This is a genomic window from Symmachiella macrocystis, assembly GCF_007860075.1.
Lineage (GTDB): Bacteria > Planctomycetota > Planctomycetia > Planctomycetales > Planctomycetaceae > Symmachiella > Symmachiella macrocystis.
Map to the genome: position 1 here is coordinate 173,015 of NZ_SJPP01000004.1, position 57,671 is coordinate 230,685.

General features: G+C 54.9%; 36 protein-coding genes (1 of these 36 cut by a window edge). 19 read left to right on the forward strand and 17 right to left on the reverse strand.

What is annotated here, in order from left to right:
• Window positions 1-255: 255 nt before the first annotated feature.
• The 5 genes from CA54_RS28040 to CA54_RS28060 all read left to right on the forward strand — a co-directional run bounded on the left by CA54_RS28040 (window position 256) and on the right by CA54_RS28060 (window position 7,429).
• On the forward strand, window positions 256-876 hold the full coding sequence (locus CA54_RS28040) for an RNA polymerase sigma factor (protein WP_197532916.1): 621 nt from the start codon (window positions 256-258) through the stop codon (window positions 874-876).
• A 630-nt stretch (window positions 877-1,506) separates the two neighbouring features.
• Window positions 1,507-5,541, forward strand: coding sequence for a WD40 repeat domain-containing serine/threonine protein kinase (locus tag CA54_RS28045; protein WP_146374334.1), 4,035 nt, complete (start codon window positions 1,507-1,509; stop codon window positions 5,539-5,541).
• An 89-nt stretch (window positions 5,542-5,630) separates the two neighbouring features.
• Entirely contained in the window at window positions 5,631-6,341 is a 711-nt protein-coding gene (locus CA54_RS28050; RefSeq protein ID WP_146374335.1) for a hypothetical protein, read from the forward strand.
• A gap of 8 nt (window positions 6,342-6,349) precedes the next feature.
• Window positions 6,350-6,751 (forward strand): hypothetical protein, encoded by a 402-nt coding sequence (locus CA54_RS28055; protein WP_146374336.1) that lies wholly within the window; start codon window positions 6,350-6,352, stop codon window positions 6,749-6,751.
• A gap of 51 nt (window positions 6,752-6,802) precedes the next feature.
• On the forward strand, window positions 6,803-7,429 hold the full coding sequence (locus CA54_RS28060; protein ID WP_146374337.1) for a hypothetical protein: 627 nt from the start codon (window positions 6,803-6,805) through the stop codon (window positions 7,427-7,429).
• 232 nt (window positions 7,430-7,661) lie between these two features.
• Here CA54_RS28060 and CA54_RS28065 read toward each other — a convergent pair whose 3' ends face one another.
• Window positions 7,662-8,816 (reverse strand): PepSY-associated TM helix domain-containing protein, encoded by a 1,155-nt coding sequence (locus CA54_RS28065; RefSeq protein ID WP_231963231.1) that lies wholly within the window; start codon window positions 8,814-8,816, stop codon window positions 7,662-7,664.
• A 206-nt stretch (window positions 8,817-9,022) separates the two neighbouring features.
• On the opposite strand from CA54_RS28065, the gene CA54_RS28070 reads away from it, so the two are divergent.
• The 6 genes from CA54_RS28070 (at window position 9,023) to CA54_RS28095 (ending at window position 15,133) form a co-directional block, all read left to right on the forward strand.
• Window positions 9,023-9,271: a hypothetical protein gene (locus CA54_RS28070; protein WP_146374339.1), complete on the forward strand. Its 249-nt coding sequence runs from the start codon at window positions 9,023-9,025 to the stop codon at window positions 9,269-9,271.
• Window positions 9,272-9,758: 487 nt separating this feature from the next.
• Window positions 9,759-10,928 carry an ABC transporter permease gene (locus CA54_RS28075; RefSeq protein ID WP_146374340.1) on the forward strand — a complete coding sequence of 390 codons (1,170 nt, stop codon included), beginning with the start codon at window positions 9,759-9,761 and terminating at the stop codon, window positions 10,926-10,928.
• A gap of 23 nt (window positions 10,929-10,951) precedes the next feature.
• The gene (locus CA54_RS28080) at window positions 10,952-11,656 is read left to right on the forward strand and encodes a hypothetical protein (protein ID WP_197532917.1); all 705 of its coding nucleotides are present in this window, start codon (window positions 10,952-10,954) and stop codon (window positions 11,654-11,656) included.
• Complete coding sequence (locus CA54_RS28085) at window positions 11,653-13,263, forward strand: efflux RND transporter periplasmic adaptor subunit (protein WP_146374341.1); 1,611 nt, start codon at window positions 11,653-11,655, stop codon at window positions 13,261-13,263. The genes CA54_RS28080 and CA54_RS28085 overlap by 4 nt, the downstream gene beginning before the upstream one ends.
• A gap of 17 nt (window positions 13,264-13,280) precedes the next feature.
• A complete protein-coding gene (locus CA54_RS28090; RefSeq protein ID WP_146374342.1) occupies window positions 13,281-13,994 on the forward strand; it encodes an ABC transporter ATP-binding protein in 714 nt (237 codons plus the stop codon).
• Window positions 13,994-15,133: an ABC transporter permease gene (locus tag CA54_RS28095; RefSeq protein WP_146374343.1), complete on the forward strand. Its 1,140-nt coding sequence runs from the start codon at window positions 13,994-13,996 to the stop codon at window positions 15,131-15,133. Before CA54_RS28090 ends, CA54_RS28095 begins: the two co-directional genes overlap by 1 nt.
• A 169-nt stretch (window positions 15,134-15,302) precedes the next feature.
• Here the strand turns inward: CA54_RS28095 and CA54_RS28100 are convergent, their stop codons facing one another.
• The 4 genes from CA54_RS28100 to CA54_RS28115 all read right to left on the reverse strand — a co-directional run bounded on the left by CA54_RS28100 (window position 15,303) and on the right by CA54_RS28115 (window position 23,560).
• Window positions 15,303-17,525, reverse strand: a complete 2,223-nt coding sequence (locus tag CA54_RS28100) for a molybdopterin oxidoreductase family protein (RefSeq protein WP_146374344.1) — start codon at window positions 17,523-17,525, stop codon at window positions 15,303-15,305.
• Window positions 17,522-19,252, reverse strand: coding sequence for a DmsC/YnfH family molybdoenzyme membrane anchor subunit (locus tag CA54_RS28105; protein WP_146374345.1), 1,731 nt, complete (start codon window positions 19,250-19,252; stop codon window positions 17,522-17,524). Before CA54_RS28105 ends, CA54_RS28100 begins: the two co-directional genes overlap by 4 nt.
• 11 nt (window positions 19,253-19,263) lie before the next feature.
• A complete protein-coding gene (locus CA54_RS28110; RefSeq protein WP_197532918.1) occupies window positions 19,264-22,098 on the reverse strand; it encodes a Rieske 2Fe-2S domain-containing protein in 2,835 nt (944 codons plus the stop codon).
• 61 nt (window positions 22,099-22,159) lie between these two features.
• Window positions 22,160-23,560, reverse strand: coding sequence for an MFS transporter (locus CA54_RS28115; protein ID WP_146374347.1), 1,401 nt, complete (start codon window positions 23,558-23,560; stop codon window positions 22,160-22,162).
• A gap of 700 nt (window positions 23,561-24,260) precedes the next feature.
• On the opposite strand from CA54_RS28115, the gene CA54_RS28120 reads away from it, so the two are divergent.
• Complete coding sequence (locus tag CA54_RS28120) at window positions 24,261-25,919, forward strand: CehA/McbA family metallohydrolase (protein ID WP_146374348.1); 1,659 nt, start codon at window positions 24,261-24,263, stop codon at window positions 25,917-25,919.
• An 83-nt stretch (window positions 25,920-26,002) separates the two neighbouring features.
• Here CA54_RS28120 and CA54_RS28125 read toward each other — a convergent pair whose 3' ends face one another.
• Complete coding sequence (locus tag CA54_RS28125) at window positions 26,003-27,064, reverse strand: substrate-binding domain-containing protein (protein ID WP_146374349.1); 1,062 nt, start codon at window positions 27,062-27,064, stop codon at window positions 26,003-26,005.
• A 282-nt stretch (window positions 27,065-27,346) separates the two neighbouring features.
• Entirely contained in the window at window positions 27,347-29,071 is a 1,725-nt protein-coding gene (locus CA54_RS28130) for an ArnT family glycosyltransferase (RefSeq protein ID WP_146374350.1), read from the reverse strand.
• Between the two features lie 389 nt (window positions 29,072-29,460).
• On the opposite strand from CA54_RS28130, the gene CA54_RS28135 reads away from it, so the two are divergent.
• The 5 genes from CA54_RS28135 to CA54_RS28155 all read left to right on the forward strand — a co-directional run bounded on the left by CA54_RS28135 (window position 29,461) and on the right by CA54_RS28155 (window position 37,124).
• Window positions 29,461-30,411: a hypothetical protein gene (locus CA54_RS28135; RefSeq protein ID WP_146374351.1), complete on the forward strand. Its 951-nt coding sequence runs from the start codon at window positions 29,461-29,463 to the stop codon at window positions 30,409-30,411.
• Window positions 30,412-30,729: 318 nt separating this feature from the next.
• Window positions 30,730-31,488, forward strand: coding sequence for an NYN domain-containing protein (locus CA54_RS28140; protein ID WP_146374352.1), 759 nt, complete (start codon window positions 30,730-30,732; stop codon window positions 31,486-31,488).
• A 304-nt stretch (window positions 31,489-31,792) separates the two neighbouring features.
• Window positions 31,793-34,951 carry a PVC-type heme-binding CxxCH protein gene (locus CA54_RS28145; RefSeq protein WP_197532919.1) on the forward strand — a complete coding sequence of 1,053 codons (3,159 nt, stop codon included), beginning with the start codon at window positions 31,793-31,795 and terminating at the stop codon, window positions 34,949-34,951.
• A gap of 722 nt (window positions 34,952-35,673) precedes the next feature.
• Complete coding sequence (locus CA54_RS28150; RefSeq protein WP_197532920.1) at window positions 35,674-36,285, forward strand: metallophosphoesterase; 612 nt, start codon at window positions 35,674-35,676, stop codon at window positions 36,283-36,285.
• A 344-nt stretch (window positions 36,286-36,629) separates the two neighbouring features.
• Window positions 36,630-37,124, forward strand: a complete 495-nt coding sequence (locus CA54_RS28155; protein ID WP_146374354.1) for a hypothetical protein — start codon at window positions 36,630-36,632, stop codon at window positions 37,122-37,124.
• Between the two features lie 103 nt (window positions 37,125-37,227).
• On the opposite strand, the gene CA54_RS28160 is transcribed toward CA54_RS28155, so the two are convergent.
• From CA54_RS28160 to CA54_RS28205, 10 genes are all read right to left on the reverse strand, one after another.
• Window positions 37,228-38,754, reverse strand: coding sequence for a B12-binding domain-containing radical SAM protein (locus tag CA54_RS28160; RefSeq protein WP_146374355.1), 1,527 nt, complete (start codon window positions 38,752-38,754; stop codon window positions 37,228-37,230).
• A 249-nt stretch (window positions 38,755-39,003) separates the two neighbouring features.
• Window positions 39,004-40,740: an EF-hand domain-containing protein gene (locus CA54_RS28165; protein WP_146374356.1), complete on the reverse strand. Its 1,737-nt coding sequence runs from the start codon at window positions 40,738-40,740 to the stop codon at window positions 39,004-39,006.
• The gene (locus CA54_RS28170; protein ID WP_146374357.1) at window positions 40,737-42,110 is read right to left on the reverse strand and encodes a DUF1501 domain-containing protein; all 1,374 of its coding nucleotides are present in this window, start codon (window positions 42,108-42,110) and stop codon (window positions 40,737-40,739) included. The genes CA54_RS28165 and CA54_RS28170 overlap by 4 nt, the downstream gene beginning before the upstream one ends.
• A gap of 56 nt (window positions 42,111-42,166) precedes the next feature.
• Window positions 42,167-43,795: a DUF1549 and DUF1553 domain-containing protein gene (locus CA54_RS28175; RefSeq protein ID WP_197532921.1), complete on the reverse strand. Its 1,629-nt coding sequence runs from the start codon at window positions 43,793-43,795 to the stop codon at window positions 42,167-42,169.
• Window positions 43,796-43,842: 47 nt separating this feature from the next.
• Window positions 43,843-47,334 carry a M56 family metallopeptidase gene (locus CA54_RS28180; protein WP_146374359.1) on the reverse strand — a complete coding sequence of 1,164 codons (3,492 nt, stop codon included), beginning with the start codon at window positions 47,332-47,334 and terminating at the stop codon, window positions 43,843-43,845.
• Between the two features lie 26 nt (window positions 47,335-47,360).
• Window positions 47,361-47,750 carry a BlaI/MecI/CopY family transcriptional regulator gene (locus CA54_RS28185; RefSeq protein ID WP_146374360.1) on the reverse strand — a complete coding sequence of 130 codons (390 nt, stop codon included), beginning with the start codon at window positions 47,748-47,750 and terminating at the stop codon, window positions 47,361-47,363.
• Between the two features lie 206 nt (window positions 47,751-47,956).
• The gene (locus CA54_RS28190; protein WP_146374361.1) at window positions 47,957-49,000 is read right to left on the reverse strand and encodes a calcium/sodium antiporter; all 1,044 of its coding nucleotides are present in this window, start codon (window positions 48,998-49,000) and stop codon (window positions 47,957-47,959) included.
• A gap of 343 nt (window positions 49,001-49,343) precedes the next feature.
• Window positions 49,344-50,810, reverse strand: a complete 1,467-nt coding sequence (locus tag CA54_RS29645; RefSeq protein WP_197532922.1) for an FHA domain-containing protein — start codon at window positions 50,808-50,810, stop codon at window positions 49,344-49,346.
• An 87-nt stretch (window positions 50,811-50,897) separates the two neighbouring features.
• Window positions 50,898-52,028: a hypothetical protein gene (locus tag CA54_RS28200; RefSeq protein ID WP_146374362.1), complete on the reverse strand. Its 1,131-nt coding sequence runs from the start codon at window positions 52,026-52,028 to the stop codon at window positions 50,898-50,900.
• Window positions 52,025-53,662: an Hsp70 family protein gene (locus CA54_RS28205; RefSeq protein ID WP_197532923.1), complete on the reverse strand. Its 1,638-nt coding sequence runs from the start codon at window positions 53,660-53,662 to the stop codon at window positions 52,025-52,027. The genes CA54_RS28200 and CA54_RS28205 overlap by 4 nt, the downstream gene beginning before the upstream one ends.
• 275 nt (window positions 53,663-53,937) lie before the next feature.
• Here CA54_RS28205 and CA54_RS28210 point away from each other — a divergent pair, with 275 nt between their 5' ends.
• Both CA54_RS28210 and CA54_RS28215 read left to right on the forward strand, forming a co-directional pair.
• A complete protein-coding gene (locus tag CA54_RS28210) occupies window positions 53,938-54,543 on the forward strand; it encodes an ECF-type sigma factor (RefSeq protein WP_146374364.1) in 606 nt (201 codons plus the stop codon).
• A gap of 184 nt (window positions 54,544-54,727) precedes the next feature.
• Window positions 54,728-57,671: the beginning of a family 16 glycoside hydrolase gene (locus CA54_RS28215; RefSeq protein ID WP_146374365.1), read on the forward strand. 3,746 nt of this gene lie beyond the right edge of the window; 2,944 of the gene's 6,690 nt are visible here — the first part of the coding sequence; its start codon is at window positions 54,728-54,730; the stop codon falls past the right edge of the window.

Below are 57,671 nucleotides of genomic sequence, written 5' to 3' on the forward strand. Positions count from 1 at the left end.
TCACATGGAATGCTTTCACACAGTGCGTGAAAGATGCCGGCGAGATCTTGCATCACCGGTTTTGTTTCCATACGGCGGACCAAATGGTGCAAATCGCTCGATGGTCACCCTGATTTCCGGAACGAATGCTGCTGCGAGTCTCGTCTCAAGCTTGGTTTTTTGCCCGGCGCGAGCCATTTGCCATCGATTAGTCGTCGAATTGCGTATAAGGTGTGAATGGTGACTCCAATTACCAAATCCAAAAGGCAACCAGTCATGGCCGATGACGAATCAATTGCTTTACTCGCTCGCTGGGAGCAAGGTGATGAACAAGCGGCCGATGAAATCTTTGAGCGGTATTTACTGCGATTGACAGCCCTGGCGCGGTCCCGGTTGTCCAACGAGATTCAAACCGTCGTCGATCCGGAGGACGTAGTACAATCTGCTTATCGCACTTTCTTTTGCAATGCGGGCCAAAGAAGCTACACGCTCAATCGAGGCGGCGATTTGTGGCGGTTGCTAGCCGCTATTACAGTTCACAAAGTGCTCCGTCAGGTGGAGTTTCACCAGGCACAAAAACGGTCGATCGGAGCTGTGCGAAGCATTGGCGGTTCCAGCTGGAGTATTCGGCCCGAGATCATTGCCCGCGATCCTTCGCCGGATGAGGCGTTGGCCATCGCCGAAGAGCTTGAGGACCTGATGCGGCAGTTGAGGCCTAAGTATCAAGTCATTCTTGAGTTGCGGCTGAAAGGGGAATCGGTGGAAGACATTGCCGCCGCAACCGGTCGCACAACACGCACGGTCCAGCGCGTGATGAAGGGTATCCGCAAGGACCTCGAAATGCGGCTATTTGAGGATTCATCGCTTGGTGCTCGTCAGGAAGTAACTGAGGCATAGCCAAACGACACCGCCGTAAAGCCATTCATCTCCTTGAAGCGTAGGTTCGTTAGGCGCGTCTTGTCACTCACGACGAATGAGCACGCCCTGCCCCCAAAGCAAAACGCGATTTTCTGGACGTTATTCGCTTTTTTTCAAATTTTTCACCCACCGAATGTCGTTTTCTCTGCGATTTCCTGATTACCCCTTAGGAAAAGGGAGGTCCAGTCGCCAAGTGACGCTGGTTGATCCCGGCCCGACGGCTTGTTGGGGGAGAGTCAGGTCGTCAAATTCTGGGCAAAGACTCGTATCGCGTAGAATGCATTGCCATGGTCGCTCGTCGAATACGATCAAGCGACTGTGGATTGGGAGTATACGCTGCATTTTTTCAAGCTGGTGTTGTTGGCGCAGTTTGATATCGACTGCAGTCACGATATCGCAAATGGCAAGATCACGCGGAGTCGATGCATCCGATTGATGGCGATCGGCGTGAAACCGTTTTGAAATCAATTTCAGTTGGTGCGCAACTCCCAGCCCTGGATAAGCCTGGGTTGGCATGCGGGGCAACATTTTCATTGAATTCTCGACGCGACTGCCGTACCGTGAAATCCAAGCACAATTTTGCGCGGGACGTTTGCCGAAGGATCCCTCATGCACGACCACTCGGCTGTTTTCGAACAGCAACTCGAAGATTTTGAAGAGGCCTGGGAAGCCGGAACGCCTCCAATGATCGACCAAGCCCTGCAGGCGGTGTCGGACGATGAACGTTGGGACCTACTTGTCGAGTTGGTGAAGATCGACCTCGAGCGCCGTTGGCGCGATACCAATCCACGAACCGCTGGAAGCACCTTCCCCAAGCGGCCGCGGCTTGATGACTACGCGCGCATTTACAAGCAACTTCACCCAGTGGAACAATTGCCGATCGATCTGGTGGCTGAAGAGTACCGCGTGCGGCGGTTATGCGGCGAACATCCTCGGGAAGAAGACTATCTGAAGCGTTTTCGGCTCAAACGTGCGGCCTGGCTCAGCTCAGTGAAACGTGTGGAAGAGGAGCTCTCCGACACAACACCAAGCAAGTATTCGACTCGGCAGGCAATTGCAGGCGAATTACCCATTCAGACGCGATGCCCCCACTGTCAAAATCATATTCAGGTTCCGGATGATGCCAAGTTAGAGGAGATTATTTGCGATGCGTGTGGAAGTGGCATCAGTCTGCTGGGCAGCCAAGCCACCGAGACGCTTGCACAAGATTTGTGTCGCACATTGGGCCATTTTGAGTTGATTAGCCAACTCGGCACTGGTCATTTTGGCACGGTCTGGAAAGCGCGCGACAAGGACTTGGAACGGATGGTCGCCGTAAAGATTCCCCGCAAAGGAGCATTGAGCGCCACTGAGTCAGCCAGTTTTTTTAAAGAAGCACGGACCGTTGCCCAACTGAATCATCCCAACATTGTCCCGATCCATGAAGTGGGGCGTGACAACAACACGGTCTACATCGTCAGCGAATATATTCAAGGAGCCACATTACGCGAATGGCTCAACGGCAAACAGTTGGACATGACACAGGTTGCCGAGTTGTGTGCGCAACTAGCCGACGGACTGCAGCATGCTCATGAGGCCGGCGTGGTCCACCGAGACATCAAACCGAGCAACATTATGCTCGACATGACCGGTACGCCACATATCATGGATTTTGGGCTCGCCAAACGAGACGCTGGTGAAATCCGGATGACTCTCGACGGCCAGATTCTCGGTACACCAGCCTACATGTCGCCCGAACAGGCAGAAGGAAATAGCCATGACGCGGATCGCCGGAGTGATGTCTATTCACTAGGCGTCGTGCTGTACGAGCTTCTCACCGGCAACTTGCCGTTTCGCGGCGACATGCTGATGTTGATCGTGCAAATCACGGCCGAAGAACCTCCCAGTCCGCGCAAACTTCATGCTCACATTCCAGTGGATATGGAGACGATTTGTTTAAAATGTCTCGAGAAGGATCCCGCCAAACGGTACCAATCGACCAAAGAAGTTGCCGCTGAACTGCGACGTTTTGTTGAAGGAAAACCGATTCTAGCCCGTCCGGTCGGGCCTGTTGCTAAGACGTGGCGGTGGTGCAAACGCAACCGCGCTATCGCCGCACTGATCGTGGCGGTGATCAGTACGTTTGCCTGCGGGACCGCTGTCTCATCCGCGATGTACGTGCGCGAGTCTGCTGCGTTAGCCAGCACCAAAGAAATGCTCTCGCGGATGTATCAGAAGGAAGCGGATTTGCTCAACTCGGATAACTTGATGTCCGCCCTGCCTTGGCTTGCTGCTGCGTTAGATCTTGACGAGGGAAACCCGCAGCGAGAACCGATCAGCCGCATGCGATTGGCGGCGACCTTAGAGGCGTGTCCAAAGTTGGAACAAATGTGGTTTCATGAGGGGACGCTCGAGTTCGCGACGTCTAGTCCTGATGGGCGGTTCATTCTGGGGGTGAGTCACGACAAAACAGCGCAGGTATGGGATGCGACGACGGGAGTTCAGATCACTGAGCGATTGATGCACACCGGAGGGATATATCACGGCGCTTTCAGCCACGACGGAAAATACATCGCAACGGCCTGTAATGACGGCACTGCTGCAGTTTGGGAAGTCGGCACAGGCAGGCAATTACCCGTCCTCGAAGATGATTCTCTGCCGAAACACTCGACGAAGCTAGCGATTGTCAATCGTATCCGGTTTTGTCCCCCAAATCCTGATGATCCTGACCAACTCATTGTTGCCACCGCCCTTTTTGATCACACAGCGAGGGTTTGGGACGCGAGATCGGGAGAAGAATTGCAGAGGCTGAGCCATGATGGGCCAGTCCGCGATGTCCTTTTCGATCCCACTGGACGCTTGCTGATTACAGCCAGTCATGATGGAACGGCACGAATCTGGAATTGGCGCCGGCCGGTAAATGCGGAGGCTGGCAACCCAGTGGTGCTTCAACACAAACAAAACGTGAGTGCTCTGGCGATTTCTGCCGACGGACAAACTGTGATTACCGGGACCGACCGAGGAGTGGTGCACATGTGGGCCACCGCCACGGGACAGGAGCTTTCGTCGGTGCCGAAGATGCATTCGGGCCCAATTCGAGACATCGCCTGTAGTCATAATGGCCGTCTATTCGCGACAGCCAGCGATGACAAAATAGCCCGCTTGTGGCAGATCGTCGACGGACAGGTGATACCTAGCGAACCATTCGTGCATAAGCGACGGGTGAATTCTGTGGCATTCAGCCAAGACCGTCGCTTGCTGGCGACAGCCAGCTTGGATAGCACGACCCGTATTTGGGATACGATAACCGGCAACGCCGTCACACCACCAATCCCACACGGCGGACATGTCGCGCATGTCGAGTTTTTGCCGGGGCGCGATCACAATCGCGACTTCCTGACAGCTTGTAGCGACGGTACGGTGCGGCTCTGGAGGATGCCTGCTAAAACGCGACCACACCCTTTGCCCCAAACAGTACCGGTTAATTTTTTCGCCCGATGTCCGCAGGCCAACTGGTACGTGATGACCAGCAAGGACAGCCAAAACTCGCTGATCGCGGTTCACGTTAGTGACAAAGGGGAATTGTCCACTCACCCGATTCCAGCAAATAACGAATTGAATGGGCACCAGTCGCACTTGTGGTGTGCAGCATTTAGTGCCGATGCCAAATTCGTGGCCACCGGTGACATCGACGGTTCCGTGGTGGTTTGGGACCGAGAGGCCGCAAACCCCACCACGTCGCTATTGCCACATCAAGAACGAGTCAATACGGTCGAATTCAGTCCCGACGGGAAGCTGTTACTTGTCCGCTGCGGCATGCTCAAAAAAGACCAGACGGTCACGTGTTGGGACATTGATAATTCTGATGAGCCGTTGTGGTCCTTGAAGGGCGCCATTGCGCATGCCGCGTTCAGTCCCGATGGTAAGCAAGTCGCTGTCGCGGACGGAAATGACGTACTCCTGTTGAACGCCCGCTCGGGAAAATCCAGCGGCGCGAAAATGACACACGATTTGCGAATTCGGCACTGCCAGTTTTCCCCGAACGGACAGTTGTTGCTGACTTGTAGCGACGACAAGACGGCTCGGTTGTGGGAGGTTTCCTCCGGGAAACTGGTGGGAAACCCGCTCGTTCATTCTGCTGCGGTGGCTTTTGGGCGGTTCGATTTGTCCGGAATCCGGTTCGCCACTGTCGCCGACGATAACACGGCGCGCGTCTGGGAGACTCGTTCCACGACGCCTGTCACGAAACGCCTACCGCACTTCAGTGATTACGGGACGTCGATATCCAAGGGTTCCTTAATGTTCAGTCGCGACAGCAAGCTACTGTTAACCGTGGGGAAGAATCCGGATGTGGCCTATGTCTGGAGCGTTGCCACTAGTGAATTGGCTCTGCCGCCGTTATCAGCGACCGCACCGGTTGTGGCAGCGAGTTTTGCCAATAACGGACAGTCTATCCTCCTTCTGCACGGCGAAGACCCCGTCGAGGATACGCTTCACTCGTTGAGTCTTTACCAAATACCGAACGACAGCCGCGATGTCGCTACCATCGAACGACAGACCAACTTGCTTTCGGACCATCGGATCGACAGGCTGTCCGATGCGCTCCCCCTAACGAAATCCGAGCTGCGCGAATTATGGATAAAGTTCCGCAACGCCGTCCCATAAATTTGACGCGCGGCGCTTTTAAGTGGACAATGAAACACAACCAGCGACTCTAATCCTAACCCTTTTTTTACCTATAGATGGAGACTGCAATGGATGTTACTCGCAGAGACATGATCAAATCCGCTTCTGTTGTCGGTATAGGCGCGGCAGCACTTGGCGTGGATCCTGCTGAGGCAGTCGCGGCCGAAGCGAAAGCCGAAGCCTCTAATGCTTTTGCAGGAATATGTAACCTCAATCCGAAAAACGACGTCAATGGTTGGCATGGAGTTACTGATACGGACAATGATTACAACGCTCGTGTTAGTCGAATCGTTCGAGTTATGAAGCATTCGAGTCCCGATCTTTTCAGAGATCTTTCCCCGGAACAATTCAAAGACTGGTTAGCAAATACTTCCGCAACACCACCACGCACACGGGTTGCCCGTGCCCTATATAATGGGAACGACACAGCAGATACCAGAAACATAAAACTCACATACGCCTATAGTTACGAAGATGATGGCGGAGATCTTGGCAAGTTTGAATTGTATGGGATTGGTGGTGTCTGGAAAAATTGCAATAAACAAGATTTTCTTGACAATGCGCTTACGTCTATTCATTGGGATTTGTTTGGAGATAATGGGCGATTTGAAAATGAAGCGGCGATTTCATTCAGAAACATTCAGAAAAGCCTGATACATCGTCGGTCGATGATCGGTAGGATGCTGCGGCGAATTAAAAATAGTGATCCGCCAAATCCTTACTATTCGCTCACGCAACCTGGCAATGGTATTGTGACTGTGAAGATCACAAAGGTATGACGAGATGAATGATCAATGCCTTGATATTTCGCCGCAATTTTCAATTTAAACATTATGACGGAGACCCAAAAATGGCTGACGACATTTTCGTATCGATCACCTCTACTTACGCAGCTAAAGACGGCCTAAAAAAGGCTGATGGGAACGCTCAAGTTAGCATTTATACCGATGGGTTTAAGGGAACTGTAGATTTTACTTTTTATGGTGAGGCAACACCTCCAGATCTTGATCCAACAGTTTCCCCTGCAAAGACATCGGTCTATCTTGATGAGGACGATGATCAAGATCACCCCCAAACCTTCGGTGTTAGCGTCGATGGTGATGCAGGGGATGTAACGGTCACTGTTGAAGCCCAGGCGTTTGGAGGCGGTCCTTCGGATAGCGCAGCCACAACAATCACGCTTGCCTAGTATTCTCGCGGCAGTCATACCACGTGCTACTCCCGTTGACAGGGGTGAATCATGCAAACTTGGTTGAGGCTAACAACAGAAACGTCACACGTTCGTTTTGCCGAAATCATGCGTCAAATGGATGACCGTTATAGCGGTCTCAGCATCGACGAACTTCAGCATTGGTTGCAGCGCAAAGAAGCGAGTGAAAAGAACCCCGGGTTGTACGGTTGGTTCGCAGGCGATCCCACCGACCCCGCCAATATTCGGCAAGTGATGGCCGTCACGTCCTCGCAGGATGAGGACGGTCATCGCTCCGATGTCGGCATTTCGATGCTTGGCATCACAGCCGATGTGATTCCCGAACCGTTGTGGACACCGGAGAATATCAAACTTTGGCTGTCGCGGTTCGTGCTGTGTGTGAAGGGACTGATCGGTCTCGATGCGAATTTTCGCGCGATCCGCCCCAAAACAATGACTTGGAAACCCGCCGAACAGTTGCACGACTTGATGAAAACGGGCATCGAGTTTGACTCGGACGACCCGACGGAAGGACGATTGCTTGTCGGAGTATTCCAGGAAAAAGATCTCGGCGATTCACTCTACTGGAAGATGCGTATTGTCCGCGTGAACCAACAACCGCCGAATGAATCAGACGCAACCGGTGTATTGGGTGAGAGTCTGTCTGTTCAGCGATAGATAATTATAAAAATAAGACTGCCGGCCATCTCACGTCGCTCCGCTCGCCGGCAAACTGCTGCAGGAGGGGAACCGGACCCGTTGAATAGCTCTATGCAGTCTGTATGCACTGCAGTTGACTGTCGAAAAGACCCTGGCTGCGTGTTGGCAGTTTCTACTCGACGTCACCGTGCTCTTACCTGCAAGGCGATCATTCAAAAGGGGCGCGGTATTCCTGCGTACCCAATCAAATTTAGGTGGTTGGCGGGGGAGCGTTGTAGAACCGGCCCCATAGCTGGTCGAAGATGCCCACCAGAATAATGGAAAGGCCTGCGACAGGCAGCACCAACGCACACAGGACCACGATTCCCCAACCCCAATTGGGCAGCGAACGCGCAGGTCGTCGTGGGAATCCAGTCCGGCCATTCGGCTTCCGCATCCACCACATCCACAGGCCGGTTATGGAGAGCGCCAACAGAATCACCGCTGCCACCAGAGCGAGGATTTTGGTCGGTGTCCCGAAGGTTTGGCCCATGTGAATGGAGACAGCCCACAATCGCACCCGGTACAGGAATTTCAGGTCGCTGCCATCGACAACTTTGAGTAACTCACCGGTGTATTGATCGACATCGACTGAACGGTAGGAGTTTTTGTCTTCGTCCTGTATCAGAAACGCGCGATGCGCATGCTCGGGCGATTCTGCAAATCGAATTCTGACGGCATCGTTCGGACGCGATTGAGCTAGAAACGTCGGCACAATTTCATCCAACGTCGCCAGCGGCGTGCCCTCGGCAACCGGTTTCGATTGGGGAGGGAGGAACCATTCCTGGATCGGCCAGTGTCCCGCTTTCTTAGCGGTGGCATTAAATGCGTCCCCCATCAGCGGTGAAAAGAACAACCCTGTAGCGGTGACAATTAATAGCAGCGGGACCACGTAGATTCCCGTCACCGCATGCCAATCGCGCAGGACCGCATAAAGCTTCCCTCGAATTCGGGGCACCCAGACCCCCACATTCTTTTTGCCGCGGGTCCACCAGAGAAAAACTCCGGTCGCTAACAAAATGATGCCCCAACACGTCGTCAGTTCTTTAACATAGCGGCCGGTCGTGCCGAGTAAGAGGTTGCGATGCAGCTCGAGAACAATGTAAAAAAAAACGTGCTCAGCGATCTGTGTTCCCAACAATGCCCCAGAGTAGGGGTCGATGTGAATGAGCTTGTGCTCCTCGGGTCCATGCTCCCCCTCTTCGCCGTGGTGACCGACGAACTGAATCGAACGCGTAATGTCCGGATAGACGATGAGTTGCCCGCTGCATTGATCACAGCTCTGCAGACTCACCCCGCGGTACAGGCAGCCAATCGTGTTGCACAGTTCCGGCAACGGTTTCGCCGCATCGGTGAACCCCCACAAGGCCAGGACCGCCTGCCGGGGCGTCGACGCGGCTTAGGCAGCATGGGGCCCCATGCTGCCTGGCACAACGGCAACCGAGTCTCGCTATCCACTGGTCGACGGTCGTTGGCTCAACCCCGCTACTATGACCGAGGCTGTTGTCAGCAGCGGCGTGGCTGACATTGGGGCTCGGGCTATGCTCGGTCACCCAAGTCTGGGGAAGCTCGATGTTGGGTGGATTTCTTCCCGGGCATTGGACGCCGAACAGTATCGTCAAGTTTGATCCGGGACTGGACAAACAAGCCATTGATAAAGTCTGCCAGACTCCGGGCGTGCAGGAGAATTCGTGTCTGCGGATTGCGGTCGAACAAACCAAACTGGTCGGTGATCCGCTGCAAAGCGAGGACGGATTCCGGTTGACCTTGGAGAGTCTGCATATTAGAGTACATAGAGACTTTACAAGAGGCGGAGTTTAATCGTGATGCAACGCATAACAGCTATTATCGGTATTATAACAGTGTTGACATGCCCCATCGTGTGTCACGCCGCATCGATATGCTGTCCCTCGACCCAAGTCGAAGCCAGTGTCGAATGTTGTCATGACTGTAAAGCGAATTCTGAAGCGAACCACGAGAAACAGGAAACGCCGGAACACGAAGACTGCACAAATTCGTGTTTTTGCAAGGTCGCCATTTTTGGCAGCATTTTTTCTGAACTCCCCCCGCTGAGCCCCAGCCTGGTGCAATTGCCGGTGGTTTCAGATGCTAAGTCGGAGTTGCCGACATCATTTGCCAATCGCGGTGAAGCGAGTTCTCTATCTAGCGGCGGTCTGCGAATCATGCTGCGCTCGCTGTTGTGCTGATGCGTACGTTCCGCCCGTCTTTGGGGCGGCTCTGATGTCGCGCGCGTCTGATGACGTGCGTTGAATCGACGCATTCTTCTCAATTCCGCACTTGGATGCCCATGGTCTTCTTTCGACCGCTGCCGTGGGAGTACGGCATACGCAATTTATTGCGGCGACCGCTGCGCACTGCGCTGACACTCGTCGCCCTCACCATCGTCACCTTACTCGTGATGGTTGTGCTGGGTTTCGTGCGCGGATTGGACCGCTCACTCATGACCGGAGGCCAGCCACAAACGGTGATCGTGTTCTCACTGGGGATGGGGGAAAACTTAGAGTATTCTTCGGTGCCCATGCGAACAGCCGATCTGCTGGCCGCCTCGATTCCCGGAATTCGTGAACGGTATGGGAAAAAAGCTTCCTCGCCCGAGCTTTACCTCGGCACGAAGGTCAATCGCACACCAGTAGCCCCGCCGGAAATGGGGCTGGTGCGCGGGGTCACATCTGCGGCACTTTTGGTGCACGAAAATGTCGAAATCACCCAGGGGAATTGGCCGCGGGTGAATGAAATTTTGGTCGGCCGGATGGCGGCCACCAAATTGGGACTGACCGCCGCAGAGATCCAACCGGGGCGGACGCTGATTTTTGAGGGCCGGGAGTGGACGATCAGCGGCACCTTTGCTGCAGCGGGAGCAACCTATGAGTCCGAAGTGTGGTGCCGACTCGGTGATTTGCAACAGGCGATGAAGCGTCAGGACCTGAGTCTTGTCGCCTTGAATTTGGGACCGGGAGGAACGTTTCAGGAGGTTGACCTGTTCTGCAAGGAACGACTCGATTTGGAACTCCAGGCGATTCGTCAGACCGATTACTTTGCCTCCCTGCAAAAGGATTATCGTCCTGTGCGTTTGTTGTCGTGGCTGGTCGTAGCACTCGTTTCCAGTGCTGGGGTGTTCATCGGTCTGAACACGATGTACGGAGCGGTCATCGGCCGGATCCCCGAACTGGCAACGCTGCAAACAATCGGCTTTTCACGCAGGGCGGCGATTTTGAGCATCATGCAAGAAGGGACCATCCTTGCCATGACCGCTGCCCTACTGGCCTCTGTCGTAGCCTATGGATTGATTCACAAAGCTGCGGTCCGATTTACGATGGGCGCGTTCGAATTGCAAATCGATACGACCACGTTATTGATCGGATATGGAATCGCATTGTTTTTGGGAATCGTCGGTTCACTTCCGCCGGCGATTCGAATTTTCCGCCTCTCCGTCGTGGACGGACTCAGGGCGATTTAACTCTCAACGAAAAGGATTTACGAATGCTAAATAACATCAAGTTGATCGGAATGTTGATCACAATGGCAGCTGTGACCGGTTGCTCAACCGAAAACGCGAGCGATCAAGCGGGAACGGCGAGACAAGCCTCTGCTGAAGGCACAGCCTATCTGACCACCACAGCACCTAGCTCCCCGCTGGACATCATTCCGATGCGCGAGAGCGTGGGAAGGGATGAGGATGTGGTGGTTGTCGGGCGCATCGGCGGCAGTCACGAACCATGGGTCGATGGAATGGCAGCGTTTTCGATCGTTGATCGTTCACTGGCAGCCTGCACGGATATCCCGGGCGACAAATGCCCAACTCCGTGGGACTATTGCTGTGCGACCGACAAATTGCCCGGTTCCACGACATTGGTGAAAATCGTGGACGACAAAGACCAGGTGATTTCCACAGATGCCCGTGAGCTCCTCGGTCTCACGGAATTGCAGACTGTGATTGTGACCGGCAAAGCCAGCAAAGACGAAGCCGGGAATGTGACGATCCTGGCCCGTAAGGTCTATGTCGACCCTGCTAATCCCGGTCAAGTCAAACGCGGCAATCCCGGAGAAACATCGGATCATGCACATGACCATGATCACGACCATGGACACGATCACGATCACGACAAAGCACACGACCATGGCGACGACAAGGATGCTCATTCTGAGCCTGAAGAGGCACATTCTGATACCAAAGGTGAGTCATGAGCACGACCTCAAAGGTCAATGTGAAAGAACTGGCCATCCAGCGTGACCAGGACGATCGGCCGCGGATTGCGCCCAAGCGGCGGATCGTCTCTCGCGTGGTTTTACCGGCAGTGATGATCGTCAGTTTCCTTTCGGTCTTGGCGTGGGCGGCGCGGGATGTCTACCTGCCGCGCACGTCCGTCACAGTCATTCCAGTGCGGATGAGTCTGTCGGAACTACAGGCCGAAGGCACGCCGCTGTATAACGCGGCCGGCTGGGTTGAGCCGCGCCCCACGCCAACGCGCGTGGCGGCGTTGGCCTCAGGAGTGGTAGAAGAGTTACTTGTCGTCGAAGACCAGTTCGTCACCGCAGGCGAGCCCATTGCGAGTTTGGTCGATGACGATGCGACTTTGGCATTGGAGCAAGCCCAGGCGACGCTGGAGTTGCGGAAAGCGGAAATTCAGGAAGCCGACGCGGGTGTGGAGGCGGCACGGGTCAACTTTGACATCCCCGCTCACCTCGAACTTCCAGTCGCTGAAGCGGAAGCCGCCTTGGCGGCCATTGAGACGGAACTTTCCAATCTGCCGCACCAAATTAAACAAGCGGATGCGCGGCTGCGATTTGCCACCTATGATTTGAAAACCAAGCAAGCTCTAGGCAATGTCGCCACGCAAACAAGTATCGAAGCAGCACAGAGCGAACAAGACGCTGCCGCAGCCGGTGTGGTGGAGTTGACCAATCGACGCGTGGTGCTTGTCCAACATCAGCGGGCACTTCGCCGACAAGTGGCGGCGGCCGCCAAGCGATTGGAACTCAAGACTGATGAACAGCACGCCTTCAAAGCGGCCGAAGCACAACTCATGGCCGCTCGGTCACGCTTGAAGCAAGCCGAGGTGGCTATTGCAGAAGCGGAGTTGCGACTCTCCCGAATGACGATTCACGCACCGGTCGAGGGGCGGATCCTTAATCTCGTTACGCAACCGGGATCGCATTTGATGGGCAGCGCCGGTTCGATGCAGGGGGAGGACCGCAGCACGGTCGTCAAAATGTACTCGCCCGACCAACTCCAGGTCCGTGTCGATGTGCGGTTTGAAGACCTGCCTAAAACCGGTCGGGGGCAACCAGTGGAAATTCGCAGCCCCGCCATTGCGACTCCACTGAAAGGGACCGTTTTGTTCCTGACAGGCTTTGCCAACATTCAGAAAAACACCTTGGAGGTGAAAGTCAGCATCGAAGATCCGCCGGAGGTCTTGAAGCCGGAAATGCTGGTGGATGTCACATTTCTGGCGCCCGATGCAGAGGCACCGATTGAAGAGAACACTGAGGAGTATCGGCTCTTCATTCCTCGCGCACTTGTTGCACAGGATGGCGAAGCGAATTTTGTTTGGGTGGCTGATGTGGCCAACCAAGTAGCGCGGCGGCAGCCAGTGAGTGTCAGCAAACAAGCGTCAGGCACATTTATCGAGGTCACCGGTGGGCTCACTGCCGCCAGCCGGATCATTGCTTCGGGGTACGAACAATTGAATGACGGCGACCGAATCCGGATTACCGACGAGACAACTATTTTTGACGAGGAGACGACCTCCGCGTCCCATCCCCAGCGTTTTCCGGACGAAGCACACAAATAACAGCGAGGAATCTTCGCATGTCGCTTATAGATATCAATCAGGTCAGCAAATTCTTCCACAAGGGAGACGAAAAAATCACGCCGCTCGACAACGCCGAGTTGCAGATTGATCGGGGAGAGTTCGTATCGCTCATGGGAGCCAGCGGCACCGGTAAGTCGACCTTGCTGAACCTCATCGCCGGGATTGATCGCCCCACCTCCGGACACATCATCGTGGACAACGTCGACATCACCGGCATGTCACGAACCAAGCTGGCGACGTGGCGGGCCCGTAACATTGGTTATGTATTCCAGACGCACAATCTGATCCCGGTACTGACGGCGTATGAGAATATCGAACTCCCATTACTGTTATTACCGATGAATCGAGCCGAACGACAGCGCCGCGTTGAGCTCGCATTGACGGCTGTGGATCTATTGAACCGCGCCAATCATTATCCTCGCCAACTTTCCGGTGGGCAAGAACAGCGGGTGGGAATTGCGCGGGCCATTGTGACCGATCCCACGGTCGTTGTGGCGGACGAACCGACGGGCGATCTGGATTCGGAGACCTCGTCCCAGATTTTGGATCTCTTGCAACGGCTGAATGTCGAATTGGGGACCACATTCCTCATGGCGACGCATGATGTCGAAGCAGCGGCAATGGCCGGACGGCAATTAAAACTCGACCGTGGGAAGCTCATTGAAGTGGGTGAGCGCACCTTGGTTTCGATGCATCCGGAGGCCTCCTGATGTTTAAGTTTGCACCGTACCTGTTTAAGACCTTGTGGCGGCATCGCGTGCGGACGCTGTTGACGGTCAGTGGATCAGCGGTCGCCTTGTTTGTGTTTTGCTTTGTCCTTTCGGTCCAGCAGGGCCTCGAGCGACTCACACAACAGGACAATTCGGTGCTGGTCGTGTTTCAGGCGAATAAATTCTGTCCCGCCACCAGCCATCTTCCGCAAGACTATGATCGTGTCATCGGAAAGATGCCCGGCGTGCGTGATGTGCTGCCGATTCAGGTCTTCACCAATAACTGCCGTGCCAGCCTGGATGTGGTCGTCTTTTATGGAACCCAAGTCGAGAAAATACGCAGGCTGAGAAATTTCGAACTTGTAACAGGAAGCTGGGCCGATTTTGAAGGCCACCAAGACGCGGCCATTGTGGGACGCGCGTTGGCGACGCGGCGCGGTATCTCAGTTGGAGAGAAATTTTCCATTGGTGATGTCACGGTGGCCGTTGCCGGGATCTATACCAGTGAAAACCGAGCGGAAGAGGATTACGTCTACTGCCATCTCGATTTTTTACAACGAACGCACGGACTCGATCTGGTCGGCACCGTCACCCAGCAAGAAGTCTGGCTCGACAACTCCGCCGACCCTGACCAGACCGCTGTTGCCATCGATGCCCAATTGAAATCCGGGCAGATCGAGACCGACACTCGAACCAAAGGAGCCTTCCAAGCGTCCAGCATCGCCGATCTTGTCCACTTGATTGATCTGTCCCATTACCTAGGCTGGGCCTGCTTGTTGTTAATGGCGGTTTTGCTGGGAACGACCACGATCATGACCGTCGAAGATCGCATCGGAGAACATGCGGTCCTGCAAACGTTGGGGTTCACGACATTTCGCGTTTTTCGACTGGTGATGTCCGAAGCCGTTCTGTTGAGTGTCCTCGGCGGCTGCCTGGGCACCGCGTTGGCAACAGTCTTCCTCTTCGAATCAGGACTGTCATTAGGAGCCGAGGCGGTGAGCATTGCGATTGTGCCGACATGGAACATGGCCATCTATGCGGTGGTCACTTCGTTGGTGATCGGCATCATCGCCGGAATCGCCCCCGCCACACACGCCGCTCGCGCAGACATCGTTACTTCACTACGGATGGCTAGATAGGCATCTGACTTCGAAAGAGCGGAGCATCGCCGCGCTCTGACTTGATGATCTCTTGCGCTCACTCATGACGGTCTCGTTAAAAGGAACTTAGGTCGGTTGTATTCCTAGTTAAGTAGCAAGCTATGTATGCAGAAATCTCAGAAATAATAGATTCTCCCACAGAGAAAAATCAAAACCCTTCGCGGCTGATATTGACGGCGCAGGATTTGTATGAGGGTTGCCGGGAATAGGGGTCGAAGACCGGGTCGGTGAGGCGGTTGGTGGTTTCGTAATGCATGGGGATGAACAATTGACCGGCCCGAATGGCGTGTGTCACCATCGCCTTGGCCCGCATGCGTCCGCGTTGGGACTCGACGATTGTCCATTCACCCGGACGGATGTTCAGCGCGCGGGCATCTGCGGGATTGATCTCGACGAATGGATTTTCCGGATACAATTTACGAAGCACAGCCGACTGCCGAGTGCGGGTTTGCGTGTGCCATTGCGCTACGGTTCCGCGTCCGGTGAGTAGAATGAAGGGATAGCGGTGGCTTGGTTTTTCCGTAAGGGGTCGCGGATCCTCAAATAGGAACTTGGCTTTGCCATCGGCGTGAAAAAACTCTCCATCGGCGAACAACCGTCGCTCCCCAGAAGTCTCCGTTCCGTCTGCCGAATAGGGCCATTGAATTCCGCCCGCTTTGTCGATCATTTCATAATCGTCGATCCCTGAAAAATCACACGGCATTCCGCGTGCGCATTCCTTGAGCAATTGAAATACTGCCTCGGGAGATTCCCATCGCGCAAACATGTCGCCGCACCCCCAATACTCGGCGACTAGCTTGAAGATCGAAAAATCGGCGAGTGCCTGTCCCGGGGCGGGTCGCAGTTTTTTGACTAATCCAATGCGCCGTTCGGAATTGACTTGTGTCCCTTCTTTTTCCCCCCAGCCGGCGGCGGGCAATACCAAATCAGCCATCTGGACGGTTTCGGTATTCCCGTACATATCTTGCACGACCAAAAAGTCGAGGCGATCTAAAATGTCACGGCATTGGGTTTGGTTGATCCAGGAGTGCGCCGGATTGGTACAAATCACCCACAGGCCTTTGATTTTTTCCCGTAGAATCCCCTCGATGATTTCGTCGTAGGCCCAACTGTTTTGGGTAGGGATCACCTCACTGTCGATGCCCAAAATGCCAGCGATTTTTTCGCGGTGCTGTGCATTGGCGAAGTCATGTCCGCCCAGCAAATTCGTGGTGTTTGAAAACAGCCGCGACCCCATCGCGTTGGCTTGGCCGGTGATCGAGTTCGCCCCCGTGCCAGGCCGGCCGATATTGCCGGTCATCAGCGCGAGGTTGATAATCGCCTGCGCGGTGCGGACCCCTTGGTGGCTTTGATTGACCCCCATCGTCCACCAAAAGGAGACACGCTTTCCTTCGTGGATCAATTCGGCGAAACGCTGAATTTGTTGTTCTAACAACCCGGTTTCGCGCGCAACGCGCTCCAGCGAGAACTGTGCCACGTACTCCTGGAATTCGTGATACTCAGATGTGTGCTGATCAATAAAGTCGTGGTCGACCCAATTGTTCTCGATCAAGATGCGGGCGATGCCGTACAACAAAGTCTGATCTGATTTGGGAGCCAACGCCAAATGCAACGACGCATTCATTGCCGTTTCGGTCATGCGGGGATCGACGACGATAATTTCGGGATCGTGTGGATTGCGCATCACCCGTTCCCACATGATGGGATGCCCAATACAGATATTGCTACCGATCAACACGATGACGTCCGATTCTTCGAAATCGGCGTAAGTATAAGGAGGTGCGTCGAAACCGAATGCCTGTTTGTATGCGACAACGGCGGTCGCCATGCATTGCCGCGTATTGCCGTCACCGTGCACAATTCCCATGCCGAACTTAGCCAGCGCGCCGAGCAGCGCCATTTCCTCGGTGGGAATTTGCCCGGTGCTGAGAAATGCGACCGATTCCGGTCCGTGCTGTTTTTGTATTCCTTGAAACCGCTCGACGAACGTCTGCATCGCCGTGTCCCAAGTGACCGGCGCTAACTTGCCCGAAGCATTGCGTAACATCGGAACCGTTGCCCGGTCCGGCGAATCGAGGACGGTCAGCGCTTCCCAACCTTTGGGGCAGGCCATGCCTAAGTTCACCGGATAGTCGGTGGTCGGCGTGAGTGCGACAGCGGTTCCGTTCTGTAAATGGACATTGAGCCCACAACCGGTCGAGCAATAGCCGCAAACCATATTTGTGGTCGCATCGGGCAGTTGCCGCGCGGGGACTTTTCCAAGCCCGAACTCGCCCGGTTTCAACAGCAATTCCCGTGTGAGCGGACCGGTGCGTTGATGCAATAATGACTGCAACTGGTCCATCCGTGTCGGATCGGCGGTGCTACTCATGATCGCAGCCCTCCCGGCATGCGTGGTGCGGAGACCGCGGCGAAAAACTGGTAGCGCTCCAATAGTTCCCCCGCCAAACAGGCGACGAACAGCATGACGACGGTTATAATCGTGGCCACTTCAGTGGTCCGCTGTTGTGTCATCAAAAATACGGGCATCACCACACCGCCCAAGACCCCTAGGGCAAACCGCGCAAACGTCTGATTCGAGAGCGGCCCGACGAGCAGTTGCGCAGACCGTTTCAAGGGACTTACCCGCCGTGCTGCCAGATGGCTCAGCATTGACAATTCAAACACAAATTTACAACCACTGGTGACAATCAACGCTTGTAGCAAGGTATCGCCTACGTCGCGCGACAACTGCTGTGCGGCCGGATTGTTGAGGACTGTGCCCAACAACAGAATCGATAGCCACGTGGCGGCGATCCCCAATATGGCGGATGTGAGATAAAACTTGGTCGCGGTCTGTGTGAAGCTCCAAAATTCGCGTTGTGTGAAGACGTAAATCATGACCGAGCAGAAGACCGCCACAACTCCAATGGCCGTGACGCCCCAGCTTAAGGACACGACGACGGTGTCGGGAATGCCGGGGACCCAAGCTGCAGCGGCGTAGACGCATGCGGCGCCGGCGAAGACTCCGAACGCTACGATTTCACGACTCAGCCAGGAATGCTTTAAGCCGACGATAGCGCGAAACGCATATTGTGGCCGCCCTAGGTGAAAGGTACTGGCGGTCAATGCCAACAAACCAAAGCCGAGCGCGCTGGCCGCGTGCAGTTGTCGAAAGGCAACCATGAAATCGGTGCCTAAGCGAGATTCGAGAACACTGCCGACCACGAACGCCCCGACGGACAATTGTGTGAGGACCAACATCACAATCAACGGCCAATGCGGATGCTGCGGGTTGGTGGCGTAGTAATCGGCGGGCAGCATGTTGCGGGGATAGACCCGTGATGTCTTATAGCGCGTTGTGGGCAAGGTGATGTGCGGTTCGGGTGCTGCGGGCAGAAAGTTGTCTGCTTCGGAATCTTCGATCACCTGCTGAACATCGACGACCGTGATGGCGATTGCTTCGTGTGGACAGGCTTGCACGCACGCGGGTGCTTCTCCATCGGCCAACCGGTCGCTACACATGTCACACTTGCGAACGATCCCTTTGCCGCCGTGATATTTGGGGACGTCATAGGGACAAGCCAAGGTGCAATATTGACAGCCAAAGCATTGATCGTCGAGATGTTTAACGATCCCCGTTTGCGGATCCTTCTCATAGGCATCGACCGGGCAGGCGGACATGCAGGCCGGCTCGAGGCAGTGGTGACAGGCGGTGGTCACGTGTTGCATCATGGGGTTGGTGGCTGTCCCCCCCACTAGCAATCCGACGTCGCGCCACGCTTCCTCTTCATCTAAACCGTTGAGCGTATGACATGCGGTGACACAGGCTTTGCAACCCGAACAACGGTCGAGATCGACTTCGAAGGCGTACTGTTGTCCTGGACCAGGGGCGGAGGTCGGTACGAGTTTCGAATAATAACGGGACTGTGCAGGCAGGCCGCCCAGATCATGGGCGCGGGAGAATTGCTCGACAGCGGTCATTTGTTGTTGATCGTTCAATAACCGTTCGATCAACGTGGGACCATCTGGAGGAACGCCCAGTATCGGGAGCGAGGAGTCTTTGCCCCCATCGGCAACTCCGGTTGGGTTGCCGTTTTTTTTGTGCAGGGTGTCCATGATTCCGTCCGTCAAACCCCCGCGGGTGCCGGGGTCGCGTGAAACTGTTCGGTATGCACTCGATCCTCGGGCACACCCACATCGATCAGTGCGGCACGCAACTCATCCATAAACTCGTTTGGCCCACATAAGAAGTAGCGACTACCCGTTAGGTTCGAAACGAATCGTTGCACACGCTCAAAATCAATACGCCCCACTTCACCCGTCCAAGAATCATCAGGCTGTGTGAGTGAAACGACATATTGAAACGCGCCGCCCTCAGCAACGAAGCTGCGACATTCTTCGTGAAAGATAATGTCGGATTGGGTGCGTGCCCCGTACAACAGGGTGCACGGATTGGAACGGCCGGTATCCTGCAAGAACCGCGTGATCGCCATCATGGGCGTGATTCCGCTACCGGTGGAGATCAAGACCAACGGTTCCCGGTGACGGTCCGGATCAAAGCAAAAGCCCCCCAGCGCTCCTTTGATACGAAGCTTGCTGCCCGGCTGTATGTTTTCAAATAAGTAGTTGGTGGCGATTCCGTCGGGATTCAACTTTATGGTCAGATCGACGTGCTGGCTGTCTGTTGGTGAAGAGCTGATCGTGAAACTGCGCCACAGTTCCCCTTCTTCGACCGGTATGCATAACTGTGCGAATTTTCCGGGGAAATCCTGCGGCAGGACCGTTTGAGAGTTGTCCAAACGAAAGGTACGGACGTTAGGAGTTTCGGCGATGACATCCAACACGCGTAAGGATACTTCGGCGGCTTTGACCGCTGTAGCCGGTGACAGGTCCGGAATACCAATGCCCCCGGCATTGCTCCCCGTTTTAATGAAAACGTCGCCCCCTTCGATCAAAGTCTCATACGTTTTCACAGAGTGTCCAGCGGGAGTCACGCTGCATCCGGTACAGACGTCGAACTCCCATTGATGCCAAGGGCAGGTGACGACACCGTCGGCGACTTCTCCCTCGGCAAGCGGTGCCCCTTCGTGGGGACAAGCGGCATCGGTACAGGTTACTTTGCCATCGACTGCAAACAGTGCGTACTCGCGTGCTTGGACTTCGACCGTGAGGCTCCCGGCGTCTGACAGTTTTTCCAACTTGGCGGCAAAGTTAAATCCGTCGGTCCGCACCGGTGTTTGTTCGAGCGATTCCTCTGCGGTTTCCGCTGGTAATGTCTCATCGTCTAAGCGGGCAAAGTGACGCCGTAATCCCGCGCAACTGGGGCAAAAGACCGGTGGGTCTTCACCGATGTGGCGATGATCACAGCTTTCACACAACCAGACCGGCGGTTGGTACTCATCATCACCAACCTTGTTGGCCTTGGCAGCTTGAAGTTTCTCTCGCCAGTAAGCACTGAATGTCTGTCCCGGCTTGTGCAACAGATAATATTCTCCAACAACGTCTTCAATGAGCGTCGGTAACTGATCGACATCCACGCCCAATTTATAGGGCATCCCCATATGGACCTGTCCGGCAATTCCACCGCCAAGAAAGACGTCGAATCCTTCGCGAGTTCCGATCAACCTTCGTACACGGACCCCTTTGAGTCCGATGTCGGCCGTGAAATGTTGGGCGCAACTCGATGGGCAACCGCTCATGTGAATGCGAATGCCGTGCAGTTTGAGAGCCCGTTTTCGCAACTTTTCGATCAGTTGCAACATCTGACCTTTAGTTTCGGTCACGGCAATGTTGCAGAACTGGCTTCCCGTGCAAGCCATGGTGTTGAGGTCGAATGGGTCAGCATGCACGCCGAGTCCCAGGGCCGCCGCATCGGTTGCCGCCGCATCCTTAAATCCGGTGGGGATGTTAATCACGGCAATCCCCTGCTCGTGCGTCACCCGCAGTTGGCCGTCGCCCCATTTTTTGCTGAGCCGGCCCAGTCCTTCGAGTTGTTGCCACGTCATGCGCCCCAAGGGGACCGATAGTCCCATCGTCCACAATTTAGGGTTTGCTTGGCGAAACCAGCCCACGAGTTCGTCGTGACTGGACGCCGGAGTCGGTTCGCTCACTCCCGGTTGCAAAGGAAAAGGCAGAGTCTCCTCCAACCATTGCAGCACGCCGCTGACGCCAATTTCGTCAACAAGAAACCGAAACCGCGCCGCATTGCGTTTGACCCGAGAGCCTTTCGTACGAAACAGATCCAATATCGACCGCGTCACATCGACAACTTGTTCCGGATAGATCAGCACCGGCAAATGCGACGCCAAGCGGGGGTTTTGTCCTTGTGTACCACCAATGAGCGTCTGAAACACAACTTCGCCATCGTCGTTGTGCGTTGCCAGGAAGCTAATGTCCTGCGTCCAAAAATGCGCCGAATGCTGATCGGTGCCATTGAGACAGATATTCATCTTCCGCGGCAGATCCGAATATTCGCGGCTATCGACAAACAGCGCCGTGACGTCGTGGCACAGTTGCCGCGTATCGATCAGTTCATCGGGAATCAATCCACTAAAAGGATGCGCGAACACATTGCGGATGTTATCGTGCCCCGTTTGTTTGGAGGTGACGCCCACCTTCTCCAGCCGAGCGGCAAATTTCGGCAGGTGCTCTATTTCCAGCCCTTGCACTTGAACATTCGCGCGCGTGGTGACATCGACAATTCCGTGCCCATATTCATAGGCCAAGTGCGCAATTTCTCGGGCCTGCTCGGCGGTCATTTCTCCAGCAGTAATCCTGATTCGGTTCATGTACCGGCCCGAACCGTCTCGTTTGCGGTAGAAGAAACCGTACCATTTCATTCGTTCCAAATCAGGTTGGGGGATCTCCTTTATGGGCGTACGGGCGGCGGCGTATTTCTCGCAGTCCTCCCACACTTCAAACGAATGTTTTTCCGCTTTCCAATCTTCAACAGGGTTGGCCATGTTGGTTTTTTCTTCTATCCGTATGAATTGGTCGTGTGTGTATTCTGCACAGCGAGTGGCGTTAAGAAGTCGCCGGGACGGGTTCCAATTCCAATGGCCCGGATAGGCCGACACCGGCCGCATCTGTGTGGAGCCGAGCTTCGGTTTCGGCAGCCTCACTGAAGTTCACCGCGAAACAAAAGAACGAACAGCATGTGACGATAGAGCCAAGAATAAACAACGCCGTCGGCCAGGAAAGCGACTCGGCCTTGAAGAGGAATCCTGCCGCAACGGCCCCTGCATTTCCGCCGGCCCCTACGATGCCTGAGACCGAACCCAAGGCCCGCTTGTTGATGAACGGCACCACAGAGAAGGTTGCGCCTTCGGACATTTGCACAAACAGGCTAAACAAGATCAAAGCCGGGATCGCCAATAGCAAGACATTCATCTGTGAAAACAGCATCAGCGCCAAACCTTCACAGAACAGCACGACGAATAACCATTTCACGCGTCCCGAAAGTCCCCATTTGGCACCAAACTTGTCGCCAAAGTGCCCCCCCAACGTCCGAGCAAACAGGTTCATTAATCCAAAGGAACCGGCAATCAATCCGGCGATACTGAGCGCTTTGACGCTGTCCATTTCTTGGAAGTAGTCAAAGTGATTGAGGAAATACAAAGTGGCTACGTTGTTGATCGTCAACTCAATGCCGAAACAGGTCCCGTAGATAATGAATAAGGCCCACACACGGTAGTCCTTCGCCGCTTCGGCAAACGTGCCTTTGCTTTCCTCTTTTTTAGGGAGCAAACCTTGGGCGCGTAGTTCACTAAAATTGCCGTCCGGTGCGTCCTGCGTTAAGAAATAGTAGGCCACGCCTGTCAACGCGCACATCAAACCGGCGACGAACATTGAGGCCCGCCAGCCGATTGATTCGCTGAAACCCAGCAGTGTGACGAATCCGGCAAAAACGAGCGGCATCACCATCTGTGTGACGCCCCCGCCGAGGTTGCCCCATCCGGCGCTGGTTGCATTGGCCGTCCCTACACAATTCGGGGCGAACATCACTGAGGTGTGGTATTGCGTAATCACAAATGAAGCGCCGATGGCTCCGATTGCAATACGGAAAATTAGAAACGTCGTAAAGTCGTGCGCAAAGCCGATGCACATCACCGGAATTGATCCAAGCAGCAGTAGCCATGTGTAGGCCAGTCGCGGACCGACGCGATCACACAACCAACCGATAAAGAGGCGGGCGAGCACCGTGATGGCCACCGACCCGATGATGCACCATCCAATTTGCGATTTGGACAGGCTCATCTCCTTTGCCACGATCTTCATCAACGGCGCAATGCCAAACCAGGCGAAGAAACAAAGGAAAAATGCAAACCAACTCATATGAAACGCCCGCATCTGCGGCGTCTTGAGAAGCTTGAAGTTAAAGATTTCACGCGGACCAAACCGAGTGGCTTTGTTTTTCAGTTCCATGAATCAAAAACCTGTAAGAGTGTAGATGTCAATCTGGCTCGCCATGCCCCACCAGCGCGCAAACTCTACGCCGAGCGATATCGCCTGGGCGAATCGCCACTAACTAAAAGCGTGCAACAATGGCGTTTGTTGGGATGGTCTTTAAACGAGGCAATAACGGTCTCGGGTGGGTGCCCGAGGATCGAGATGAAATTCATTGCGGCAGTTCGCCCTGTGAAGACAACCCCGCAAACTTGTCGAAAGACGCTCCCGTCGATCGAATGTTTGAATTGGTTTGGTTATCAAGCCACTTCGTTAGGTATCTCACAAAGCAATTTGTGTGCCACACCCCGATCGACCAGCTACAACTGCGAATTCTCACTTTGCGAAAAAGATGTTTTCCCACCGATTTTAAGACGAATCAGGCAAAGTGACCGGCTCGAGACTTAAGCTCCGTCGAGACCTCAGCCTGCCCATCCGATGGGCAGGTCTGGTTGAATTTCAGTGCAGGCTGCTTGCACTTGATCGCGTTGTGAGTGCGTGAGTTTTTCATGGTCATTTCTTACATGGCGTGCAATTGTTTAGACAAATAGCCGCGACTGCTGCCAAAGCAACGCCACAATGAAATGCTGCGTCCTAGCCGTTTCCCGGTGGAGAACGGTTTGGTACCCTGAAAGACTCACGGGGATATTTGCTGAGAAGTTTGTTGGGATGCGTGTTTATGAATTCACTCTCAAAGCTCAACACAGCCGTATTGACCGCCTTGATTTTACTGGCGGCGGCTTGGTGGGGACGCTCGGCGTTGAGTGACAGCGATACTCTAGGTGAGGTTGAGATCCACCAAATTCCCGGAACGAGGAAAACGGGAAAACCCGCGAAAGCTGTGCTCCAGAGCAGTGGGAGCCTCAAGTTGTCGGTCACCGAGGCGGGTCGACCGGTCTTCTGCCGCGTCAATGTCGTGGGAGTCGATGGAAACTATTACGAACCGGTTGATAATCCGCTGGCCCCCTGGAGCCTGTCTCGTTTAGGGAATCGCCAAGGGAAAGGTCCGTTTCGTTACTACGGTTGGTTTTTCTATTGCGACGGCCAGTGCGAAGTGGTCGTCCCGGCGGGTGCAACGCGGATCGAAGTATGGAAGGGCTTCGAATATCGTCCCGTCGTTGTCAAAACAGAGGTCGCGGTTGGGCAACCGACCGCGGTAGACGTACCGCTCAAGCGGACTGTCGATCTGGCGGCTGAGGGGTGGTACTCGGGCGATACGCACATTCATCTCGACCGCCGTAGTGAAGAAGAGGATCAGCGGGCACTTGATTTGCTGGCCGCTGAGGACATTCGTTTCGGTCACATTCTCTGCATGAATGACACGCGTACGTACCGACCGGTGATGGATCAGCAAATTTGGCATCAACTCAACGGAATAGGAAAGGAGTCGGTTCGCCGTCGCGGCGCTTACCAGATTTCTTCCGGACAGGAATACCGCTGCGGGACGTTTGGTCATATTTGCTTGATTGGCGGAAGCCGCTTAGTCGATGCGGATGGTTTAAAAACAGATCCCAACAATTGGCCGCCGTTCGGCATGGTGGCCGACGAACTACATGGCCTGGGCGGATTCGCCTTCCACGCCCATGGTGGATATTCCAAAGAGATCTACATCGACTTCGCGCAGCGCGCGACCAACGGCGTGGAGTTACTGCAATTTGCCGAGTACCGCGGTATCTCGTTGGAGGGGTGGTATCACATCCTCAACGCGGGCTATCACTTTCCCGCAGTTGGCGCTTCGGACTATCCCTATTGTCGCGCGTTAGGAGATTGCCGGACCTACGTACATTTGTCGGCTGCACCAACGTTTGAAAACTGGAATGCCGCCGCCGCTGCCGGCCGTAGCTTTTTTACGACCGGACCGTTATTGCAAGTGACCGTCAACGATAAACGGCCGGGCGATACACTCGCTCTTCCCGATGGCGAACAGGAATTGTCAGTACGGGTGCGCATGCAGAGCCTACTGAGCCCTGTCGATGAAATTCAAATAATCGTGGGAGGAGAAATCATTTCACGAAAGCAGTTGGAGGAAGCACAACGCACTGATCCGGTGGACTGGACCGACACGCTGAAGGTCCAGGATTCAACGTGGGTGGCGGTGCGCGCCTTCTCCAAGAGCGCCAGCAGCCGGGATGACTCTGAAGCTCACACGAATCCCGTTTATGTCAGCCTAGGCCAGCGCCCCGTCAGGAACGAAGCGAGCATTTTATGGTTGTTGGATAAGGTCGAAGAACGCATCGCGTTTCAGCGTAGCCGTGAATTTCCACAACGCGAACAAGTCTTGAACTACTTTCAAGCCAGCGACGACGCATTGAGGAAGCTGCTGAAATCAACAGATTAATTTTGAACAGCTGCTGGATGGCCGGGGCGATTTCGTCGTTACATTGAGTGTTGTTCGAGAAATCGAGCTGAGAAGCAGACGAATTAGCACGCGCTCAACTCGCCTGTCGTGCTCGCTTCATAGCCCGGCAAAGAGTCCAATAAACGGCGATAATTTGTCGACCGGACAACCTTGAGCAAGGCTTGGATGCGCGGGTCATCCAGGAACGCATTGGGAATGCATAGGTCGTAGGCTTCGATTTGCACGGGTAGAAAAACCAAACCCGCCTCGGAGCTGGTCAGTTCCACGCAAACTCCGGCATCGGCCCAACCGGAATTCACGGCGTCTGCCACGCCACGATGATTGTGCGCGACGCGTCGAGGGCTGCTGCGATTGCCCAGCAAACGGTCCAGACATTGCCGGGCACCAGATCCCGGCTCGCGGCCGACCCATCTCAGCTTTGAGCGCAAAGCCCCGCGTACGGACTTAATACGGGAACTAGACGCCACAGCGATTCCCTCTTGCCAGCGAGCGATGCGCAACAATTGATAATCGCTTCCCAGCACCTCCCGCACCACTTGGGCGTTACCTTCCGTCTCGTCCGCTGAGGAAAGATGTAACCCGGCAAGATGCACTTTGCCCTCTCGCAACAATTTGAGGGCTTCACGGCTGGAGTGAGACAATATCAACATACGCTGGCCGGTTGCTTGTGCAAATTCGCTCGCCAGCAATCCCGCAGCCGGATCGCAGCAGGCGATCACAAGGGTTTTGTTGAGAAGCCGTTGTGAGCCGGCTGTCGTCGACAATTGGGAAGCCCCGCTACCATCGGGCAGCAGCGTATACATCGGGGCCGTCTCGGCCGGGTACAACCAATGCCGTCCCCCAACTTCCGCTTGCCAATAAGGCTGCTTTGTCGTCTGTGGCTCCCAGGCCCAAGCGGGAGATTGTTCCGAAGCATCCGTCGGCCCGAACAATACTTCTACAGTCGTTTCCAACGCCAACGCCAATGCCAATGCCGCTGAGACGGACGGAACAAGCCGCTCACCCTCAATAGCGGTCACTGCCGTGCGGGAAATCCCCGCAAGCTGCCCCAGCTCCGCCTGCGTCAATCCAGCGGCAGTGCGAAGTTGACGAACACGATTACGGCTTGGTGGATTGGTTGTCATAGTCCTGCCATTCTACGCTTTTATCCTGCCATTGTCACTTCGCTCACAAACCGAAGAGCGCGGCCTCCCAACATCGCCTTGCGCTCGCGCAACAGCGTCCCCGGGAGGGCGAGTCCCCTACTGAGCCGCATCAAGGTGTTTCGTGTGGGAAAATGAGAAGATGTCCACGACCCAGGCAAGCCAAAGCTTTCATCGCAACTCGGCAGCAACCGCCCCTGCCCCTTGGGGAGAGACACAGCTCAAAGAACACCACATCACAGAGAATGCATTCACGCCGTACCGCTACTGGCGGGCCTGCTCGTCATCATTGTAGGCTACCGAAGGAGCCGGCGACGAAGGGTTTTGAGTGCTGAACGCTACCCAATGCCCGGTCTCGGTCACCGGATAAAGCCCGTGACGAACCTCCGGATTTAATGACCGCCAATGCTTTCGCTTGAACACCAAGATTTCCTGCGGCGATTGCTCGACTCTCTCCAAAACGCAAGAGGCACCGCGATCCGTATGCCGCACGATCTGCCCGTCATGACAAGCCTCGACGTAGAAGTTTGCGGAATTTTCATCACCCATGGGCAACACAATCGGCCACCCGCGCGCCTCCGTCAGTCCGGCAACCCGCGCGACGATCGTTTTTGTGGAATAAGCATCGTTAATCAACGTGCTCCCGGACGACAAAGCCATTGTCATAAAGAGCGGAATCCCCATACCCACGGCTGACGACAGGATCATCCCATCATTCTGCTGGTGGCCAAACCAAGCGGCTGCAAAGCACAAGCTGGCCGCTGCCAGAAATCCGAGGAATTCCACAGGCGAAACGGGATAAATCAGTTGGCCGATAAATGCGACCAGTAAAAGGAACGTGCTGCCGACGGTACTTACACGCAGCAATTTGAGCAAAGCGGCTTTCTCGGCCGACTGTAGCCAACGTACGAGAACAACCGCCACAGCCAACGCCAGACCCGCAAATCCGGGCACCACATAGGTAACCAGGATTTGTCGGCACAGGGTGAAAAAGACAGCCGGTGTCACTCCCCAAACAATCGCGTACATCAACCACAGATCGCGCGGCTGCGCCGCAGCATTTCGGCGACCGCGCCACGATTCAATGGCAAAGCGAACCAACAATGGTGTCCATGGCAGAAACGCGATGACCAGCATCACCCAACTCGCGCCATAAGGCTGTGTATGTCCACCGCCATAGCGATCACCGTAGTCGTGTTTCAGGTACCGTAAAATGTGTTCGTTGATCAAAAAGTAGCGCAGAAACCCCGGATTCGCCTGCTCCGCCAACGCGTACCAAGGAGCAGCTACGGCAATTGCAATCGCTGTCCCGGAACCCCATGGCAAACGCTTCAGTACCTTCCACTGGCGTGTTAAAGCCAACCAGCCCATGAGGGCTATCCCCACGAGCACAACAGACACCGGCCCTTTGGCCAAACATCCCAGTCCCAAGGCGAAAAAGAACGTCCGCCCCCACCCAAGCGAATTGGCGTCGTCAGCCACAAAGAACGCAAACGAGATCATGGCCAAGCAAACCGTGGCAGCGAGCGCCATATCGAGAATACACGCTCCACTGAGCACAAAGAATAAACCAGATGAAGCCAGTACCAATCCCGCCAGCAGTCCCACCTGGGCACTCCAAAACCGGCGGCCGAACAAGACCGTCATCAAGACAATCGCTCCCCCCAGCAGCCAACTGGGAAGACGCGCCGCCCATTCCGAGACTCCGAAAACCTGATACGCCGCGGCAGTCATCCAGAACGAAAGCGGGGGTTTGCCTGAGAAAGGTTTGAGTTGCCCGCGGAGATAAAACGTGGGTGTCACCCAATTGCCCGTGCGGTACATATGCCAACCAATTTCGGCATGACGCGCTTCGGTGTTATCGGTGACGGCAAGCGTGCCCAACGTCGCCAGACGGACAACAAAAATCGTAACAATGGCGACCAGAATCATGGCATTCGACGAGCGAATCCAAGAGCTGCTTGGGCGATCAGCGCTGCCGATAATCATTGCTCCCTCGAAAAAACAAATTTCCCGCCGCGTGTGAAGCTCAAATCCAATAACATTACATCTGGGGGTTTCGCGGGCGAAAGTCTGCAATTTCGCACAAAACGTTTCGATATTTCGCTCGTTACAAAGCAGAAACACCTATTTTCCTGGTCCCAGAGTGGCGTAGCGAGGTTCTTTATCTCATTCGGCCAAATGCGTCAACGTGAAATTGGTCTGGGGCTGCAGGACTTCAGGTCACGGCACTTGATTGGCATTCATTCGTCCCCTACCCGTATCATGCTGGGGGGCGACAGCTGTTAGCCAGATCTGCTCCGCCCGTCACCCCAAACCGCTGCCTTCGAATGACGGTCTTCTACATTCCTTTCTCAAAAAAGTTGACGAGACCCGCAATGTCCCAGCTCTACCTAGCCACTTTTGCAACCGCTCTCATTCAGCTATCGGCTGTCGTGCAGGCGAATGAACCGACGAACATTCCCGATTCAACCACATGCTTTGCAATCGAAAATCTGCCGGATGGGAGAGTCTCCTCCATCAACAAAGCAGATGCTGGTATCATCCGCATCGCTCAAAAGGGCGTGCAGACGCCAAACAACAAGGCGGCAAACGACGTGCGCAAGGCCGAATCGAGACTGGTGGAAAAACACACATTCAATGGCGGCGCCGCGACTCAGGGGCTAGCGCTGGCCAAGAAACACTACTTCACCTCTACATCAAGTTCGATCTTTCGTTACAACACTCATTGGAAACTGCTGGAAGAAAAGATGATCCGCATCGACGGTGTTAATCACATCGGCGCCATCGATTACCACGACGGATTTATTTGGGCCGGACTGTTGCATGGACCGGAAAACGGAAAACACGACCCAAAACTCGATCGGTCAATTATCGCAAAGATTCGCGACAGTGACCTGAAAGTCGTCAAGACGTGGGACATTTCGCAAGACGTGACGTGGATTGACCCGGTCTGCTTTGACGGACAACATTTGTGGGTCGGCGACCTCAGCGATCTTGGCATCCATCGCTACAAAATCGAAGGCGAGCGGCTGATTCGAGACGGGACCTTACGGTATCCTAAGCCAATGCATTTCTCGCAAGGAATTCGCGTAGTTGGAAAAAAGCTATACACGATTCATACATTTGGAGACATGGACGGGCTTTTTGAATTTGACTTACCGGAACGTCTCACTGACGACACTCTGAGGCCAACTCGCGTATGGCCTATCGTAGAGTCACTTTCGCATCTCGAAGGTTTCGATTTCATCCCTGGGCACCCCAGTCAAATCTGGCACGCGCAAGGCACACAAGTCGACCGGTATGAATTGTCAGACTTGGCCGATTGAACGAGTCGCGGTGTTCCTTCCAAGTAGATGCTGCCCCCCGCCAATGTGGTTGCCAGACTGTCGCTCAGCGATGAAATGACAATCTGACCGACCAACGAATCGTTCGCACATGTGCGCTGTTTGTGTTGCAGTGGCTGGCAGCCGCAATGTTTCTAAATGGAAAGAGCCAAATGGCTCGAATCACGCTATGATTACCGAGGAACTTGCACATTCTCACCACGCACGAGAGAATGTAGGGCTTGAATTCGCTCTCACTGCGTAACATGGAAGTGAATCGACTAGATCGCCACACTCTTTCCCATACGGATCAAATTATAGATGTCAGCTGAACCCTTGATTGCGGTATTTGTCGATTTTGAAAACTTGGCCATCGGCGTGCGTGATATGAAGGCGGGCAACTTTGAGATGCGGCTGATCCTCAAGCGGTTGCTGGAGAAAGGACGCATTGTCTTCAAACGCGCTTACTGCGATTGGCGAAATTATGCCGATGATGTGCGGAAGTTTCACGCGCAGGGCATTGAACTGATCGATATTCCGCAAACCAAAATGAGCGGCAAAAACAGTGCGGACATTCATATGGTCGTCGATGCGCTCGATCTGTGCTATTCAAAGCAGCACATCGACGCCTTCGCTTTGATTTCAGGCGACAGCGATTTCTCCCCCTTGGTTTCCAAGCTGAAAGAAAACAATAAGCGCGTGATCGGCTGCGGGGTCAAAAGTTCCACCTCTGATCTGCTAATCGCCAACTGCGACGAATTCATCTACTATGACGACTTGATCCGCGCAGCCACGAAAAGTCGTCGCGCACCCAAAAAAGATAAGGCAAAACCTGACAAGAAGCAGGAAGTCGCCGACCAACTCCTGGAAGTCTTGCATTCTGTGGAACAGGACTACGACATCGTCTGGGGATCCGCACTCAAACAAGCCCTGCGCCGCGTGTATCCGGGATTCAACGAAGGTTATTACGGCTACTCAAGTTTCTCCCAGTTACTGCAAGGCATCGCTGCTAAGGGGCTGATTGAACTCGATTACGACGAGAGTCGCGGTAACTACGAAGTCCGTTCCAAGGAAGAGTAAGCTGCGCTGAATTGTTGGATGATTCGGTGACGGGAGTCCGGCGTTCCACTCCATATCTCTGGAAAAAAGCCTATGAGTGACCGTAATCACTGCTTGGCAACAGCGAATTACCGACTCCATCACTAACGGTATTTTCTCCCAGACCTCTGACCACGGAAATTCCGCGCTCACGATTCGTAGACTGTCCCCGACCGGCGCTCTGGTAGGTGACTAGCCATTGGTCTAAAATCGAACGGCTGCAAAGGTTCCGTCCCGATGGAACGAATTCACAACCGGGACATGACCCCTCAAGGGCGTATAGACAATGCACAATCCTGTCCGTTTTGCGAAACAGATGTTCGCGAATTCTCTCTCTGCGTCTAGCACGCCGTTTGGGGCCTTGCTCCTCATTATCATAGCGACGCCCAGCGCATGGACGCGGGCGGATGAATTCAAACTCAACGGGCATACGTTTACATTGCCTGCAGGGTTTACGATCGAACAGGTCGCCGGGCCACCCGTTGTGGATCGCCCGATCAGCGGGGATTTTGACGAACAAGGCCGGTTTTATGTCTCTGATTCGAGCGGATCAAACGAGAAAATCCAAGTGCAGTTGGAGAAGCGTCCGCATCGTCTGCTTCGTCTGGATGATATCGATGGCGATGGCCATTTCGACAAGAGCACTGTTTTCGCCGACAAGATGATGTTTCCCGAAGGGGTGCTGTGGCACGAGGGATCGGTTTATGTGGCGGCCCCGCCTGAAATCTGGAAACTAACCGACACCAACGACGATGGTTTCGCCGACAAACGCGAAGTCTGGTTCGATGCGAAGACGCTGACCGGCTGCGCCAATGACCTGCATGGCCCTTACCTCGGACTGGACGGTTGGATCTACTGGTGTAAAGGAGCTTTCGCCGAGCAAACTCATCCGCAACCAGAGCGGCCCGATTTGGTCACCAAGGCATCCCATATCTTTCGCCGACACCCCGACGGCGGTCCGGTGGAATCGGTGATGACCGGCGGGATGGACAATCCGGTGGAAGTCGTCTTCACGCCCGGCGGCGAGCGGATTTTCTCCACCACGTTTTTTCAACACCCAGCTGGCGGTTTGCGCGATGGGTTGATTCATGCCATTTACGGCGGAGTCTATGGAAAAGAGCACAGCGTTCTCGATAGCCATCCGCGAACCGGCGCGCTCATGCCGGTCCTCACACATCTCGGCGCCGCTGCCCCCTGCGGGTTGGTGCGTTTGAAATCCGATCAGTTGGGCGAAGGATATCGTGACAGCATCATGACCTGCTTGTTCAATATGCACAAAATCACCCACCAAGTGCTCGTTCCCCACGGAGCCTCATTTGAAACGCAAGACGAAGATTTTTTGGTCAGCGACAACTTGGATTTTCACCCCACAGATATCATCGAAGATGCCGACGGTAGCCTGTTGGTGATCGACACGGGCGGTTGGTACAAGCTCTGCTGTCCGACATCGCAATTGCACAAGCCCGACATTTTAGGCGCCGTCTATCGCATTCGCCGCACCGGAGCTCACGAAATCAGCGACCCGCGAGGACTGGCGATCGACTGGAAAGAGATCACCAACCCGCAGTTGGCGGCCCTTTTGGGCGATCCGCGACCAACGGTTGCGCAGCGGGCGATAAAGCAGTTGGGAAAGCAAGGCGACGAAGTAGTCACGCTGTTAAGCGACCTGTTAAAAACATCGCATAATCCACAACAGCGACTCAACATTGTTTGGACACTCACACGCATTGATGCGCCTACGGCACGCGCCGCTGTCCGTGCTGCACTGTCGGATAGCGATGAAACCGTGCGCCAAGCGGCGCTACATTCAATCAGCCTACGGCGCGATGCCGAGGCAGAACAATCGCTGGTTGCGATGCTCGGCAATTCTTCACCCAACAATCGCCGCGCCGCCGCCGAAGCGCTGGGCCGTATTGGTTCGGTCGAAACGGTCGACAAGCTACTCGCCGCGGTAGACGAAACAACTTTACAAGATCGAGCATTAGAGCATTCACTGATTTATGCAGCGATCGAAATTGGTGACCCGGCGCAGACTCGACGGGCATTGGCGCATGCCAATCCCTTGGTGCACCGCGCGGCTTTGATTGCCCTCGACCAGATGCCCAACGGTGAACTACAGGCGGCCGATGTTGTCGGGTTGTTGGATTCGCCAGAGGAACCGCTGCGAGAAACAGCGTGGTGGATTGCGGAAAGTCATCCGGAATGGGCGGGCGAAATGGCGGCAGTGTTTGAAAAGGCGGTGCATCGCCCACAAACAGATCCCGAAGAACTCACAGCGTTCTCAGGGCGTTTGGAACGTTTCGTCAAAGATCCCGGGGTGCAAGCGGTGATGGCGACCGCATTGACGGATCAATCCATCAAGACCGAAGTTCAGGCGGCAGTGTTGAATGCAATGATTTTCAGCGGCCTGAAAACAATGCCGGCTGCTTGGTCCGCGCCGCTACAGAAACATCTGTCCGCAACCGACGCGGCGTTGCTGGAAAAAACCGTCAAAGCGGTCAGCACGCTCTCCAATGGCAAACCATCCGCCACAACGGCGACCCAATTGCGAAGTATTGTGAGTGATGCCACGCTCCCCGCACAAATTCGCCTCCAGGCGCTGGTCGCTCTCCCGGCAACGGACCGGAAATTGAATCGCGATCTGTTGGCATTCCTCTGCGAGAATTTAGACATTGAAAACGGGATCTCGCTGCGGTCACTCGCGACGGACATTCTGCTCAGCACGCCGCTCAGCAGCGCGCAGTTGCAAGTCGTTGCCGACGCAACTGAGACGACCGGCCCCATGGAGCTCAAACGGCTCATGGAACTGTTCACGAAATCCGGCGACGCGCAGGTTGGGACAAAATTGGTCAATGCCCTCGCAAACTCCGCGTCGGTCTCTTCGTTGTCTCCCGATGAACTCCGCAAGCAGTTCGCTGTGTTTGGCGGGGATGTCCTCACCAGTTCGCTCCCCTTGCTCGCACGAATCGAACGTGAGAACCAACAAAAATACCAAAAGCTAGAGTCGATCCTGGGCAAGCTCGACCAAGGCGACATCCGTCGCGGCCAAAAGGTGTTCCACAGTTCCAAAGTCTCTTGCATCGCCTGCCATGCGATGGGATATCTCGGCGGCCGCGTGGGACCTGACCTGACACGAATCGGCGGCATCCGCAGCGAGCGGGATTTACTGGAGTCGGTCCTGTTCCCCAGCGCCAGTTTCGTGCGTAGCTTCGAGCCGACGGCGATTGCTACAGTCGACGGCAAAGTCCACAGCGGGATTATTATCGACGAATCCTCGACTGAGTTGGTGTTGCAGGTGGATGCGGAGAAAGCTCTACACATTCCCATTGATGATGTCGACGAACGCGTTGAGGGAACGGTCTCCATCATGCCCGATGGTCTCGACAAACAACTCACACCGCAACAACTGGTCGACCTGATTACCTTCTTAAAAGCTTCGAAGTGAATCACGGCCCCTATTGAGCAGCACGTTCGTAGATCGCTTGAACGACCTGCAGGCAGCCCCGATGCAGATTTCTCCACAGGTTTTCGGCCTATTCCCCAAACTGTGCTCCCGTGACCACCGGCGGTCCGAGTGACGGGGCGTCTGCAAGTTTCGGTAGTAATTCTGTGATTCAAGCCAAACTCACCTCCGTCTTGTCTGTCCAGGAGACTTTGCGGAAACCCGTGTCATCGAGCATTTCACGCATCGCCTCTGCGGTTGCGAGAAAGTTTGCTCCGCCTCGCTACGAATAACCACGACCATGATAATTGTGCGCGGACTTGCGGCGACGGGTAGTCTGAGCAACCATTAAACGTTCCGGTAAGGGATTGAGTCGGCCAATCCACGAGATTGCGCTCTCGCCCTGCACAGCCACTCCGGTTGCCCACGATTCGGACACACCGCACACTTTGCATTGCAAAGTATCTGCAAATGTGTATTATCATATGAGAGAAGTTACAGGTTTCTCGCCCGGCAATTGAACTTGCTGCCGCAAAGCCATCTGGGATCACCATGACGACCGGCTTCCCGAAAGGCGAAATCGAGTGGGGAACGTCGCTCAGTCGAGACTCACAACGGGGGAGCACAAAGTGTTTGTAGGACGACTGACAATTGGAAATCACGGTCCTCTTCACGTCCGCGAGGAGCGATTATCGGTACGTCATGATGCGTGCCGACTGATGTATGTGAGTGATATCCATCTGCGGCCGAGACGTTCCGAGGTACTTTGCAGACAGGTCATTGAATCCGCGCGCACTACACAAATCGACGCTCTGTTATTGGGTGGAGATTTGGTCGATGCGCGAACAGAATTAGGCAAGCTTAACGAATTGGTCGGTTCCCTCTGCGAGATTGCACCGGTGTTTGCCGTCGGTGGAAATCACGACCGGCATGTTGGCATGCACCGAGTCCGGGATACGGTTGTGGCTGGCGGCGGGGAATGGATTCACTCCTCTGTGGTCCATGTCACGCATGGGGCGCGGGTGATTGCCTTTGCCGGTCCCGACGTCACGTCGATCCCTGAAGGTGATGTACGCGTACTGTGTGCGCATAATCCGCGCATTTGGAAAAAGGCACGCCAAAATCGCTATGACTTGGTTCTCGCAGGTCATCTCCATGGCTGCCAAGTGGTGGCGTTTGAATATCAAAACCGTCTGTTCCCGGGAGCGGTTTTCTATCCGTACTGTTTCTTAAGCCATCAATACGGAGCGGCACGACTGGTGGTGAGTCGTGGCGTGAGCGATCTGGTTCCGATCCGTTGGTGCTGTCCACGGGAGGTGATCTTGTGCCACGTGTGAACTCCACACTTCAGCGAAACCGACTGCTGATACATCGCGCTATTTCCCAAAGATTGCATATATTCTGCGCCGGAGCTTGGTCAACTCTAATCGCCGCTAATTGCCTGCTGCACGGATTGCCGCTGTTATTCTCTTCCAGACCAGGGACACCGCTGAGAGTCTTGTGTATTGTCGCATTTGATATGCTCTATCAGCTTCGCAACACGAAATTGCTGACTAAACGTAAGGCCCGAATAGTAGCTGCATTACTCGATTTGGGAGCCTGTGCCAATGCAGCTTTCGACAACAAATACTGCTGCACAAGCGAGTATCTGGAAACGCGACGAATACTTCAGGAAGCGGGAATGGATTCGCTCATAGCCGAATATCTGCAAAGGCTCAAGGATTTGGAGCATCGACGTCCTTTGCCTGGAGGGGACGATTCGCGTTTTCACGAGATCAGGTGTTACCGTGAAGCAGTCGCGCGGCTTTCGCTGGGCATGGTGGCTGCGACCGTCAATGGCAATCAGTGCCTTGATGAAGCAATTCGTGCGACGGCCCGTGATGCAGATCTCAATATCCTGTGGCGAATCGTGATGCAGTGCCAACTCATTGACGACGCACTGGATTACTCAAAGGATTTGTCCGGTGGATTACCAAGCTTCCTCACAGCGACCGCACCGCTTAGCCAAGGGCTCGAACTCACACGGAGGTCGGCACTGGGCTATGCGGATATTCGTGATATCCTACGAACCGGCGACCTTTTTCCTCTCCGGGTAACACTACTTCTAGTGTCATTATGTGCGAAACTGGCTGTTCGCTTGAGGCATTTACGACATTGCGCCGCACTTGGACGGTAAATATCGGCCTTCCTTATTGAATCGGGATAGCTCGGCTGACGTGGACAAGAATAAGTCACTGTTGTGAAGCGATCCTGTCAGGGAACACAACTCGCCCAGAGCCTTATACCTGCACATGCCGTGATTGCCGTGATGGGAGCGCCGAGGATCGTCCGCGTTTTTTGCCGACGGACGGTAGGTCAAATCGGCGTAGAAATGCCGGCCGATCACTCCGGCCGCCGCGCGTGTAGTCCGCCCAGATCTTCTCGGCGACGATATCCTCCGGATGCCCCAGCTCTGCGGTCAAAAACTGGAACATCAACTCGGCCAGTCTCTGCAGGGAAATCCCGTGTGCTCGATTTTCCGTGGCAAACAGCCATTCGGACAATTGGCGGAACACTTGATAAGGCGATTGCCCATCACTCCACAGCAACTTGCGCGTTTGCACAAAGTTGCCGCTGTTGGAGACCAAATCCCAATACCGCGAAAAACGCCGCAATTGATGAATTTCTTCAAAATCGATGAGGCCAGTCGACAGGATTTCATACGGCGCGTGCGGGCTATAGACCATTTCGTAAGGTTCGTCGTGCCGCACGATTGGAGTTCCGCGTAGACGCTTGAGTAATCCGACTTGAATTTCCTGTGGATCGAGTGCGACCAACCGGTCGAATCCAGCGGCGAAACTTTCCACGCTTTCGCCCGGCAGTCCTACAATCAGATCCGCGTGGACATGGACTCCCGTCTCCTCGCGCAGAAAATGAAAGTTCTTCACCAATTTATCGTTGTTCTGCCGCCGGCTGATCAACTCGCCCACATCGTCATTAAAGGTTTGCACCCCGATCTCGAACTGCAAAGCCCCGGGCGGAAACTGTTGAATCAATTCCCGCAAGGAATCCGGCAACCGGTCCGGAATCATTTCGAAATGCAGAAACATCGCCGGATCATACTGGTCGAGGAAAAACTGTAAAATGGCTTGGCTGAAACGCAAATTCAAATTGAACGTGCGATCCACAAATTTAAACTGCCGGACGCCGCGATCCAGCAATTGCTGCATTGCGGCGAGAAAATCTTCGACCGCAAACGTCCGCACTGGGATCTCGAGGGCGGACAGACAAAATTCACAGGTGAACGGGCAACCGCGCGATGCCTCGACATAGATCACACGCTGAGCGATATCTTCATCGGTATAAAGATCGTAGGGCAGCTTGATTTGGTCCAGCGGCGGCACCGCAGGAGCAATGAACTTCTCCTGCTGGCCTGTGCCGCTCAGCAGTTCAGTACATAGCTTGGGGAAAGCCAAGTCCGCTTCGCCGCTGATTACATGATCCGCCAACTCGACGATTGCCTGCCCCTCGGCTTCATAGCTGACCTCCGGCCCACCTAGCACGACGATTGTCTCAGGCCGCACACGTTTGAGTTCGGCCACCAACCGGGTCAACGGTTCGACATTCCAGATATAAACGCCCAACCCCACAATCCGCGGTTTGTCTGCCAGAATCCGGGACAGCATCTCGATACTGTCATCGTTGATGCCGAACTCCAGGATTTCTGTCTTGTTTTGGAGCGGCCCCATGTTGGCCAACAGGTAACGCAGTCCGAAGGCGGCATGCCAATAGCGTGCATTGAGTGTCGCCAGGATAATTTCAGGCATCGATACAATTTCGAGGGAATATGTCGAGGTCAGACCCGAGGAGTCTTGGCGTGCAAAAGGCCACTCGAACCGATCGCCCCGCGCAAATCGGCTCCGCTACGCGTAGAGTAACAGCCGACCAGCATGAATTCCATCATACCGACAACGTCGCCGCTGCGATTTGGCGACGTCTCCTTCGTCAGTTTTCTCTCAATGCACGCTGTGACCAGGACATAACCTCGAAATAAAAGGGACCACAAGTGCGGTCATTTATTGCTTAGCCTCCTTCGCGTCGAGCCAACCATTCCCATCCAGATCCAACTCCTGAAAGACGTCCAGCGGGCCAAGAAATTCTCGCTTGGTGAGCTTGCGATCACGGTTGCGGTCCATCTTGGCAAACCACCCGTTGCCAGTGGCGCGTTGCCTTCCCGTAGACCAGCTTGCATTGGCCGCCGTCAAACTGGCGTACGTTTGCATGGGCGGGATGCTAGCATCGCCGCGCGCCAGAATCATCTCCATTCCGCCGGCCAGTTCGTCCCGGTCGATGTTGCCATCTCCGTTGCGATCCAACGCTAGAATTTTCGATTTGAGTTCCGCTAATTCCTTAGCGTCCAATTGGCTGTCAGCGGTTGTATCAACAACACCAAACAGCGACTCACTCTTGCTAGCTAGATTGAGATTCAATACGTGCTTCTGAAGTTCCGATTGCTGTGTTACGAACGATGTATATTCCTCTTTGACGATCATGCCGTCCCCATCAGTATCGACGAGTTGGAATTGATTCGTGCCAAACCGACGGATCGCCGAGCCAAACTCGTTTTCATCGAGGTATTCGTTCTTGTCACCATCGGATTGAACGAATGCGCGATACTGCTTTGCGCGCACCGCTGGTCGTTTCGGCGAAGCAACCAGCTTAAATTCGACGTTGGTTAACCGTACCAATACGTCGCCGTTCTCATGCGTGACAAATTGCAGCGGCGCCGTTGGTGGTGATTCTGCATTGACCACCATCTTGATCGCAGGTGCAGTGGATTCGTCGTCGAACTCTATTTGAATTTCGACGATTGGTTGCGGATTCGCCAGAAAATCGCGGAGTTCCTGTTGATCGAGGAGCTTATCTTGATTGTGATCTAAGGGGGAGACGACTTCCGCAGCCAGTCCCAATTCCTTGGCGCTGAGTTTCCCATCCTTGACGAAGCGGCGCGCGGTCGGCCCGCGACTGAGTTTATCATAGAGTTGTACTAGCCGACGGATGAGCGCGTCATCGACATGATTGCGATGGATCGGTTTCAATAACGAGAGGGAAGCGGCCGCCTGTCCCTCGGGCGTATCGGCATTCTGCTGCGCGACACCGAACACGGTGGGCAGGGGAATCTCTTCGGCCGTGATCTGTTCATCCAGATTGAAATCCATCAAACGCAACCGGCGGGCAGCTTGTGTCAATTCGTCATCGCTGAGTCGATTGTCATGATCGCGATCCAATCGATCAAACAACCGAATCGATTGGCCGGGCGACAAGGCTTGGACCTCGGTGTTCATCTGAAACGGCGAGCCGGAAGCGGCAAGGATGTAAGCATTGAACTCCTCGCGCGTGACTCGCCCGTCGGCGTTCGTATCCGCGGTGCCGAGATTGCCCGCTCCTGTTGTGTTTTGACCACCAACGGGCACCAAATGACCGACGGGGGGAATCTTCTCAAGTTCTGCCTCTTTCAGAACGCCGTCACCGGATTCGTCGAGTTCGTCAAAGAGTTTGTCCGAATAGGCTTGACGCTGTGTGAAAAAGCCCTTGCCTTCGCTGCGGACACGGAAACGCACAAAGATCGGAGCGCGGGGCGCCAGATAAATCAGGTCCAATGTTTCGTGATCAGGACTGCTGGCACCCGTCTCCTCGGCGAAAACGTGCGTCGCAGGAAAAATCATGACCACGGCCAAACAGAGCAGTGCGCGGAACAGACGATCGACACTCTTGCACGGTTGATCTTCTCGAAATCGTTTTGGTCCCGTCATGCGATCACCTCCTGAATTGGTTTGGCTTCCGGATCGACGACTGAGATGGGGCGGCCGACGTTAGAGATATTTTCGGCCTGCGAATCGATCCCCAAGCAGCCGCAGATCGTCCCCAGAAAATCTTGTGCGTTCACCGGTCGATCGACAACCTTCATTCCATCGGGACTGGTTTGTCCCACAATGCTGCCCCCTTTGACACCGCCGCCGGCGAGGACCGACGACCACGCTGCGGGGAAATGGTCCCGCCCCGCGTTGGAGTTTATACGCGGTGTCCGGCCGAATTCCCCCATCCAAATAATGGTCGTCGAATCAAGCAGTCCCCGCTGGTCAAGATCCTCCATCAACGTCGCCCAGGCCGGGTCGAGGACCTGACACAACGAAGCGACGCGGCCCAGGTTCTCTTGATGTGTATCCCAACCGAAACTCCCACCGTTTCCGGCAGCATTGTTGAGCGACACCTCAATAAAGGGAACCCCCCTTTCGACCAACCGTCGGGCCAGCAGACACCCCATGCCGAATTCTGTAAGCCCATATTTTTGTTTCAACGCATCCGGCTCACTATCCAACTCAAATGCAGCGATCGACTCGGAACGCATCATGCGAATCGCATTTTTGTAGGCCGTACGATGCCCGTCGACAGCGTTTCCCGGACGACTGCCGGAAAAATCGTCCTCCAAGCCGGAGAGAATCGACAGGCGATCGTCATGTCGCGCCACATCAACGGTGCCCGGTAAATTGAGGTTCTCCACCTTCAAGGAACTGGTCGGCTGACCGTTGACGCGAACTATGCCGCCGTTGCCCACGACTAAGGGCGCATACCGCGGTCCCAAAAATCCCGGGCCATAGGCGGACGCATTAAATCCACGGAAGGGAGAAATGCTGACGTAGCCGGGCAAGTCGGCGTCTTTGTTAGTCAGCTCCTTGGAATACAACGCGCCAATCGCGGGGTACTGAATTGGACCTTGCGGGCGGTACCCGGTCCGCATCACATAAGTGCCCCGCGAGTGGTCTCCCTCTTTGGTACTCATCGAGCGGACAATCGCCATCCGCTTCATCCATTTGGCGACTTGCGGTAGATTCTCGCTAATCTGGATGCCCGGTACCGTAGTCTCGATCGACAACCGTCCGCCGCCGTTTTTATGTTCCGGCTTGGGGTCGAACGTATCAATTTGGCTGGGGCCGCCTGACATCCACAACAGGATGCACGCCCCGGGGCGACGTGGTTTGTCAGCGGTTTCGGCAGCGAACGCCGGGAACCAATTCGATGAGATTGCACTCGCCGCGCAGCCGAGCGTTGCTTGTAACAGCGTTCGACGCGAAACATGCCTGGCAGCGGACTGCTGTGGCCGTAGTTTTTGCCGTCTGGTCATCGCGCTTACTCCAGAGAATTGGCTATTGTAAGAAATGGACATCCACACCACGTGGATTAGTGATTGAATATGAACTCGCTACTGTTTAGCAGTGCCCAAAAAATATCCGCCAACGCCTTCTCCTTATTGGCATTATTTTTTGCTGCGGCAGGCTGAATGAGAGATCGTGCGGCCTCAACAAAAGAGAGCCGTGGGGCGGGTTCCTCCGCCTTGGTCTCAACATAGGTCCGCAGCCGGCTCAGTTCAGCTTCGCGTGGTTGGCGGCTCAAGGTCGTCAGATACAGGGTTTCGATCTTGCCGTCCATATCGAGAAATGGACTTTGCAAGATGGCGGAAAGTGTGTTGCTGGAAGCCGACTCAGTTTGCTGCGTGATAAATTGGCAATTCATCAGTGCCAGTGCTTGCAAAATGGTCGATTGTGGGTCGACGTTGGAATCACGTTGGTTCTCAAACAGCGCCTGAATCTGTGTGTCGACCTGCCGTCCCCCCAACAACTGATTGCGGGGATTGGAGGTCTCAAAGCCCCCCGTTGCCTGAATCAAACAGTCGGCAAGTTGTCGCGGGCTCATCCCTTTGACCGGCATGCGTCCAATCCAACGCTGCTGGTCCTGACTGTCGTCCGTGCGACGGCTGGAGAGTTGGTACGTTTTGCTAGCGGTGATTGCGCGGATCAAAAATTTGAAGTCGAAATCGTGCGTTGCAAATGAGCGGGCCAGATCGTCGAGCAATTCCGGATGTGTGGAAGGATTGGATTCATCAAAGCCATCGGGCGGGTCGACGAGGCCCACTCCAAAAAAGTGCGCCCAAATACGATTGGCGCCTGTTCGGGCGAAATAAGGATTCTCCTTGCTAGTGATCCAATCGGCCAACACGTCTCGCGTTCGTGCCTCACCCGACCAGTCGGGTGACGTCTCATCAATGAACCGCGCTTGGACCAGCGTCTGACTGCCATCGAGACTGATTTCGCGGCTTGTCGCATCGTCACTCAAGCTGCCAAACCGGTCCCCTTCGATCCCCGCAAAAAAAGCCGTGAATCCCCAAAACTCCTCCTGCTGCCATTTGGCGAAGGGATGATTGTGGCATTGGGCACAATCCAATTGCACACCCAAGAACAACCGGCTGATGCTGGAGGACACGCTTTCCGGTTTAACCTCCTTGGCCCGATAATAGGCAACTGCTCCTTCACGCTCATTGCCCGATATCCGGCACGCAATCAGCTCGCGTGCCATCTCGTCGTAGGCGGTGTTGTCGATAAATTTGTCGCGCAACCAACCCTCAAAACTCGGTGCCAAAACCTGCGCTTGCTGGTCCACGTCCGCTTCAGGAATCATCAACATCCGCCATGTGTGCGCGAAGTGGTTAACATAGCCCGGGTGATCGAGCAATCGATCTACCAATTGGCGACGCTTATTCGGATCAGTATCCGCCAAGAATTCGCGCACTTCGGAAACCGGCGGAATCCGGCCGGCGATATTCAAATAGGTGCGGCGCAAAAACTCGGCATCATCGGCCTGGGGAGCCGGAACAACCCCTTGTGTCTCCCACGCAGCGGCAATGTGACGATCGATCGTGGCCGCCAACTGTGCCACATCGTCTGACGGGGCCTCGTCAGCCCGAAGTGGGGCTGCAGTGAGAGACATAGAGGTGGTGGTGACAATAATCCAAAGCAAATGTCGAATGCTCATTATGCTCTCCGTAAAAAAGCGCTTTCCACGGTTGTGACCGCAGGACGTCATTTCGTGGATTCGAGGATGGCGCCGGCAGCCTTTGACTGGAATTCCGACGGTTTCAACACATCGAATGCCCCATTGGGTTGCTCGACAAGGTACACGACTCGTTCTTCAAGGACTTCCGCATCGCCGGAGGTGACTTGCCCCGCCCGATTGAAGGCGATGCCGACATGATGCGGCGTTGATGAATCTTCGGCCGGAGGTTCGAGACCGGCGACATAGATCGCCATTGCTAAAATCTCGCCTGTCTTGACATCTACAATCCGGGCCACCCCATCCCAACCGCACGTCGCCAACTTTGTGCCATCGGAGCTATACGAGACCCCCGTGCAGGGAGCCGCATGATTGGGGAATTCTTTGAGAAATGTGCCATCGGATTTCCAAAGTAGTACCGAGGTATCCCAACAGCCCGTAGCGACCACATTACTGTCCGGACTCCAATCCACTCTCATGATCGAAGCTTCAAATCCCGGCACGACCGGCCCCGGCGTTCCATCGGGTCGCCAAAACCGCAGACTGGTGTTGTGGCCCGATACGATCCATTCGCCATCCGGACTCCAATCGATGCTATCCACATCTCCGTCGTACGCCTGCATCAATACCAACTCTTTAGGTGGGGCGGTTGGATCTTCGACCTGCGAGACCCGCACGTTCGCATCAAGGCCGCTCGTCGCCAACTGTTTGCCGTCGGCACTGAACACGGCTGCTGTTGTTCCCTGGGCATGCATGTTGGACGACTTGACATCTCCTTCCATATCGAAAATGTCCATCGTCCCCCCGCGCCGCGTGACGACCAAACGCTTGCTATCCGGCGACCATGCCATCCCCCGGGGAATCCCGCGACCTCCGCTCAGTTCATTGAGCAATTCGCCTTCGGCGTTCCAGAGACTCACCCGCTGGGGAAACTCATTCGCCGCGAATGTCTCCCCATCAGGGCTCCATTTGACGCTACCGACAAAGTTCTGGAAATCATCAATGGTCAGTTCTTTCTCAAAGCCCCCCGACCAAAGATGCACTGCGGAATCTTCGGCGGCAATTGCGATTTGGTCGCTTGAGGGATGCCAATCCAAGTCCATCAGTTTCGCGCCATTGGGGCGAATTAACTTTCGGGAACCAGCAGGACCGTCGGTTGTGAAAAATCGCACGGAAAAGCGGCCACCGGCAAGAATGCGGTTTGTCTTCGGGTTCCAATCTAGTGTAAAGACATCGCCGTAATTGAAATTCGTTCGTTCCAGCCGACGGATCATATGCCCCTCTACCGACCACAGTAAGATTTGGCGGTCTTCCGCTGCCGTGATTAACTGGGTACTGTCCGGACTCCAGGCGAGTCCACGAATCGACTTGCTGTGGCCGCGTAGCGTCGGCCCGGGGGTTCCGTCGGCTTTCCAGAGTCGCACGGTGGCGATTGCTTGTTGTCCCGGTTCGGTCGGGATCAAACCAGAACTACTAGAAGCTAACCACTTGCCATCGGGACTCCAGCGTACGCGGGTCATGCCGCCGTGATGGCCTTCCAAGACCGGTCCCGGCTGACCGTCTGCTTTCCAGAGACGAACCACGCGGTTGTCATCTCCCGCGGCCAACACCGTCCCTTCTGGATTCCAGGCGATCGTATTGATCGGTGCTTCGTGTCCTTCAATGACAATTCCCGGCGTCCCGTCAATCCCCCAGGTACGAATCGTTCCATCCATCGCAGAAGTCGCAAAGGATTGACTGTTCGGATGCCATGCGATACTCCGAACCGGGGCGAGATGATCCGTTAGCACGGGACCAGGTACGCCTTCCTCACTCCATATCCGCACCGTGGCGTCATCGGCGCCTGTCGTAATCCACTTTCCGTCCGGGGACCAACCGATGGCACGTATGTTGCTGCTGTGTCCAACCAGTACCCGCTGTAGATCTAACGATTCGGCATCATGAATTCGGACATAGGTACCCTCACCGAATGCGATTGATTTCCCGTCAGGACTGTGGACGGCTGCCTCGACATAACCGCCGACCGGCACCACCATCGCCTGCCAGCGGCCTAATCCAGGGATTTCGGCCGGTGCGGGAATCAGGCCCGGCAAGGTCGTCCCGGTTGCCCCCGGCTGCCAGCGTCCGGATTTCTCCGCGACTGCCTTTGTCTCTTTTGCAGGACCAGCCGAGTCGATTGTCGCTTTCGTAGATTCATCGTCGGACTCCCTTGCGACCGTTTTCGAGGCATTACCGGCGCCGTCGGCCAAGGTAACCGTGCCGCAAACAGCTACGATCGCCATCACGATCGACAACATCACGACCAACGTCGTTCCGCGTGCTGTTAGGCCAATCATGCGACTTCGCCGTTCGTCAAGCAAGCCGGCCACACGACGTTCCAGCTTCCAGCGCGACGTAAACAATCCGACCGTTCCTGGAAGCGGGCGTGAAGCGTGAATCAATTCCGCAAGGGTCAACAGAGTGCGACCGTATGAGTGCGCATCGGTGGTGGCCAGCACGTAATTATCGCAAACTTCTTCACGAGCGCGGGCCAGTTGTTGATTGACCGCAATCGCAAATGGATGCAGCCAGAAAATGCACGAAGCGACTTGCTGAAACAACACCACCACTTGATCACGACGCACAATATGGGCCAACTCATGGATCAAAATGTCGCTCAACTGCGCCGGCGTGACACGTTCGACCATCCCTTCAGGAATGACGACCCGCGGCCGCAAAAACCCCGTGGCGACCGGTCCAACAATCACTCGCGAACGCACAACCTCGGGCGTCTGCTCCAAACTCAATTTTTGCACAACCTGTTCAAACGCAGTCGCTAACTTCGCATCCGTGTTGGGAACGGCCAAACGGAGAATCGAAATCAAACGGGCCCAACCCCAAGCCAGCCGCGTCAAGAAAAACAACGCACCGGCAGCCCACACAGCGAAGACACCCTGCATCGACACGCGCAGTAGGCGGCCATACCAAGTCATCGTCTCCTGAGCGACGGGTACCACCGAAACTGCTTGTGATTGAACCGGCGCGGAGTTTGTGGACTGCTGTGAAACAACGGGCGATACTTTCGGCTCCTCCGTTGTCACTGCAGCATCTACAGTAGGACTTAGGGGCTCCGCCTGCACGACCGGGTCTGCTGCGGGAACGTCTACCACCGCCTTTGATGTACGCGGCGGGACGATCACAAAGTGCTTCGGCAACCGAGGCGTTGGTTTGACCACTTCAGGAGAAGTCGGCATCACCGCTGGTGCGTGCGGCGTTTCAGCCATCGGCGCCGCGACCGGTTCAGCGACGAGCGACACTGAGATCAAACTTCTGCCCGACGACTGCATTACCCAAGCAATAACTGGGCTCATCAACATGAACATCAAGGACGCACAGAGCACCCAATAACGCACAGCCGGACGGTGACGCACGAAAGTTATCACGACCAAGGCAACTGCGGTCACTAGCGTGACCTGCAGCAGAACGTTCGCGGCCCACACCAGTAGCTGGTCACTCGGAATTGTGAAAATCGATGCGCTCATTGGTTCCACTCCCGCGGATTGTATCGTTATGGTTTGCTAGATTCTGCCTCGTCAATCATGTCACGAATGCGCTCTGCTTCGTCTGCAGTCAAACCGCGGTATTCGATCAGCGCGGTGACCATTTCTTCCGGGGAACCGGCGAACAAGCGGTCGACCATTTGGGCGACTTTTGCCCCCAGCGACACCGTGCGCGGCCGATTCGCGGAATACACGAACGTTCGCCCTTGTTCGCGATGTTTCAGCCACCCCTTATCCTCCAGGCGGACAATCATCGTCTGCACCGTGTTTCGGGCTAGCAGTCGCCGCGCGGAGAGCGCATCGCGGACTTCGCTGACAGTCACCTCACGGCGCTCCCACACGATTTCCATGATTTCGCGCTGTGCATCGGTCAGCGGTGAAGAATTTGCTTTTGCCATCCGCGGCTCCTCGAAACGGTTAACCCGAATCAACTGACCGCATATTACCTACGGACAGTAGGCAAAGCAAGATCGGATCGGAAAAATCGTCTCAACGGCGGCAATCCCCAGTACCGCACGGAGTACGCATTTTCCGTTAGCATGGCGGCGCAATCCATTGCCGTGCAGCTCGAACCGCCGACTTAGGGCTGAATCAGCTCATCGAGCTATAAGAAGATCGCTGCGTTCACCAACAGGTATGCACCGAGCAACACTAAGCCGAAGCCGCGTTTCATGTGACTGCCCGAGAACAAAATCCCCACCCGAAACACGATCAGCACGGTGAGCATTGCTGGAAAAAGAACACGGAAGAATTGGGGCGATGCCTCAAGGCCCTGCGGAGTAACGGCTGCCGCAGCGCCGGTCACGAACAGCACGTTTAAAATATCAGCACCAATGACATTTCCGACCGCGAGGTCGCCGTGGCCGTGTCGGGCGGCGGTCACGCAGGTGACTAATTCTGGTAGCGACGTACCAAAGGCGACAAGCGTCGCTGAAATCAAAGCTGCGGGGATATTCATACGTATCGCCGCTTCTTCGACACACGGAATCAGCAAGTGGGAAGACCCCACAACCAAAAACACAGCAAATGCTAACTTCGAGAGAACCCAAGCCGTTGAGGCTTTGGCATCGCCTTCGAAGTCTTCCAACGAGGTGCCATTCTTCTCTTCGCGCGCCCAGCGAACCGATTGCCAAATATACCATGCCAGGATTGCCAGAAACGCAAAGCCCGTGATTTGTGCGATATGGCCCCCGTCGGTAAAAGCCGTTCCAGGCGCGTTCCATGGCCAACTGACAGCGACTAATAAAATTCCGGAACCCAACTGCACCCAGCCCTGGCGATTGACGATCTTTTTGTGCAGTGGTAATGGAGCGATCAGACAGGAAATTCCAAGAATCAAGCCGGTATCGCAAATCACCGACCCCACCGCATTCCCCAGGGCCAGTTCGGGCACCCCTTTGACAGCTGCGAATACGGATACCGCCACTTCGGGCATCGTCGTGCCCAAACTCACCACAGTGGCGCCGATGACGACCTTAGAAAGTCCGGATCGTTCAGAAAGTACAACCGCTTCTTCAACCAGCCAATCAGCTCCCTTTGCCAGGACCGCTAGATTCACTGCAATCATGCCGAGCAGTACGGTCCACGCCAGTGCCGGCGTGGTATCCCACGGCAGATCGTTAATGAAACCTTTGATTATCTCTTCCATGTCACGTCCACTGTTGTATGAATTCAGCGATCACAAGTCATGACAAATGCCCCGCGCTGAGACATTCGCTGGTTACGGGATTCCCAACCCACGCTTATTACGGCAAGTCAAGGTACAAAGATATCGGGATTGATCCACAATCCACGGAATCAACCGCGCTTGGGAAACCGATGAGATATTACCGACCGCCAGTCGGAATCACAACTCGTGCAATCAACAGTACGGCGTGTTCTCAATTTCCAAACGCCCAGCGAGTGGAATTGGCTCACGAATTGCCCCAGATCCTCTTGAAGGGGCGCGTTTGGAAGACTTGGGGCAACAACATGCACGGCATAGCCGCCATTTATAAGTTGTTCAACAGCCCAATGCCAACCGCGTCGTGCGTGACCTCTACTTGATCCGTTCCAGTCGCACCCGGTGGGAGCGGTGTGCGGCGCACATACACGCCTATCACTTTTCCATCCTTGGCCAGCACGGGACTGCCGAACCATTCGAATCCGGAAAAATCACCTTCGCACTTGAGCACGAGTTGCTCAACAGTTCCCGAAGGAGATTGGGGCAGCAGCATAAGAATACGGCCTGCACTTTGACTAGGAATCGGCGGCTCCTCCGGGTCCCACATAAAGTCTGCTGTTTTGACAGGACACCCCTGCAGCACAATCTTCGAACTGGTGCTGGGGCGATCGGCAGTCTCAATCAGACTCAGATAATTCTCTAATTCGTCGGTGACTTCGATCGCACCAATGTCGAAATAAAAGCCTTCTTCCGAGATTTGATATGCTTTTTCCTCCAGAGGCTGCATTTGTTCATCAATGGTATTGCGTTCCGATTCGTCAGCCGCTTGTTCCTTCTTCTCGTCTAACGCCTCAAGTTGGGGGATGATTTGCCCCAACTGCGTCATGGCGTTTGCGAATTCGGGATGCACTTTCGTCTTGTCAAAGTCTATCAAGATCTCGCGTTTGATCGTTGGTGAAATAAGAAGTGCCGTCATCCCCGATGTGGGCGTGCAGAGTTTTCGTGCGGCTTCAATCGCGCTGGCAGTGGTGGCGAGCCGATGCGGAGAAATCGCAAACGCAGTTCCCAGTTGATTCATCTGTCCCCCAGGCGACTTAATCACGATCGCATACAACGCCTGGGTTGCCGATGGTGCTGCCGGATTTTTAGGAAGAGGAGTTGGCGATATGCCGGGCCCGTTCTTGTCAATTGGCTCGCTTCCATGTTCAGCAACAACCGACAACTGCGGTTCCTCAGGTGTGTTTTCAGGTGCTTCTGTGACCACAACTCTTTGATCACCGCCACCGGAATTCCTGCTGAGCAGTGTAAATGCGACGACGAGCACCACCGCCAAGCCTCCCACGCCCCAAACGGCGAGTTGCTTCGGCGAGAACGCAGGGCTTTCGTCGGCATTCTGCGGAGCTCCCACATCACCGGAGGAAACGGGCGTGACCGCTTGCTCGACTTTGTCATTTGCAGGGGCGGCAGCAGCGACTGGAACTGCAGGCGGCAAGGGGGTGGTTGCGGGTTCAGCAGGTTCAAATACGAGTTTGGGGCCCGTTTCGGTGAGGCCAATTGAGTCGCCGGGTTGTAACCAGTGGACCCTGGCCGACGGCGCGTTTCCGGCGGTGAGCAGATGATCCCCTTGGCTTTCGATCATCCAACGTCCCGCGACACGTTTAATCGTGGCGTGCTGCCCGCACAGTCGTTCGTCGTCGGGAAAAGCGATTGCACAAAAGCGGTCGCGGCCGATCACAGCCGACGTGCCTTCGATCTCGATGATTGCCCCCGCCTCGGTCGCTACACGAAATGCCATAGGTTTCTAACTCGATTTAAACGTTTGGTCGGCGGCACCAGCCCGCCGGTTATAGATTTTGCGAATCACAATACGGCCGCAATCCGATTACTTCGTGAGAGAATCGTCGTCCTCCACAGTTCGGTAAAGGTCACGCATGACAAAAAATGTTTCGCGATAGGCTGATTCATCACCATTGAGCGCCGGCGCGAATTCCAACCCGTGTCGCGACATATGCGTGACCAATGCAAGCAGGTTGTCGCCTTGGAATTGCGCGGAGTCTTCGAGTACCACCGTACTGCCTAATTCTTGCAAGCGCGTCATTTCGCCGGCCAGACTTTCCAAGAAACGTTGAGAGGCCAAGAACCGGAAGAAGTTCTGTCCCCCTGATTCGGTACGCCGCTCCTGGGTGTAATATTCGATGAACTTAGTAAACAGCCGATCATGGGCTTTCAAGAGCGCCTTCATTTGGTCGTTGATGGCTTTTTTGTCGTTGGGTGAAGTTAGAGCCAGTGCAGCCCGAGCATTCTCAAAATCCTTGCGCTGCGTTTGAAAACGATCATCCTGCAAGGCAAGCGGCCACTTTTCGACGTTGAGTGATTCTTTCGAGTTCACCCGAAACACACGTTGTTTGCCACCAGAGAGATCCTCACGCACACGCAGTTTCGAAAGCGTTTCCGGCGATAGCTTCAGTTGCGAACTAAGCCCCGGGTCCGCATTGGTCAGCCCGTACTGTGCCGCTAGAATTGGTCCCGACAAACGATGCAATAAGAAATTCAACGCCACGCCGTTATTGATCTCATTGTCGTTGAGTTCTGGAAAGTCCTTCAAACGGCGCCACGTTTTGTCATTTCGTTTTTCTGCGGCATCCAAAGGCGCCGTATAGGTTCGCATTTTAGCGGCGCGATAGATCTCTTTCTTATCCCAGTAGGCACGCGCATACTCCACGGAGTTTGCAATTTCCTTGCGGTAGGCATCGGCACGCCGATTCCGCGCATCCGCCTGTAAGACGGCATTCTCACCGATGCTGCGCACTAAGTCCGCCTGAGCGCGAATCCGATTCGAAATGGCATCGGCCGGGCCGTAATAATGTCGCCATCCCCAACCGGAACGAAAATAGGGGTACCGGCGGCCGGATGGTTCGTCTTGGGAATAAGCTGAGGCCGTGGCAATCATTACCACAGCGCTTGCCAATAGTAGGCAGCGAATCCCGAGGCTAAACTGCTTGGATCGTTTCATGACGTTTCCCCGTTTGGTCCGCTATTGGTTTGGTTTTGAAATCCGAGCGGCCCGGCAGTGTTGGAGAGTCTTTCGTGCCACTGGTGAAACGTGGCCTGGGTCAGGCCGGAATCACGTTTGATGGTCATCGCAACTTCGCGATCGATCGACGGCACACGCGCCCGCACCTTCAGTCGGCCGTTGGCGGCATACTGAAAGATCACCTCGACCGTCGTCCCAGCAGGGAGTCCGTCGGGTAGATTGTCAATCAGGCATTGTCCAATAGGCGTGGCGTTATTTCCACTCGAATCGCCCCCCTCGATCACCTTGACGGCAATATTCTTTTGTGCCGGTTTCGAGGTACGAAATCGCTTTCCCTTTGTAACGGGAAGCACAGTGTTTTGTGCGATTATTACTGAGTTTCTCGGGCGGCGGGTTTCGGGGTCTTGGGCCAAGACCCCCAGGCTGTGTGAATTCACATTTTTGATTTGCATCGAAGGCGCTTCGCCATCGCGAACAGCCAATAACAACCCCGCATAGATCGCCGCGCCTTGAGCAACCGCCTCGTCTTCCGACGCCGAATGCACTGAGTTGAGACCGGACGCTTGCTCCACCGCTCGGCGTATCATCGGCATGCGGCTCGAGCCTCCCACGAGCAACAACCGCGTGACATCCTCCCAGCCGACGCCGGCATCTTTGAGAACCTTTCTCATGGTGAACAGCGTGCGTTCGACTAAATCGGCCGTTAAGCTTTCAAATTCCTCACGTGTAATCGTAACCCGAATCCCTTCGCCAGCATGCTCGAAACTAATCGTCGCCTGATCGCGCGCTGTTAATGTTCGTTTCGCATCTTCAGCCTCGCGCAGCAACTTCTGCATGCCGGAGGGATTTTGTCGGGGGTCGAGGCCGCGATATTTTTCTTGGTACTTCTCGGCGATGAAATCCACAAGACGCCGGTCCCAATCCAGTCCGCCCAGGTAGACGTCCCCCGCCGTTGCCACGGTGTTGTAGTTCTTGCCATCGATCTCCATCAACGTGACGTCGAATGTGCCTCCGCCCAAATCGTAGACCAATACACGTTCCATTTTGCGGGCAGCTGCGGCTTCATCCAAAAATCCCTGTTGATAACCATAGGCAATGGCCGCGGCGGTCGGCTCGTTGATCACGTCCAGCACATTCAGTCCCGCCAATCGCCCGGCATCTTGCGTGGCTTTACGACGCGGCTCATTGAAAAAGGCAGGGACGGTGACCACCACGTCTTGAATCGGCCCCAGCGTCTTTTCCGTATCATTCTTGAGTTTTTCAAGAATGAGCGATTGAATCACTTCGGGCGGCACCTGCTCTCCCAGTATCGGGCGGGAGAAGTGTGGGCTGCCGATGTCGCGTTTGACGTAATCGGCGATTCGGTCCGGTTCCATAGCGGCCGCCTTGACCGCTTCCTTGCCGACAATCACCGACGATTCATCAAATAACACCACGCTGGGCGTAACCCGATCCCCTTCGCTATTGACGATCATGCAGGGGCGGCGCGACGCATCTAGATACGCAACCGCTGAGAAGGTGGTGCCGAGATCAATCCCGACGGCGATTTGTTGTGTATTCGACATCCAAGCAGCTTTGTTGGCGTTTTTTGTCACGGGTTCGCAAACGAGCATTGTGCAACGTTTTCCTTCAATTAGCATAAAACGAACAGACGTGGACCGCAATTCGATTCGAGGGAACGGTCTGTGAATGCCAAAGTCAAAAGACAATCACTCCGACCACCTAGTACGATATCCGAAACCAGAACTGTAACCCGACAAGAATTCTATACTTTTTTATTGGATGTTCTTACGTAGACGTATTATCGTAGCTTGTGTATAGACGTTGGGTGTTTGGGCGGCATGCCCCCCCTATTTTCTGGCACGCGGCCCCTCGTTGAAATGAATTCATGGCAGACCCCGCTGATGGCTCTATCACACACGTTTTCGGCCAGATGCGCCGCGGCAACCAAAATGCGGCTGGCAAACTGTTGAACCAGTTTTTCCCGCGTCTCGTGGGACTGGCGCGTAAAACGCTGGATGGCAATCCGCGTCAGGTGGCCGATGAGCTGGACGCAGCACAAAGTGCCTTTGCCAGTTTTTGGCAGCGGGCCGAACGTGGGGATTTTGGCGGCGATTTGGACCGCAATGAAATCTGGAAACTGCTCTCAACCATCACCGTTCGTAAGGCGCTGAAGCAAATCGAACGGGAAAAGGCCCAGAAACGGGGCGGCGGCCGCGTACACGCCGAATCTTCACTGGCGGCCATGGCGCATGCCCAAGGGGGGACTTTTGGGCTGGACCAACAATTCGGAGCCGTGCCGTCTGACGAATTCGACCTCATCTGTGAAGAACTGCTGATGCAGTTGGACGACGAGCCGCGTGCATTCGCGCTGATGCGGCTGATGGGCTACAAAAACCGCGAAATCGCCAAAATTCACGATTGCACCGAACGAAAAGTCGAACGCAAACTGCAACTCATACGATTAATTTGGCAAAATGAGACAGCGGACTAAATGCAACGCTGTTTTTAGCGCGAAATTCGTAGACCGCCGAATTTTATTTAAATCCCGGTTTTCTGTGTCGGATTTCGGATGGCGTTCGGAATGTACTTAATAGGATCGTAGGCGACTCTTCTTCATCGAAGTCTTGTCGCGACGAACTCCTCGAAAGATATCTGTTTGGAAATGAGGCCGGACGATGACTGACGATTCCATCCCACTCGCGGTTGTACAGCAGATCGACACCGCTTGTGACAAATTTGAGAGCGAATGGAAATCCGGGAATCATCCGCGGATCGAAGATTTTTTGGCCAATGCCGAGGCACCGCACGCCCGGGAATTACTGAAGTCATTGCTGCAGGTCGAATTGGAACTATTGCGGCGGGACGGACAACCCATTTCCGCCGAATCATTCGTCGCTCGCTTTTCTGAATATGCGGACCTCATCGCTGATGTCATGGATTCGGTTCAGGCATCTCCCCCCAATGATCTGGATGCAAACGTCACCCGAAAAGCACCTACGTTAAGCCTGCGGGATGCGTCGATTGACACATCGCAAATGGGAAAAACCACTGCCGCTAGAAAACGAAAACCGACACCGGAGTCCATCGGCCGTTTCGAAATCAAGGAAGTCCTCGGCGAAGGGGCATTCGGTACGGTGTATCGCGCGACCGATCCGCAACTGCACCGTGAAGTCGCCTTGAAAGTCCCCCGTGCCGGCGTCCTGGAGACGCAAGAAGATGCCGACCGGTTTCTGCAAGAGGCCCGCGCGGCCGCCACGCTGCGACAACCGCACATCTGCCCCATCTATGATTTCGGTAAAATTGGCGACCACTATTTCATTGTTATGGCCTATATCAAAGGCCAACCGCTCTCGGAGGTGCTGTCAAAATCGAAGAAAATTTCGCCCCGAAAAATCGCTGCCGCCGTCCGTAAAATTGCGCTCGCTTTAGGCGAAGCCCATAAAAATCACGTGGTGCATCGCGACTTAAAACCCTCGAACATCATGATCGACAAACGGGGCGAGCCGGTCGTGATGGATTTCGGGTTGGCACGAAAGGTCTCCGGCGATGAAGCGCAATTGACGCACAGTGGAGCCATCTTGGGAACCCCCGCCTATATGCCGCCCGAACAAGCTCGCGGCAAATCTAAGGAGGTGGGACCAACGTCCGACGTTTATAGCCTGGGCGTGATTCTCTATGAGTTGCTGTGCGGAAAGCGTCCCTTCCGCGGTGCCGTGGCCGAAGTGTTGGCGGCGATTCTCTACCAAGAGCCACCACCGCCGTCATCGCACAAACCGGATGTCGATCCCCAACTTGAAGCGATCTGCCTGAAAGCGATGGCCAAGAAACCGGAGGAACGGTATCCCTCGATGGAGGATTTTGCCGAGTCGCTGACCGAGTATCTGCGGTCTAAACGCGACAGCACATCAGGCGCAGCGGGCGATTCGCAGGAAATGGGTGCCTTTGCATCCATGGCCGATAGCGGTCCGGTCCCGGTGCCGAAGAAATCACGGCAAAAGCGCAAATCCAAACGCACAAAGCGCGTTGCCGGTGAATTTGATCCTTATCACAAATGGCTAGGGATTCCTCCCGACGAACAACCCGCCAATCATTATCGCTTACTGGGCCTCAAACCGTTTGAAGATGACGCCGATGTCATCGATGCCGCCGCCGAAAGGCAAATGAGCTACCTGCATCAAATCGCCGCCGGCCCGCACTTGGCGGAATCGCAACGGTTACTGAATGAGCTAGCTGGTGCGCGGTTGTGTCTCCTGAATGAGGAGAAGAAGGCCGTCTATGACGCGGAATTGCACGACGAATTCGCTACTTCAGAAAGTTCCGCAGAACATGTTGCTGTTACCGTTGCCGCTGAAGGCGATAACGACTTTGACGAATTCGCGGAACTCCCCAAGCGGTCCCAATCATCGAGCAACGAACCGCCGTGGTGGAAAACGCTGGATCGTAGGATCGTGGCTGCGGGTGGAGTCATGTTTTTCGTATTGTTGGGGATCGTGATTTATTGGCGTTCGGGAGGCGTAACGTATCGCATCGAATTGAGCGACGAGCTTTTGGCGAGCGGACCAGTCACTCTCAAGACCGATAGCGAAGAATATGAAATCGGTCTCGATGGGTTAGACATACGCTTGAAACCGGGCACGTACGCCTATGAAGTGCGGCGCGGCGAAGAAATCATCCAAGGCAACGGCGAGTTTACCGTAGTGCGCGGTGGGGAGAATCTGTTAACGATCACGCGGGAGAAGCAACGACCTGCAACGCCGCCGGGAGCGCCGTCCGACTCATTCGCCGACGCGATGTCATTGGATTTCGACAGTCCGGATGATGAAGTTTCGTTCCCCAAGTTTCCTAAGAATATGAAAGGCCCCATAACAATCGATCTTTGGTTGCTCCCCAAGCCTTTCTCGGGCAAAACGGACTACCTCAAGCTCTCGGGCCTGCAGCTGGTGAGGAATCACGGCAAATGGCAACCGTGGATGTTTGTATCTGATACGGGATCCGTTACTCAGAACCAACTCACCCCCATCACGGACAATCAACCGGTTCACGTCGCCGCCGTAATTGATAAAAACCGATTGGATTACTACATCAATGGTGTAGGGCAAGGCGATACATTGTACTTCGATAGTCAAGAAGCATCTCGCAATGGGAAGAAATCACCCCCCGATTTCCAAGTGTACCCCCGCTGGAAATCAGGCATGAGCCTTGGTTCTCCTCCCGGCAAAATGCTGGAGTTGCGGATATCCAATATCGCCCGTTACGAAGGCGACTTTAAACCCCAGAAACGTTTCGCAACTGATGAGCATACTATTGCACTGTACCACTTCGACGAAGGCCGTGGCAGCAAGCTGAAAGACGCATCAGGCAACGGACACCACGGAGAAATTGTGGGCGCAAAATGGATCCGCACCAAATTGTCTCCCCTACCGACTGGTCCAAACGCCACCAACACATTCGTCGCTGGCAACGGTCTACCGCAGGATGTCGGTTGGACCTTCCAACAGGACAATCTGGGGGGCAATGCACAGGCGAAACTCAATTCGCTGGTCCATGACGCCACGGGGAACGGCAGCAGTTACTGGACAACTACGTGGCCCGCATCGGAGAGTGCAACATCAGGTGTCT

Excerpts from the sequence above, each read along its gene's own strand:
- CA54_RS28200 (WP_146374362.1), bottom strand. The coding sequence starts at position 52,028 with ATGAAACGATCCAAGCAGTTTAGCCTCGGGATTCGCTGCCTACTATTG.
- CA54_RS28185 (WP_146374360.1), bottom strand. The coding sequence starts at position 47,750 with ATGGCAAAAGCAAATTCTTCACCGCTGACCGATGCACAGCGCGAAATC.
- CA54_RS28170 (WP_146374357.1), bottom strand. The coding sequence starts at position 42,110 with ATGACCAGACGGCAAAAACTACGGCCACAGCAGTCCGCTGCCAGGCAT.
- CA54_RS28145 (WP_197532919.1), top strand. The coding sequence starts at position 31,793 with ATGCACAATCCTGTCCGTTTTGCGAAACAGATGTTCGCGAATTCTCTC.
- CA54_RS28130 (WP_146374350.1), bottom strand. The coding sequence starts at position 29,071 with ATGATTATCGGCAGCGCTGATCGCCCAAGCAGCTCTTGGATTCGCTCG.
- CA54_RS28190 (WP_146374361.1), bottom strand. The coding sequence starts at position 49,000 with ATGGAAGAGATAATCAAAGGTTTCATTAACGATCTGCCGTGGGATACC.
- CA54_RS28055 (WP_146374336.1), top strand. The coding sequence starts at position 6,350 with ATGATCAATGCCTTGATATTTCGCCGCAATTTTCAATTTAAACATTAT.
- CA54_RS28120 (WP_146374348.1), top strand. The coding sequence starts at position 24,261 with ATGAATTCACTCTCAAAGCTCAACACAGCCGTATTGACCGCCTTGATT.
- CA54_RS28070 (WP_146374339.1), top strand. The coding sequence starts at position 9,023 with ATGTTGGGTGGATTTCTTCCCGGGCATTGGACGCCGAACAGTATCGTC.
- CA54_RS28105 (WP_146374345.1), bottom strand. The coding sequence starts at position 19,252 with ATGGACACCCTGCACAAAAAAAACGGCAACCCAACCGGAGTTGCCGAT.
- CA54_RS28175 (WP_197532921.1), bottom strand. The coding sequence starts at position 43,795 with ATGAGCATTCGACATTTGCTTTGGATTATTGTCACCACCACCTCTATG.
- CA54_RS28080 (WP_197532917.1), top strand. The coding sequence starts at position 10,952 with ATGCTAAATAACATCAAGTTGATCGGAATGTTGATCACAATGGCAGCT.
- CA54_RS28075 (WP_146374340.1), top strand. The coding sequence starts at position 9,759 with ATGGTCTTCTTTCGACCGCTGCCGTGGGAGTACGGCATACGCAATTTA.
- CA54_RS28115 (WP_146374347.1), bottom strand. The coding sequence starts at position 23,560 with ATGGAACTGAAAAACAAAGCCACTCGGTTTGGTCCGCGTGAAATCTTT.
- CA54_RS28050 (WP_146374335.1), top strand. The coding sequence starts at position 5,631 with ATGGATGTTACTCGCAGAGACATGATCAAATCCGCTTCTGTTGTCGGT.
- CA54_RS28165 (WP_146374356.1), bottom strand. The coding sequence starts at position 40,740 with ATGACGGGACCAAAACGATTTCGAGAAGATCAACCGTGCAAGAGTGTC.
- CA54_RS28100 (WP_146374344.1), bottom strand. The coding sequence starts at position 17,525 with ATGAGTAGCACCGCCGATCCGACACGGATGGACCAGTTGCAGTCATTA.
- CA54_RS28095 (WP_146374343.1), top strand. The coding sequence starts at position 13,994 with ATGTTTAAGTTTGCACCGTACCTGTTTAAGACCTTGTGGCGGCATCGC.
- CA54_RS28210 (WP_146374364.1), top strand. The coding sequence starts at position 53,938 with ATGGCAGACCCCGCTGATGGCTCTATCACACACGTTTTCGGCCAGATG.
- CA54_RS28090 (WP_146374342.1), top strand. The coding sequence starts at position 13,281 with ATGTCGCTTATAGATATCAATCAGGTCAGCAAATTCTTCCACAAGGGA.
- CA54_RS28060 (WP_146374337.1), top strand. The coding sequence starts at position 6,803 with ATGCAAACTTGGTTGAGGCTAACAACAGAAACGTCACACGTTCGTTTT.
- CA54_RS28110 (WP_197532918.1), bottom strand. The coding sequence starts at position 22,098 with ATGGCCAACCCTGTTGAAGATTGGAAAGCGGAAAAACATTCGTTTGAA.
- CA54_RS28140 (WP_146374352.1), top strand. The coding sequence starts at position 30,730 with ATGTCAGCTGAACCCTTGATTGCGGTATTTGTCGATTTTGAAAACTTG.
- CA54_RS28155 (WP_146374354.1), top strand. The coding sequence starts at position 36,630 with ATGGATTCGCTCATAGCCGAATATCTGCAAAGGCTCAAGGATTTGGAG.
- CA54_RS28180 (WP_146374359.1), bottom strand. The coding sequence starts at position 47,334 with ATGAGCGCATCGATTTTCACAATTCCGAGTGACCAGCTACTGGTGTGG.
- CA54_RS28205 (WP_197532923.1), bottom strand. The coding sequence starts at position 53,662 with ATGCTCGTTTGCGAACCCGTGACAAAAAACGCCAACAAAGCTGCTTGG.
- CA54_RS28045 (WP_146374334.1), top strand. The coding sequence starts at position 1,507 with ATGCACGACCACTCGGCTGTTTTCGAACAGCAACTCGAAGATTTTGAA.
- CA54_RS28085 (WP_146374341.1), top strand. The coding sequence starts at position 11,653 with ATGAGCACGACCTCAAAGGTCAATGTGAAAGAACTGGCCATCCAGCGT.
- CA54_RS28135 (WP_146374351.1), top strand. The coding sequence starts at position 29,461 with ATGTCCCAGCTCTACCTAGCCACTTTTGCAACCGCTCTCATTCAGCTA.
- CA54_RS28160 (WP_146374355.1), bottom strand. The coding sequence starts at position 38,754 with ATGCCTGAAATTATCCTGGCGACACTCAATGCACGCTATTGGCATGCC.
- CA54_RS28125 (WP_146374349.1), bottom strand. The coding sequence starts at position 27,064 with ATGACAACCAATCCACCAAGCCGTAATCGTGTTCGTCAACTTCGCACT.
- CA54_RS28040 (WP_197532916.1), top strand. The coding sequence starts at position 256 with ATGGCCGATGACGAATCAATTGCTTTACTCGCTCGCTGGGAGCAAGGT.
- CA54_RS29645 (WP_197532922.1), bottom strand. The coding sequence starts at position 50,810 with ATGGCATTTCGTGTAGCGACCGAGGCGGGGGCAATCATCGAGATCGAA.